Here is a 57,671-nt window from a genome sequence, read left to right as displayed (position 1 = left end):
GGCGCAGTGAAGAACCCCTGGGACCTGACCCGCGTACCGGGCGGCTCCTCCGGCGGTTCGGCGGCTGCGGTTGCCGCGCGCCTGCTGCCGGCTGCTACCGGCACCGACACCGGCGGCTCGATTCGCCAACCGGCCGCGCTGACCAACCTCACCGGGATCAAGCCGACCTACGGTCGCGTTTCCCGCTGGGGCATGATCGCCTACGCCTCCAGCCTCGATCAGGGCGGCCCGCTGGCCCGTAACGCCGAAGACTGCGCCCTGATGCTGGCCGGCATGGCCGGCTTCGACGCCAAGGACAGCACCTGCGTCGACCAGCCGGTCGACGACTATCTGGCCACTCTGAACCAGCCCCTGGCCGGCCTGCGCATCGGCCTACCCAAGGAATACTTCGGCAGCGGTCTGGATGCCCGTATCGGCGAGAAGGTCATGGCCGTGGTCGAGGAGCTGAAGAAGCTCGGCGCCACCGTCAAGGACATCAGCCTGCCGAACATGCAGCATGCGATCCCCGCCTACTACGTGATCGCCCCGGCGGAAGCCAGCTCCAACCTGTCGCGTTTCGACGGCGTGCGTTTCGGCTACCGCTGCGAGAACCCGGTCAACCTCGAAGACCTGTACAAGCGTTCGCGCGGCGAAGGCTTCGGTGCGGAAGTGAAGCGCCGCATCATGGTCGGCACCTATGCGCTGTCCGCCGGTTACTACGACGCCTACTACATCAAGGCCCAGCAGATCCGCCGCCTGATCAAGAACGACTTCGTCGCCGCCTTCAACGAGGTCGACGTGATCCTCGGCCCGACCACGCCGAACCTGGCCTGGCAGATCGGCGCGAAGAACAACGACCCGGTCGCCGAGTACCTGGAAGACATCTACACCATCACCGCCAACCTGGCCGGCATCCCGGGCCTGTCCATGCCCGCCGGCTTCGTCGACGGTCTGCCGGTCGGCGTGCAGCTGCTGGGCAACTACTTCCAGGAAGCACGCCTGCTCAACGTTGCGCATCAGTACCAACAGGTCACTGACTGGCACACCCAAGCACCGACTGGTTTCTGAGGAATAGACAGATGCAATGGGAAACCGTGATCGGGCTGGAAATCCACGCCCAGCTCAGCACCCAATCGAAGATCTTCTCGGCCAGCGCCACGACCTTCGGCGCCGAGCCCAACACCCAGGCCAGCCTGGTTGACCTGGGTATGCCCGGCACCCTGCCGGTGCTGAATGCCGAAGCCGTGCGCATGGCCTGCAAGTTCGGCCTGGCCATCGATGCGCATATCGCGCCGAAGAACATCTTCGCCCGCAAGAACTACTTCTACCCGGACCTGCCCAAGGGCTACCAGACCAGCCAGATGGACGACCCCATCGTCGGCAAGGGCCACCTGGATATCACCCTGGAAGACGGCACCGTCAAGCGCATCGGCATCACCCGCGCGCACCTGGAAGAGGACGCCGGCAAGAGCCTGCACGAAGACTTCCACGGCATGAGCGGTATCGACCTGAACCGCGCCGGCACGCCGCTGCTGGAGATCGTCTCCGAGCCGGACATCCGTTCGGCCAAGGAAGCCGTGGCCTATGTCAAAGCCATCCACGCCCTGGTGCGCTACCTGGGCATCTGCGACGGCAACATGGCCGAAGGCTCGCTGCGCTGCGACTGCAACGTTTCGGTACGGCCGAAAGGCCAGGCCGAGTTCGGCACCCGCGCCGAGATCAAGAACGTCAACTCGTTCCGCTTCATCGAGAAGGCGATCAACCATGAGGTGCAGCGCCAGATCGAACTGATCGAGGACGGCGGCAAGGTGGTGCAGGAAACCCGCCTGTACGACCCGAACAAGGACCAGACGCGCTCCATGCGCAGCAAGGAAGAAGCCAACGACTACCGTTACTTCCCCTGCCCCGACCTGCTGCCGGTGGTGATCGAGCAGAGCTTCCTCGACGAAGTGCGCGCCAGCCTGCCGGAGTTGCCGGTACAGAAGCGCGAGCGCTTCGAGGCGCAGTTCGGCCTGTCCGCGTACGACGCCACCGTGCTGGCCGCCAGCCGTGAACTGGCCGACTACTTCGAGGCGGTCAACGCCGTGTGCGGCGACGCCAAGCTGGCCGCCAACTGGGTGATGGGCGAGCTTTCCAGCCTGCTCAACAAGGACAACCTGGAGATCGAGCAGTCGCCGGTGTCGGCCGAGCAGCTGGGCGGCATGATCCTGCGCATCAAGGACAACACCATCAGCGGCAAGATCGCCAAGATGGTGTTCGAGGCCCTGGCCGCCGGCGAAGGCGCCAGCGCCGACGAGGTGATCGAGAAGAAGGGCCTCAAGCAGGTCACCGACTCCGGCGCCATCGAAGCCATGCTCGACGAAGTGCTGGCGGCCAACGCCGAGCAGGTCGAACAGTACCGCGCCAGCGACGAAGCCAAGCGCGGCAAGATGTTCGGTTTCTTCGTCGGCCAGGCCATGAAGGCCTCGAAGGGCAAGGCCAACCCCGGCCAGGTGAATGAGCTGCTGAAGAAGAAGCTCGAATCCTGAGTCAAACACAACGCCGGGCCTGCCCGGCGTTGTGTCATCTGCCACCTGGGAATGTCCATGCGCCGCTTTCTGCTCCCCCTCGCCGCCCTGCTGCTCACTGGTTGCGCCAGCCAGGGCCAGATCGACCCTCATGGCTATCGCGACGAAGGCCAGGCCTCTTGGTACGGTGCCCAGCACCAGGGCAAACCCACCGCCAGTGGCGAACGCTTCGACCAGAACGCCCTGACCGCCGCACACCGCCAGTTGCCGTTCGGCACCCGAGTGCGGGTCACTCACCTGGGCAACGGTCGCCAGGTGACGGTACGCATCAACGATCGCGGCCCGTTCGCCAAAGGGCGCATCATCGACCTGTCGCGCCGCGCCGCCGAGCAACTGGGCATGCTGCGCCAGGGCGTGGCGCCGGTGCGCATCGAAGCCCTGGACGACTGACACAAAGCGATACACCCGGCACTGGCGTCGCCGCTGCCAATGAATAAGCTATGCCGATTTTTTCTGGAGCCTCAGCATGACCCTGATGACTTTCGTCTACCTGATCGCCGGCCTGGTGCTGCTGGTCGCCGGCGCCGAGGTGCTGGTGCGCGGCGCCGCCAAACTGGCGGCCCAGTTCGGCATCCCGCCACTGATCATCGGCCTCACCGTGGTCGCCTTCGGCACCAGCGCACCGGAAACCGCGGTCAGCGTGCAGTCGGCCTGGAACGGCAGCGGCGACCTGGCCATCGGTAACGTGATCGGCAGCAATATCGCCAACGTCCTGCTGATCCTCGGCATCACCGCCCTGGTCGCGCCGCTGCTGGTGTCGCGCCAGCTGATCCGCCTCGATGTGCCGCTGATGATCGGCGCCAGCCTGCTGGTCTATGCCCTGGCCTGGGACGGCAGCCTCAGCCGCCTGGACGGTGCCCTGCTGTTCGCCGGCGTGATCACCTATACCGTCTTCCTGATCGTCAGCAGCCGCCGCGAGAAGAAGAGCGAAGACGCCGACGAGTTCGAAGCCGAATACGGCCTGCACGAAACGCCCAAACCCTATGCCTGGGCCATCAACCTCGGCCTGCTGATCGCCGGTCTGGTGCTGCTGGTCGGCGGCTCCAACTTCCTGGTCGAAGGCGCAGTGCAGATGGCCCGCGCCCTGGGCATGTCGGAGCTGGTGATCGGCCTGACCGTGGTCGCCATCGGTACCTCGCTGCCGGAGCTGGCCACCTCGGTGATGGCTGCCTTCAAGGGCGAGCGCGACATCGCCGTGGGCAACATCGTCGGCAGCAACCTGTTCAACCTGCTCTGCGTGCTTGGCCTGGCCTCGCTGGTGGCACCCAGTGCCATTCCGGTCGCCGCCAATGCCCTGGCCTTCGACTTCCCGGTGATGATCGCCGTAGCCATCGCCTGCCTGCCGATCTTCTTCAATGGCTACAGCATCAACCGCTGGGAAGGCGCCCTGTTCGTCGCCTACTACGCGATCTACACCACCTACCTGATCGCCCACAGCAACGACGCCCCCTGGCTCGATGCCTTCCAGCACGCCATGCTGACCTTCGTCCTGCCGCTGACTGCCATCACCCTGGCAGTTGTGGGTGCCCGCGCCTGGCATAAACAACGCTAGAAAGAGGCCACTCCTCCAATGATGGTTCCCGCACAGGCGGGAGCCCGGGAATCAGGGGACTCCTGCCCGTGCGGTAACGACGCAGCTCAATACACCAAGGAGATCGACGCATGTCCGACAACGCCAAACAGGGTGAACAGGTACGCCGCGCAGTAATGGGTGACGTGTTCGTCGACCGTGCCCTGAACAACGCCACCGACTTCACCCAACCGCTGCAGGAGTTCGTCAACGAGCATGCCTGGGGCGGCGTCTGGACGCGTGGCGTGCTGGAGCGCAAGACCCGCAGCCTGATCACCCTGGCCGCACTGACCGCACTGAAGTGCCCGCAGGAGCTCAAGGGCCATGTGCGCGGGGCGCTGAACAACGGCTGCACGGTGGAGGAAATCCGTGAGGCGCTGCTGCACTGCGCGGTCTACGCCGGCGTGCCGGCAGCCATCGATGCCTTCCGCGCAGCCCAGGAAGTGATCGACGCCTGGCAGGCCGAACAGGCGTGATACAGCCCACAAAAATTTTGTAATTCATCGTCATACCCCGCGCACCAGGAGGGCACGCGGGCGCATAATTCGCGGCGCGACAGCCTGTGCCGTCGCGCCCGTGGACGCAAGGTCCGCACTCTCACGCTGCAGGGATGCATATGCTCGCTTCGCTCAAGTCGGCTTGCCGCCGCGTTTTCGCCATTTTTTCCGTCGTAATCCTTGGCCTACTGCGCCTGCTGCGCTGGCTGCTGACCGCCCTGGTCGGTAACTGGCAGCCGCCACTGTGGCTGCGCAAACTGTGGCAAGTCCTGTGTGCCTGTGGCCGCTGGCTGCGCGCGCGGCCCAGGCAGACCGCCGCGGCGCTGGCAGTGCTGGCGCTGCTCGGCGGCGCTGGCGCCTATGCCTGGCACTGGTACCAGAACCTGCCGGTGCCACATACCGTCGACTACTCGCTGCACGCGCCGAAGCTGACCAACTACCATGGCGAGCCCATTCGCGTGGACAGCCTGCGCATCGACTTCCGCGAGTCCGCCGCGCCACTGGAGGCGATTGGCAAGGATGTGCTGCAAGGCATCGAGCTGCAGCCACAGGTCAAAGGCGCCTGGCACTGGAGCAGTGATCGCAGCCTGGTCTTCACCCCTGCCGGCGACTGGCCGATCGACCAGAGCTACCAGGTAACCCTGGCCGAAGAAGGCCTGCTCGCCGACGGCGTGCTGCTCGACCACTACTCGGCCAGCTTCGCGACCCAGCCCTTTGGCGCCGTCGTGGCCAGCCGCGAGCTGTATCAGGACCCTGTGGTACCGAGCCTGAAGAAGCTGGTGACCACCATCAACTTCTCCCACCCGGTCAATGAAGCGTCTTTCCGCCAGCGCGTGTCGATCAACCTCGAGCGCGGCCTGGAGTACCGCGACAAGGATGTCGCCACCACTCCGGAAATCACCTTCAGCAAGAACAAGCTGGCAGTCTATGTGCACTCCGCGCCACTGGCCACACCGCTGGAAAGCGCCGCCGTCGGCCTGACCCTGGACAAGGGCGTGCAGGCCCGTGACGGTGGCAACGCCACTGCCCAGGCACTGTATGCCTCGGCCACGGTACCGGGACGCTATCGCCTGACCTTCAGCGCCGCCAACATCCAGTTCGTCGATAACGACCGCGGCGAGCCCGAACCCGTGCTGATGTTCAGCAGCTCCAGTGCTGTGGCCGACGAGGCCATCGCCAAGCAGGTGCAAGCCTGGCTGCTGCCGAAACGCAACGCCAACGGCCAGGAGTACTGGGACGAATCCAAGATCGACGAGCAGACCCTGGCCAAGGCCGAGCGCCTGCCACTGACGCATATCCCCAGCGTCGAGCCGCTGAACAGCCTGCACGCCTTCAAGTTCAAGGCCGAGCCAGGGCGTTACCTCTATGTGAAAGTGGCGGCCAAGGTCGAGGCCGTCGGCGGCTACCTGGCCAAGGACCCGACCTACAGCCTGCGACAGATGCCCAGGTACCCACGCGCCCTGGCCTTCCTCTCCGACGGTGCCCTGCTCAGCCTTAATGGCGAGCAGCGCCTGGGCATCATGGCCCGTGGCGTACCCGGCGCCCAGGTGGAGATCTCGCGCCTGCTGCCCAACCAGCTGCACCACCTGGTCGACCAGAACAACGGCAGCTTCGCCCGTCCCGAGTTCTCCAACAGTTACTTCGACCGCCTGGTGGAGCGCATGGAGGTCAGCCTGCCGCTGGACGCCAGCGACCCGTCGAAAACCCAGTACAGCCACATCGATCTCGGCCCCTACCTGAACGCAGACGGTGGCCGCCGCGGCATCTTCGTGATCAAGCTGAGCTCCCAGGACGACCCGAGCCGCGACACCTTCGATTACTACTACGACGACAACCCGACCCGCGACCTGCGCTTCGTGGTGGTCAGCGACCTCGGCATCATCGCCAAACGCAGCAGCGACGGCAGCCACGACCTGTTCGTACAGTCCATCAGCCAGGGCGGCCCGGTGGCCGGTGCCGAAGTCGAGATCCTCGGCCGCAACGGCCTGCCGGTAGCCAACGCGTATACCGACGCCAACGGCCAGGCCCACTTCGCCAAGCTGGATGAACTGCGCCGCGAGAAGACCCCGCTGATGTACGTGGTCAACCATGGCAACGACCAGTCGTTCCTGCCGGTCGCCCGCAGCCAGCATCGTCTCGACCTGTCGCGCTTCGATATCGGCGGCCAGTACGAGAACGGCGAACCGGATCGCCTCGGCGCCTACCTGTTCAGCGACCGCGGCCTTTATCGCCCGGGCGAGACCGCGCACCTGGCCATGATCGTGCGCAGCGCCGACTGGAGCGGCCAGTTGCAGGGCCTGCCGGTGGAGCTGGTGGTGCGCGATCCGCGCGGCCAGAGCGTGTTGCGCCAACGCCTGAAACTGTCCAGCAGCGGCTTCGAGAGCCTCGATTTCGCCAGCAGCGAAGCGGCGCCGGCCGGCACCTACACCGCCAGCCTCAGCCTGATCGACGAAGAGGATCGGCGCACCGAGCTGGGCAGTGTCGACTTCAAGGTGCGCGACTTCGAGCCGGACCGCATGAAAGTCAGCGCCACCCTGGCAAGCAGCCGGATCAAGGGCTGGATTGCCCCCGAGCAGGTCGAAGCCAAGGTCAAGGCCATGCACCTGTTCGGCGCGCCTGCCTCCGCGCGCCGGGTCACTGCCGAGATGACCCTGTCGCCGGCCTATGCCGCGTTTGCCGAATACCCGGACTATCGCTTCCGCATCAACGACTCGCTGAACGACAGCAGCACCGAGGAGCTGGCCGACGGCCAGACCGACGACAACGGTGAGCTCGCCCTCGACCTGCGCCTGAACCGCTACGCCGCCCGCACCTACCGCCTGAGCCTGCTGGCGCGGGTGTTCGAGGCCGAAGGCGGGCGCAACGTCGCCGCGCAGAGCAGCCTGATGGTGTCTTCCGCGCCCTGGCTGGCCGGGGTCAAGAGCGTCGACGCGCTGGACTACGTGAGCAAGGGCGCCAAGCGCGAGATCGAGTGGCTGGCCATCGGCCCCGACCTCAAGCCACTGGCGGTAACCGGGCTGAGCACCGAGCTGGTCGAGCAGCGCTACGTCTCGGTACTGGTCAAGCAGTCCAACGGCACCTACAAGTACCAGTCGCGGATCAAGAACATTCCGCTGGGCAGCCAGCCGCTGGACATCACCGCCAGTGGCAGCAAGCAGCTCCTGAACACCGATGAACCCGGCGACTTCACCCTGACCCTCAAGGCCGCCGACGGCACGCCGCTGAACCAGGTGAGCTACAGCGTCGCCGGTCGCGGTAATGCCAGCCGGTCGCTGGAGCGCAACGCCGAACTGCAGCTGCGTCTGGACCAAGACGCCTACGCCCAGGGCGACGAAATCGAGATCAGCATCCGCGCGCCCTACACCGGCGCCGGGCTGATCACCATCGAACGCGACAAGGTCTATGCCCACCAGTGGTTCAAGGCCGACAGCACCAGCAGCGTGCAGCGCATCCGCCTGCCCGCCGGGCTGGAAGGCAACGCCTACGTCAACGTGCAGTTCGTCCGCGACAGCGCCTCGCCCGAAGTGTACATGAGCCCGCTGTCCTATGGCGTGGCAGCGCTGCGCATCAAACTCGACGCGCGGCGCATCCCGCTGAGTGTCAGCGCCGACGAGCATATCGAGCCGGGCCAGGCGCTGGATATCCGGGTCAACACCGATCGCCCCGGCCGCGCCGTGGTCTACGCGGTGGACGAAGGCATCCTGCAGGTAGCGCGCTACCAGGCCCCCAACCCGTTGGCGCACTTCTTCCAGAAACGCGCCCTGGAAGTGGACACCAGCCAGATTCTCGACCTGCTGTTGCCGGAGTTCAGTCGCCTGATCGACGCCGCCGCAGCCGGCGGTGATGGCGAAGAACTGCTCGGCGCCCACCTCAACCCGTTCAAACGCAAGCGCAAGCCGCCCGTGGCCTACTGGTCCGGGCTGGTCGAGCTGCAAGCCGGCGACAACAACTTCCGTTATCAGGTGCCGGACTACTTCAACGGCAAGTTGCACCTGTTCGTGGTGGCCGTGGACGATGCGCGCATCGGTGTGGTCGAAGGCGCCACCGAGGTACGCGGACCGCTGGTGATCACCCCCAACGTGCCGGCTTTCGTGGCTCCGGGCGATCTGTTCAAGGTCAGCGCCGGGGTGTTCAGCAACCTGGAACAGCCCGCCACGGTGAAGTTCAGCCTGGAAACCAGCGCCGGCCTCAAGGTGCAGACCATCAACCAGGCCGAGCTGCAGCTGGCGCCGCGCAAGGAAGGCGTGGTGGAAATCGACCTGCTGGCCAGCGAGGCCCTCGGCTCGGCGGATCTCAACTTCGTCGCCACCCTGGCCGATGGCAAGCGCGTGCAGATTGGCGAGACCACCTCGGTGCGGCCGCTGGTGGAGCGCCGCGTGGCCCTGACCCTGGGCCGCAGCGAGGATTCCAGCGGCGAAGTGCAGATCAGCCGCGACCTCTACCCGCAACTGCGCGATGTGCGCTTTGCCGCGGCCGGTTCGCCGCTGGTATGGGCCGATGGCCTCAACAGCTACCTGGCCGAGTACGGCTACAGCTGCACCGAACAGCTGGTGTCCAAGGCCATGCCGGCGCTGGTCTGGGGCCATTCGGCCGCAGGCATCGAGGCGCAGGCGCAGAGCGCCTTCGACAATGCCGTGCGTATCCTGCGCTCGCGGCAGAACCTGGAGGGCGGTTTCGGTCTGTGGGCGGCCAACCCGCGTGTGGCGCCCTATGCCAGCCTGTACGCCACCGACTTCCTGATCGAGGGTAAGGAGCGTGGCTTCGCGGTACCGGGCGACCTGCTCAACCGCGCCAACAGCTACCTGTCGCAACTGGCCAACGGCCCCAGCGACGGCCTGGAGGAGCTGCGCAACCGCGCCTACGCCGCCTACCTGCTGACCCGTCAGGGGGTGGTCACCAGCGGCGCGCTGGCCGATATCCGCGAGCGCTACGAAACCTTCCACAGCAAGAACTGGCAGCAGGACATGGGTGCCGCCTACCTGGCCGCCAGCTACAAGCTGCTCAAGCAGGACAAACAGGCCGACACACTGTTTGCCCAGCAGGTCTGGCGCAACCTGGAAAAGGGCTGGCACAGCTACGGCCTGTACTACGACCCGCTGGTGCACGACGCCGAACACCTACGCCTGTTGGCCAGGCATTTCCCCGGCGAGCTGGATGAAGTGCCGGTGAAACTGCTCGACGCCCTCGGCACGCGCCTCAGCGAGCAGCGCTACAACTCGCTGTCCGCCGCCCTGCTGCTGCGTGCCCTGGACAACTACGGCGAGCGCGCCGAACAGGACCTGGGCCTGCGCGTCAGCGCCTGGTTGGGCAAGCAGGGCGAACAGCCGCTGACACTGAGCGGCAAGCCGCCGGTCAGCGACGTGCCCATGGCCGCCAAGATGCTGCTGTTGCGCAAGAGCGGCGATGCCCCGGCGTTCTACATGCTCAGCGAGAGCGGTTACGACCGTGGCGCGCCGAACAAGGTGATCGCCGATGGCCTGGAAGTGAGCCACGAGTACACCGACCTGGACGGCAAGTCGATCGACCAAGTGCGGGTCGGCGACGAGTTCCTGGTGCGCCTGCGCCTGCGCGCCAAGGACTTCGACCAGGTCCAGCAGGTGGCCGTGGTCGACCTGCTGCCGGGCGGCACCGAGCCGGTGTACAACCAGCCGGCGCCGGTCACTGAGAGCGGTGATGACGAGTACAGCGAAGAAGGTGACTATGAAGAGGAGCCGAGCTGGCAGCCGCCGATCGGCGAGCCCGGCATGAGCGACTGGCACCCCGAGTTCGCCGACGTGCGCGACGACCGCGTGGTGCTCTACGGCACCGTCTACCGCGACGCCGCCACCTTCGTCTACCGCGTGCGCGCCACCAATGCCGGCACCTTCGGCACACCCCCGGCCTATGCCGAAGGCATGTACGACACCAGCCAGCAGGCGCGTGGCAAGGCCGGTAAGCTGAGCATCGTCAAACCCTGAACCCGCGGCCCTCTCGTCAACCGGAGGGCCGTCTTCGCTGAACCACCATGCACCGACTGAAACGCTGCTTGCTCGGCCTCGGCCTGCTCACCCTGCTGCTTCTGACCTTGCGCCTGTGGCCGCATGCGCCGCTGCGCGAGGCGGCGCCGCTGTCGCGGATGGTGCTGGCAGAGAACGGCGAACTGCTGCGCATGACCCTGGCCAGCGACGGCCAGTACCGCTTGTGGCTGCCGCTGGAGCGCATTGCCCCGGCCATGGTCGAAGCCCAGCTGCTCAAGGAGGATCGCAACTTCTACCGGCATCCCGGAGTCGATCCGGGCGCCCTGCTGCGTGCGGCCATGGCCACCTATGGCGGTGGCATGCGCCAGGGCGGCTCGACCCTGAGCATGCAACTGGCGCGGCGCCTGTACGGCCTCAACTCACGGCAGATTCCCGGCAAGCTGCAACAGATCGCCCTGGCCTTGTGGCTGGAAGCACGGCACAGCAAGCACGACATTCTCGAGGCCTATCTCAACCTGGCGCCCATGGGCGGCAATATCGAAGGCGTCGAGGCGGCCAGCCGCATTTATTTCGGCAAGTCGGCGAGCCAGCTGTCGCTCAGCGAGGCCCTGGCCCTGGCGGTGATTCCCCAGCAGCCGCGACGCGGGCGCTTCGGCCCGGCGCTGCAGCGAGCGCGCCTGCAACTGATGGCCCAGTGGCGCCAGGCGCACGCCGACGACCCGCGCAATGCCGGCCTGCTGGAACTGCCGCTGACGGCACGCACGCGCCGGCAACTGGCGTTTCGCGCGCCGCACCTGAGCGAGCAGCTACTGGCCAGTCGTGCTGGCGACGAGCTGCACAGCACCCTCGACCCACGCCTGCAGAAACGCCTGGAACGCCTGATCCAGCAGTTCGTCGGCGACCACCACCGCCAGGGCGTACGCAACGCCACGGCAATCCTGGTGGACAGCCGCGACCAGGCGGTGAAGGCCATGGTCGGCTCGGCCGACTACTTCGCTGCCGACATCCACGGCCAGGTCAACGGCGTGCAGGCGCGGCGCTCGCCGGGCTCCACGCTCAAGCCGTTTCTCTATGGTCTGGCCCTGGACCAGGGCCTGATCCAGCCGATGAGCATCCTGCGCGACGCGCCGCACGCCTTTGGCGCGTTCCAGCCGGAGAACTTCGACGGCAAGTTTGCCGGGCCACTGACGGCCCAGGACGCGCTGATCCGCAGCCGCAACGTGCCGGCGGTATGGCTGGCCAGCCAGCTGCGCCAGCCGTCGCTGCACGGTCTGCTGCAGCGCGCCGGCATCCGTGGCCTGCGTGGCGAGGAGCATTACGGCCTGGCCCTGGCCCTCGGCGGCGGCGAACTGACCCCGGCCGAGCTGGCCACGCTGTACCTGATGCTGGCCGGCGACGGCCGCCTGCGTCCGCTGCGCTGGACCCGCGAAGACCGCAGCGAACCCGGCCCGCAGCTGCTGTCCCCCCAGGCCGCGTTCATGGTGCGCGACATGCTGCGCCACAATCCGCGCCCGGATGGCCTGCCCGCCGATGCCCGTGGCCGCGACTGGCCGGTGGCCTGGAAGACCGGCACCTCCTGGGGCTTCCACGATGCCTGGAGCGCCGGTCTGGTCGGCCCCTACGTGCTGGTGGTGTGGGTCGGCAACTTCGACGCCACACCGAACCCGGCCTTCGTCGGCATTAGGACCGCTGCGCCGCTGTTCTTCCGCATCGCCGATGCCCTGCCGCTGGCCTTGCCGAAGGTGCAGGCCACGGCCGACCGACCGCCGCCCGGACTGACCCGCGTGGAGGTTTGCGCCGCCTCCGGCGAACTGCCCAACCGCTGGTGCCCACAGACCCGCAAGACCTGGTACATCCCCGGCGTATCGCCGATCCGCGTCTCCGACCTGCACCGCCCGGTGATGGTCGACCGACTGAGCGGCAAGGCCGCCTGTCCGCCCTATGATCCAGCGACCAGCGAGCTGCGTGTCTTCGAGTTCTGGCCGTCGGAGTTGCAGCGCCTGTTCGCCGCCGCGGGCCTGCCCCGGCGTACGCCACCGGATGCCGAACGCGACTGCCGCCTGCAGGTGGCCATCGACAGCCATGACGTACCGCGCATCAGCTCGCCGCTGAGCCAGGTGACCTACAGCCTGCGCCTGTCACAACCGCAGGAAAGTATCGCCCTGGCCGCCAGCGCCGCCGCCGACGCGCGAACCCTGTACTGGTTCGCCGACCAGCGCCTGCTCGGCCAGAGTTCGCCGCAGAGCGCCCTGCAATGGCGCCCGGAGAAGTCCGGGCAGTATCAGATCCGTGTCAGCGACGACCAGGGTCGCAGCACTGGGCGGCCTCTGCGGGTGGAGTTCCTGCCCTGAATCCAGCCGGATAAGAAAACGCCGCGACTCTGTCTGGAGTCGCGGCGTTTTCCAAGCTGGCGGTGCCATGCAGAGCGGCACCCTGCGCCGTGGACTCAGGCCTGCTCGGCCTCGTCTTCGGCCAGCGCCCGCTGCGCCGGGCGCGGCAGCTCCAGGAGCTGGCCCTGATCGTCCAGCCGGGTGAGTTTGCCTTCCACCAGCGCGCCGTTCTCCATGCTCAGCTGGCGATAGCTGATATTGCCGCGCACCCGCGCGTTGGAGTGCAGCTCCAGCAGGTGCTCGACCACCAGATCGCCGACGATGCTGCCGTCGATCAGCGCGTCATGGCTGCTGACATTGCCTTCGATACTGCCACCGGAGCTCAGTGCCAGCAGGCTGGCGGAACCGGGCTTGTGGCGCACGTTGCCGCGCACCTTGCCACTGATCTTCAGGCCGCCCTCGAATTCCAGGTCGCCGTTGAGCGCCAGATTGTCCGAGATCAGGCTGGAAAACTTGTCGACGGACACGCGTGGCGCCGCCTTCTTGCTATTGAACATCCTCGTACTCCCGGAGGGTGATTAACGGTCTTGTTGCTGCCGGAAGAACGTCAGATCGGTCTTCAGTTTCTTGACCTGTGCTGCCAGGTCGCCATTGCGCCGCACCAGTTGTGCCTGGGCAGCTTCCGCCTCGCGCTGCTGCATGCGCAGCTGCGCCAGGCTGGCCTTGAGCTCGGTGTTCTCACGGGTCAACTGGCTCAACTGGCCCTGCAAACCGGCCTCCTGCTGCAGGCGCAGGTAGGCGGCCAGGCCGATGCTAGCCAGCAGGAGCAGCACCAGCCACACCCAGCGCCGGCCGGGCTTGTGGCCGACCAGATGCAGGTGATGCTCGCCACGCAGCAGGTCGCGGGTCGACAGCGCCTTAGTCATGAGCCAGGGCGTCGCTGTCGTGGGGCAGGTCGCCCAGCGCCAGGAAACGCTGCGGGTCGACGAAGCGGCCGTTGTGCTGCACCTCGAAGTGCAGGTGCGGGCCGGTGGAGCGGCCAGTGGAGCCGACTGCCGCGATGCGCTGCCCCGGCGTCACCACATCGCCGGCCTTCACATAGAAGCGCGACAGGTGGGCATAGCGGGTAACCAGGCCGTTGCCGTGATCGATCTCCAGCAAGTTGCCATAGCCGCTGTGGCGCTGGGCTGAGCGCACTCGGCCGCCCGCCGCTGCAACCACGTCGGTACCCGAGCGAATGGAGAAGTCCAGGCCGGAATGAAAAGCCAGATGCTTGTTGAAGGGGTCTACGCGGTTGCCGAAGGCCGAACCCAGGCGGGCACCCTGCACCGGACGGTGCGAGGGAATGGCCATCAGCGCGGCATTGCGGCTGGCCACCCGTTCCAGCAACTGGTCGAGCGCACCGCGCAGGCAGCGGGCCGCCGTCTCGCTGCGCTGCAACCCTTCGAGTGAGGCCGCGCCGCGTTCCAGACTGGCATCGGCACAACCCCGCGGCGGCAACAGGACACCACCTTTGCCGGCATCCTTGGCAACCGTCACCAGTTCCGGCATCAGCGTCGGGTCGAGGGCCGAGACCTGCTCGGTCAGGCTCTTGTGCTCACCCAGCATGCGCCGCAGCAACAAGGCATCGGCCTCCAGCGAGCGCAGCCGCCCTACCAGTTCACCCACTCGCGCCAGGGCGAAATTTTCTTCGACTGCCGGTGCGGCAGCCTGGGCCACGTTCGGTGCCTGCACCACAGGCGTACTGCCCAGGCCCTGACCGATCCAGACGCCACCGGCGAAGGCGCCCAGGTTGCACAGCAGTAACAACGCCAGGCCCGGCATTAGCAGGCGGCGCGGATTGACGACCCGAATGGTGTCGCGGGTAAGGGACCGACTAGACGGCGAAATGAACTTCATAGTGGCTTCCCGGAGAACAGTACGGCCTGCCGAAAAGGCAGGCCGTCGAATGTCGAAGGGGAATTTGACCCAATTCGACAAAGATTTCTGCGGCCTATTGGGCGATTACGACAATTGCCCGGCGTTGGTTTGTCGACGCAATCGCAGAACCATACAGGATTGACGAATGCGGGGCGAACAGCCGCGATCAGCAGGGAAGCAGCCGACATTCATGGCAAACGGCTATTGCCGGCATTGCCCTGACCTCAGATCCAGCCGCCCCACTGCAGCACCAGCAGGCCGATATTGGTGGTCAGCACGGCCATCAGCGTGGTGATGACGATGATGGTGCTGGCCAACTCGTGGTTGCCACCACTGGCCTTGGCCATGACGAAGCTGGCCGCTGCAGTCGGACTGGCGAAATAAAGGAAGAGAATGCCCAGTTCGACATTGCGAAAGCCGCAAAGAAAGGCGCCAAAGGTGGCCAGCAGCGGTAGCCAGACCAGCTTCATCAGGCTGGCGCTAAGGGCCAGGCTGCTACCTTCGCGCAACGAGGTCAGGGTCAGGGTGCCGCCAATGCAGATCAGTGCCAGGGGCAAGGTCATGCTGGCGAAGTAGTCGCCGGAAGTCAGCAGCCACGCCGGTAGCTTTACCTGCCAGTAGGCGAAGGGGATGGCGGCCACTACCCCGAGAATCAGCGGGTTGGTGACAATGCTGCGGGCGATACTCCAAACATCGGCTTTGCCATTGCGCCCATACACCGCCAGCACGATCGCCGACAGCGTGTTGTACGACAGGATTACCACCCCCCCGAGGATGCCGCCGAGCGACAGGCCATAGTCACCGTACAGACTGGTCGCCAGGGCCAGACCGAGGATGCCGTTGTTGCCACGAAAGGCACCCTGGGTATACACGCCGCGCTCCTCGTGCGGCACCCGCAAGATGGCCCAGCCCCAGGCCAACAGAAAGGTCACGATGGTGGCCAGCAGAAAGTAACCGAGCAGCGCCGGTTGCAGCGCAGTACGCAGGTCGGCATGCAGGATGGCGAGGAACAGCATCACCGGCATGGTGCCCTTGAACACCAGGCTGGAGGCCGTATCGATGAAGCGGCCGTCGATCCAGCCCAAGCGTTTGAGCGCCACGCCGACGAACAGCATGGCAAATACCGGAGCAGTGGCGGCGAGCGTCTGCTGGACGACAGCGAGCATGGTGACCCCAAAATATGATTAGGGCCCTAATGATACCTGCGTACAGCGCTAAAAGGCTTTCACCAGCCTTTCAATCTAGCGCCGCACCGGGCGCTTCTGCAGTTTGCGCTGCAGGGTCCGCCGGTGCATGCCCAACGCCCGCGCCGTGGCGGAGATGTTGCCCTCGTGCTCGGCCAGCACGCGCTGAATGTGCTCCCACTGCAGCCGATCCACCGACATCGGGTTTTCCGGCACCAGGGTTTCCAGGTCGGCATGCTCGGAGAGCAGCGCGGTCAGCACATCGTCGGCATCGGCCGGCTTGCACAAGTAATTAGTGGCGCCACGCTTGATCGCCTCCACTGCCGTGGCGATGCTGGAGTAGCCGGTGAGAATCACCACGCGCATCTCGGCATCCAGCTCCAGCAGCTTGGGCAGCAGCACCAGGCCGGAGTCGCCTTCCATCTTAAGGTCGAGTACGGCGTAGTCGGGCAGGTCTTCCTTGGCCAGGGCCAGGCCCTCTTCCGCCGAGTTGGCCACGCTCACGCGCAGGCCACGACGATCCATGGCGCGGGCCATGACGCGGGTGAAGGTGGGGTCGTCGTCCACCAGCAACAGGTGCGGCTGGTCTTCCTGGTCGTGCAGTTGTTCGTCAGACATGCTCATCTCCAAGCCGCGGCAGCAGCAGTTCCGTCAGCGTGCCGCCTTCTTCGTGGTTGTAGAGTTTCACCGAACCGCCGGCCCGCGTCACGCTGGCCTGGCTGAGGAACAGACCGAGACCGAAACCCTTGCCCTTGGTGGTGAAGAAGGGTTTGCCGATCTGCTCGGCAATGGCCAGCGGCACCCCGGCGCCGTGGTCGCGGATGCTCAGGTTGATCCAGGTCTCGTCCCAGGTCAGGCAGATATCCAGCTTGTCCGGGCAGGCATCGGCGGCATTGTTCAGCAGGTTGAGCAGCGCCTGGGTCAGGTCGGCCGGCGGCAGCAGGCGCGGCACCGCACCGCCGCCCAGGCACTGGAAGCGGTAGGTGGCCTCGGGGCGCATCAGATGCCAGCGATTGAGGGTGCTCTCCAGCCATTGCACGGCGGTCTGTTCGAACACCGCCTGACGGCGATCGGCCTCCGCGGCGCGCACCAGATGCTGCAGGGTTTCCTTGCACAGCTTGACCTGTTCCTGCAGCAACGCCAGATCGTCCTGCAGGGCCGGCTTGTCGCGGTACTCCTGGCGCAGCTCCTTGATCAGCACGCTCATGGTCGCCAGCGGCGTGCCCAGTTCGTGGGCGGCGCCGGCGGCCTGGGTGGCTACCGCCAGCAGTTGCTGATCACGCATGCCTTCCTCGCGGCGCAGCGCCTGCAGTTCGTCCTGGCGGCGCAGCGCGCCGGCCATCTTGGCGGCGAAAAAGGTGATCAGCACCGCCGCCATCGCCACCGACAGCCACATGCCGTAGATCAACAGCGATTCACGCTGGACCATGGGAATGTTCAGCGGATGCGGCCAGAACAGCAGCAGGCTGTAGCCCGCGAGACCGAGGCCGCACAGGGCCATGGTGTGCAACCTGGGCAGGGTCGCCGCGGCAATGGTCAGCGGCACCAGGTAATAGGAGACGAAGGGGTTAGCCGGACCGCCCGAGTAATACAGCAGCACGCTGTGGATCACCAGATCACAGGCCAGCTGCACCGTGTACTCCAGTTCGGTCACCGGCCACGGCCCGCGCAGCCGCAGAGCAGTCAGCAGGCACAGGCCCAGCGCCACGCCGAGGGTGATGCACAGCGCCAGCCAGGGCAACGGCAACATGCCGGACAGGTAGGCGATGCCCACCGAGCCGGCCTGGGCGGCCAGCACCAGCAGGCGGATCAGGGTCAGGCGCCAGAGGTTCTGGCGACTGGCGGAGAGTAGCTGGACAGGGGCGTAGATAGAGGTCGTCGGCATGTTCGCGAGTATAACCAGAGGGCCTGGGTGGCCGCCTGCCTGCGGCAACCGGACGCAGAGAAACAAGCGACTGTGATGTCACGAGGTTGAGAAGCCGCCCGGCATACCGTGAGAACGACTGGGGCAACGGCCAACTCACTACCTGTAACAAACGACAAACAAATTCTGCGAACCCGCCTTAACCCGAATAGTCTGAGCCCTTCGTCAAACCCCAGGACAACCACCCGCAAGGAGTTCCCATGCACGCATTCCACCGTCTCGCCGCCACCTTCGCCCTCGGCCTGGCCACCTGCGCCAGCCTGCCGGCCCTGGCCGACGAGCCGCGCTACAACCAGATTTCGCTGCACGCCGAAGTCAGCCAGGAAGTAGCCCACGACCGCATGTTCGTCACCCTCTACAGCGAAGCCCAGGACAAGGACCCGGCACACCTGGCCAGCGGCATCACCGCTACCCTGAACAAGGCACTGGAGCAGGCGCGCAAGGTCAAGGGCGTCAAGGTCAGCCTGGGCAGCCGCAACAGCTACCCGGTGTACGAAGACGAAGGCAGCAAGATCGGTGCCTGGCGCGAGCGCGCCGAACTGCGCCTGGAAAGCGCCGACTTCGCCAGCCTGGCGCAGCTGTCCGCCGACCTGCTGGGTGAGCTGAAGATGGCCGAGATGAGTTTCGCCGTCGCCGAAGACACCCGCAAAAGCAGCGAGGACACGCTGATCAAGGAAGCGGTCGAAGCCTTCAAGGCCCGCGCCCAGCTGGCCACCGCCGCCATGGGCGGCAAGAGCTACAAGCTGGTCAACCTGAGTCTCAACGGTGGCGGCTTCCAGCCGGTGATGCCGATGCGCGCCATGGCCATGGATCGCGGCAGTTTCAGCAAGAGCGAGGCCGCGCCGCAGATCGAGGCCGGCACCAGCCGCATCCAGCTGAGCGCCGACGGCACCATCGAAGTGCAGATGCCCTGATCGAGCAACGGGCGCTGCCACCTTGCGAGGCGGCGCCTGCCTTCTCCCCCGACCTAACCTGTCGATATTGCGACAACTGCTTACAATTTCATCACAACTACTACACTGATCGGCGCTCGGCCCTTGCAGCAGGCACACGCCCTGCATAGCTTCACGCAAGGTGCCCACAAGGCATCCCTCACGATGAAAACCACAAAAAACATGAGGTCGACATGCGCAAGAACGCCGTTATCCAGGCTCTCCTCGCCGCTGGGCTGATCGCCAGCGCCCCCCTCGCCAGCGCTGCCAGCAGCCTGGTGTTCTGCTCCGAAGGCAGTCCCGCCGGATTCGATCCGGGCCTGTACACCACCGGCACCGATTTCGATGCTGCCGCGGAAACCGTGTTCAACCGCCTAACCCAGTTCGAGCGGGGCGGCACCGCCGTCATTCCCGGCCTGGCCGAGAAGTGGGACGTCACCCCAGACGGCCTCACCTACACCTTTCACCTGCGCCCGGGCGTGAAGTTCCACACCACCGACTACTTCAAGCCGAGCCGCGAGTTCAACGCCGACGATGTGCTGTTCACCTTCCAGCGCATGCTCGACAAGGACCACCCGTTCCGTAAGGCCTACCCGTCGGAGTTCCCCTACTTCACCGACATGGGCATGGATACCAACATCGCCAAGATCGCCAAGATCGACGACATGACGGTGCAGTTCACCCTCAATGAAGTGGACGCGGCCTTCATCCAGAACCTGGCCATGAGCTTCGCCTCGATCCAGTCCGCCGAATACGCCGACCAGCTGCTCAAAGCCGGCAAGGCCGCCGACATCAATCAGAAGCCGATCGGCACCGGCCCGTTCGTGTTCAAGCGCTACCAGAAGGACGCGCAGATCCGCTTCACCGGCAACAAGGACTACTGGAAGCCGGATGACGTGAAGATCGACAACCTGATCTTCGCCATCAACACCGATGCCTCGGTGCGCATGCAGAAGCTCAAGGCCGGCGAGTGCCAGGTCACCCTCAACCCGCGTCCGGCCGACCTCGACTCGCTGGCCAAGGACCCGAACATCAACATGCCCTCGCAGCCGGGCTTCAACGACGGCTACATCGCCTACAACGTGCTGCATGCGCCGCTCGACAAGCTCGAAGTGCGCCAGGCGCTGGACATGGCGGTGAACAAGCAGGCGATCATCGACGCCGTGTACCAGAGCGCCGGCCAGCTGGCCGTCAACGGCATGCCGCCGACCCAGTGGTCCTACAACGACAGCATCAAGGACGCCGGCTACAACCCGGAGAAGGCCAAGGAGCTGCTCAAGGCCGCCGGGGTACCGGAAGGCACCGAGATCACCCTGTGGGCCATGCCGGTGCAGCGCCCGTACAACCCCAATGCCAAGCTGATGGCCGAGATGCTCCAGGCCGACTGGGCCAAGGTCGGCATCAAGGCCAAGATCGTCACCTACGAGTGGGGCGAGTACCTCAAGCGCTCCAAGGCCGGCGAGCATGACGCCATGCTGATCGGCTGGAGCGGCGACAACGGTGATCCGGACAACTGGCTGGGCACCCTGTATGGCTGCGATGCGGTCGACGGCAACAACTTCTCCAAGTGGTGCTACGAGGACTACGACAAGCTGATCAAGGCCGCCAAGCGCACCACCGACGTGGCCGAGCGTACCAAGCTGTACATGCAGGCCCAGGTGGTTCTCAAGGAGCAGGTGCCAATCACCCCGATCGCCCACTCCACCGTGTACCAGCCGATGCGCAAGAACGTGCAGGACTTCAAGATCAGCCCGTTCGCGCTCAACTCCTTCTACGGCGTGAGCGTCGGCAAGTAAGCCGGCTGCCGGGCGGCCGCGTGCCGCCCGGTTCTCCCGTAGAAGGACGCATTCATGCGCAGTTTCCTCATGACCCTGGCGCTCTGCGTCAGCCTGCCCGTGCTCGCCGAACAGTCCCTGGTGGTCTGCTCCGAGGCCAGTCCGGAAGGTTTCGATATCGTCCAGTACACTGCCGCCACCACCGCCGATGCCTCGGCGGAAACGCTGTTCGAGCGCCTGGTGCAGTTCGCCCCCGGCAGCACGCGTTTGGTGCCGGCCCTGGCCGAACGCTGGCAGATCAGCGACGACGGCCTGCGCTACACCTTCGAGCTGCGCCGTGGCGTACGCTTTCATGAAACGCCCTGGTTCAAGCCGAGCCGCGACTTCAATGCCGACGACGTACTGTGGAGCTTTGAGCGCCAGCGCGAACAGCATCATCCATGGCACGCGCTTTCGCCGCGCGGCTTCCCCTATTTCGAAGCCATGGGCTTCGCCGAACTGATCGACAAGGTCGAGAAGCTCGACGACTACCGCGTGCGCTTCACCCTGAAACACCCCGAGGCGCCCTTCCTGGCCGACCTGGCCATGGGCTTTACCTCCATCTATTCCTCCGAGTACGCCGCGCAGCTGCTGAAGGCCGGCACGCCCGGCAAGCTCAACAGCCAGCCAATAGGCACTGGCCCCTTCGTCTTCGAGCGCTATGCCAAGGACGCGCAGATACGCTTCCGCGCCAACCCGACCTACTGGGCCGGCAAGCCGGCGCTGGACAAGCTGTTGCTGGCCATCACGCCCGACCCCAATACCCGCCTGCAACAGCTCAAGGCCGGCGCCTGTCAGATTGCCCTGCATCCACGCCCCACGGATATCGCCGACCTGCGCCAGGAACCGAAACTCAAGGTGCTGGAGCTGGATTCGCTGCTGACCGCCTACGTGGCGCTCAACACCCGTCACAAGCCCCTGGACGACGTGCGCGTGCGCCAGGCCATCAATCTGGCCTTCGACCGCCAGGCCTACCTGCGCGCCCAGTATGGCGAAGGCAACGCCAGCCTGGCGGTGGCCCCTTACCCCGCGACCCTGCCGGGCTTCGACCAGGGCCTGCAGCCCTGGCCACTGGACCAGGCCCGCGCGCGCCAGCTGCTGGCCGAGGCCGGCCATGCCCAGGGCCTCAAGCTGTCGATCTGGACCCGCCCCGGTGGCGGCCCAACCAACCCCAACCCCGGTATCGGCGCGCAGATGCTGCAGGCGGACCTGGCCGCCATCGGCATCTACAGCGATATCCGCGTGTTCGAGTGGGGCGAGCTGATCAAACGCGCCAAGAACGGCGAGCACGACCTGGTGTTCATGGGCTGGGCCGGCGACAACGGCGACCCGGACAACTTCCTCACCCCCAACCTGTCCTGCGCGGCGGCCGCCAGCGGTGAAAACCAGGCCGGCTGGTGCAACAAGGATTTCGATCAGCTGATCCGCGAGGCGCGCCGGGTTACCGAGCCGGACCGCCGCGCCGCGCTGTACCGCGAGGCACTGCTGATCTTCCATGAACAGGCGCCATGGATCGCCCTGGCCCACCCCAAGCAGTTCGCCGTACTGAGCAAGGATGTCGAGGGTTTCGTGCTCAACCCCATGGGCTCGAACAACTTCAGCCAAGTACGGCGGATGAAATGAAGCAACAGGCATGACCTGCCCCATAACCATAAGCCCCACAAGGGCACAGACCTGATGACGCGGAGTACCACAACGCAATGCTGTCGTTCATAGCCAGACGCCTGGGGCTGCTGATCCCTACCTTCTTCGGCGTCACCCTGCTGACCTTCGCCCTGATCCGCCTGATTCCCGGCGACCCCGTGGAAGTGATGATGGGCGAGCGCCGGGTCGACCCCGAAATGCACGCCGAAGCCATGCACCGCCTGGGCCTGGACCAGCCGCTGCCGATCCAGTACCTGAACTACATCGGCCAGCTGGCCCAGGGCGACCTGGGTCAGTCGCTGCGCACCCGCGAAGGCGTGTGGCATGAGTTCCTCACCCTGTTCCCCGCCACTCTGGAGCTGGCCCTGGCCGCGCTGCTGTTCGCCGGCACGCTCGGGGTGATCGCCGGCGTGGTCGCCGCGCTCAAACGCGGCTCACTGTTCGACCACGGGGTGATGGGCATCTCGCTGACCGGCTACTCCATGCCGATCTTCTGGTGGGGCCTGCTGCTGATCATGTTCTTCTCGGTCTACCTGGGCTGGACCCCGGTCTCAGGGCGCATCGACCTGCTCTACGACATCGAACCGAGAACCGGCTTCATGCTCATCGACAGCCTGCTCAGCGAGGAAGAAGGCGCCTTCCGCGATGCCCTGATGCACCTGATCCTGCCGGCCATCGTGCTGGGCACCATCCCGCTGGCGGTGATCGCCCGCATGACCCGCTCGGCCATGCTCGAAGTGCTGCGCGAGGACTATATCCGCACCGCCCGGGCCAAGGGCCTCTCCCCCGCGCGCGTGGTGTTCGTGCATGGCCTGCGCAACGCGCTGATTCCGGTGCTCACGGTGTTCGGCCTGCAGGTCGGCGCCCTGCTGTCCGGCGCGGTACTGACCGAGACCATCTTCTCCTGGCCCGGCATCGGCAAGTGGCTGATCGAGGCCATTGGCGCCCGCGACTACCCGGTGGTGCAGAACGGCATCCTGCTGATCGCCTGCCTGGTGATCCTGGTCAACTTCGTCGTGGACATCCTCTACGGCCTGGTCAATCCCCGTATCCGTCATCAGCGCTGAGGAGGCCCGGACATGACTCAAGCCAATGCAATGCCCGCCGCCGATCAGGCGCTGCTCTATCCCTCGCCGCTCAAGGAGTTCTGGCAAGCCTTCGCCCACAACAAGGGCGCCGTCGCCGGTCTGCTGTTCATGTTGCTGATTGTGTTCTGCGCGCTGTTCGCGCCCTGGGTCGCGCCCTTCAACCCCAGCGAGCAGTTCCGTGACGCCCTGCTCACCCCGCCAGCCTGGCTGGAAGGCGGGCAACTGCAATACCTGCTGGGCACCGACGAGGTCGGCCGTGACATCCTCTCGCGCCTGATCCACGGCGCCCGCCTGTCGCTGCTGATCGGCCTGGCCTCGGTGGTCATGTCGCTGCTGCCCGGCATCCTCCTCGGCCTGATCGCCGGCTTCTACCCGAACCTGCTCGGCCCCTCGATCATGCGCCTGATGGACATCATGCTGGCCCTGCCCTCGCTGCTGCTGGCGGTGGCTATCGTCGCCATCCTCGGCCCGGGCCTGATCAACACGGTGATCGCCATCGCCATCGTCTCGCTGCCCTCCTACGTGCGCCTGACCCGCGCCGCGGTAATGGGCGAACTGGGCCGCGACTACGTCACCGCGGCGCAGCTCGCGGGCGCCGGCAAACTCCGGCTGATGTTCGTCACCGTGCTGCCCAACTGCATGGCGCCGCTGATCGTGCAGGCCACCCTGAGCTTCTCCTCGGCCATTCTCGACGCCGCCGCGCTGGGCTTCCTCGGCCTCGGTGTGCAACCGCCGACCCCCGAGTGGGGCACCATGCTGGCCTCGGCCCGCGACTACATCGAACGCGCCTGGTGGGTGGTGTCGCTACCAGGGCTGACCATCCTGCTCAGCGTGCTGGCAATCAACCTGATGGGCGACGGGCTGCGCGATGCGCTGGACCCGAAGCTGAAGAATGCGCAGTAAGGAGCCCGTCATGAGTCTTCTCGATATCCAGAATCTCAGCGTGCGCTTCGGCGCCGCCGATGCGGTACCCGTGGTCGACGGCCTCGACCTGAGCGTGGACAAGGGCGAGGTATTGGCCATCGTCGGCGAGTCCGGCTCGGGCAAATCGGTGACCATGATGGCGCTGATGGGCCTGATCGACGCTCCCGGCCGGGTCACGGCCGACAGCCTGCGCTTCGATGGGCACGACATGCTCGCGCTCAAGGGCAGGCAGCGCCGGACAGTGGTCGGCAAGGACCTGGCCATGGTGTTCCAGGACCCCATGACCGCACTCAACCCCAGCTACACCGTGGGCATGCAGATCGAAGAAGTGCTGCGCCAGCACCTCGGCCTCAAGGGCAAGGCCGCTCGCGCCCGCGCCCTGCAGCTGCTCGAGCGGGTGGAAATTCCCGGTGCCGCCAGCCGCCTCGATGCGTACCCGCACCAACTCTCCGGCGGCATGAGCCAGCGCGTGGCGATCGCCATGGCCATCGCTGCCGAGCCCAAGCTGCTGATCGCCGACGAACCGACCACGGCGCTCGACGTGACCATCCAGGCGCAGATCATGGACCTGCTGCTCGACCTGCAGCGTAACGAAGGCATGGGCCTGGTGCTGATCACCCACGATCTGGCCGTGGTCGCCGAAACCGCCCAGCGCGTGTGCGTGATGTACGCCGGGCAGGCCGTGGAGATCGGCAGCGTGCCGCAGCTGTTCGATGCACCAACCCACCCCTACACCGAAGCGCTGCTCAAGGCGATTCCCGAGCACAGCCTGGGCGCCGAGCGCCTGGCCACCCTGCCCGGTATCGTTCCCGGCCGTTACGACCGCCCCGCCGGTTGCCTGCTGTCGCCACGCTGCCCCTATGCCCAACCGCATTGTCGCGAACAACGCCCGGCGCTGGAGCCACACCAGCGCGGCGCGGTGCGTTGCTTCTATCCCCTTAATCTCAACGCGGAGGTGGCCTGATGAGCAACGTACTCGAAGCCCGCGACCTGACCCGTCACTACGAAATTTCCCGCGGCCTGTTCAAGCCCAGTGCCGTGGTGCGCGCCCTGAACGGCGTGTCCTTCAGCCTGGGGGCCGGCAAGACCCTGGCTGTGGTCGGCGAGTCCGGCTGCGGCAAGTCGACCCTGGCCCGCGCCCTGACCCTGATCGAAGAGCCCAGCGCCGGTAGCCTGCAGATCGCCGGCCAGGAAGTGGCCGGCGCAGGCAAGGCCCAGCGCAAGCAGCTGCGCCGCGACGTGCAGATGGTGTTCCAGAACCCCTACGCCTCGCTCAACCCGCGGCAGAAGATCGGCGACCAGTTGGCCGAACCGCTGCTGATCAACACCGACCTGTCACGCAACGAACGGCGGGAAAAGGTGCAGGCGATGATGCAACAGGTCGGCCTGCGCCCCGAGCATGCCCAGCGCTACCCGCACATGTTCTCCGGCGGTCAGCGCCAGCGTATCGCCCTGGCCCGCGCCATGATGCTGCAGCCCAAGGTGCTGGTGGCGGACGAGCCGACCTCGGCGCTCGACGTGTCGATCCAGGCTCAGGTGCTCAACCTGTTCATGGACTTACAAGAACAGTATGAGACCGGCTACGTGTTCATCTCGCACAACCTCTCGGTAGTGCGCCACGTGGCCGACGACGTGCTGGTCATGTACCTCGGCCGCCCGGCCGAGATGGGTCCGGCCGAGCTGATCTACGAGCGGCCGCTGCATCCCTACACCCGCGCCCTGCTCTCGGCCACGCCAGCCATCCACCCGGACCCGGCCAAACCGAAGATCAAGATCGCCGGCGAGCTGCCCAACCCACTCGATCCGCCGCCAGGTTGCGCCTTCCACAAGCGTTGCCCGTACGCCAGCGAACGCTGCCACAGCGAAGTGCCAGAGCTGCGCCTGCTCGATGCGCGCCAGGTGGCGTGTCACCACGCGGAGGACATCACCCCCTGAGCCTGCTCAACGCATGTGCCGCACCGGCACGGCACGCCCCTGCTCGATACGGGTGAGGTAGACGGCGTCCGACCCCTGATGATCGTCGGGGGCGAACGCCACGCGGAAACCGCCCAGGTCGACGTCCAGCGACTCCAGTACCTCGACCAGTCCGGTGCGGGTCGGCTGCGCCCCACCGCGGCGCAGCGCCTCGACCAGAACCGCCGCCCCTATATAGCCCTCCAGCGAGGCATACCCCGGTGGTACGCGGCCCATGGCTGCCTGGTATTCGCGCACCAGCGGCAGCGAGGCATCCTGGGGCGAGGGCACCACCTGAGAGATGTGCACCCCCTCGCCGGCCGCACCCACCTCGGCGATGAAGTCCTCGGTACCGACGAAAGACACGCTGAAGAAACGCGCCGGCATGTCCAGCTCCCGGGCCAGGCGCACCGCTGCTGCCATCTGTTTATAGGTACCGACGAAGAAGATCGCCTGCGGCTGTGACGGGCGCAGCGCCTGCAGCGCCGGAGCAACCTCCAGTGAATTGCGCAGGAAGCGCTGCTCGGCACTGATCTTCAGGTCGCGTTTGTGCAGCGCGCCAGCCAGCCCACCCTTGACCGTCTCGCCGAAGGAATCGTCCTGCATCAGCAAGGCCACCCGCTCGAAACCAAGGTCCTCGGTAATGCCCGCCACCAGGGCTTCGGTCTCGTCGAAATAGGAAGCCCGCACATTGAACACCCAGCGATGTACCGGCTCGCGCAGCACCTCGGCACCGGTGAACGGGAAAAGATAGGGCACGTGCGCTGCCAACACGCCAGGCATGGCCGCACGCGAGGTCGGCGTACCGACAAAACCGAGCAGGGCAAAGACCTCAGCGGAATCGATCAGCTCCTGGCTCAGGCTGGCGGTACGGCGCGGCTCGTAGCCATCGTCCCGCAGCAGCAAGGCCAGCCGCCGTCCATGTACGCCGCCGCGGGCATTGACCTTGGCGAAATAGGCTTCGACACCGGCGCGAACCCCACGCCCCAGACCAGCCGCGGGCCCGCTCTGGGCATTGACCATACCCAGGCGCAGCTCGTGGGCGGATACGCCCTCCTCGGCACGCAGTGACGTACAGAGCAGCAGGCAGGCAGGAACGGCGAAACAACACAACAGCTGCCGCAATATTTTCGACATCTCGACCGGACTCTTCAGCAATGGGTCCTTTTTCTTCTACGTCCTGCACAAAGGCCGATGCGCTAGCGCAACCATCATGCTCGACGCCCTCTGTCTTTCAGCTTAGCGCCATTGGCTGCATCAGGCTCGCGCATCGCCAGGATAGATACAGCCGATACGCATCGAATTTATCGATAATTAACAACGAGCACCAAGCGTTCCAGTGGCGAGCAAACGAGACAGATAAAATCCTGGAAAGCCCCACGGATACTGGGCGCAAGCAAACTATCAACGGCATCGATTACTAACATTGCCACCCTCAAGTTTTATATCGAATTTACCTGAGTAACATAGGCCCCGTAGTCAACTTCCAGCCCCAAACGGAGCCACTCAAATGAAAAAGCAAATTCTCACCGCCCTGTTCGTTTCTACCTTCACCCTCAGCGGCCTGACCCTGGCCGAGGACGGTTTTGATCGCACCCTCGCCGAAGACGGCTTTGACCGTACCGGCAGCTACATCGTCGAAGATGGCTTCGACCGCACCGGCAGCAACGTTGCCGAAGACGGTTTCGATCGCACTGGCAACAACGTCGCCGAAGACGGTTTCGATCGCACTGGCAACAACGTTGCCGAAGATGGCTTCGATCGCACCAGCAATAACGTCGCCGAAGACGGCTTCGACCGCACCAGCAACAACGTCGCCGAAGATGGCTTCGATCGCACCAGCAACAACGTCGCTGAAGACGGTTTCGATCGCACTGGCAACAACGTCGCCGAAGACGGTTTCGATCGCACCGGCAACAACGTCGCCGAAGACGGCTTCGATCGCACCGGCAGCAACGTCGCCGAAGACGGCTTCGATCGCACCGGCAACAACGTCGCCGAAGACGGCTTCGATCGCACCGGCAGCAGCCAGATCGGTTAAGTAACAACTGCGATACGAGAGGCACTCGCACTAGAAGTTGACTGCGTACCTCTATGCCCGAAGGCGCCCATGTGGCGCCTTCGGCATTTCTGCCTCATGTCCGGCCGAAGAACCGATAGAACTCGCGCAGCTCGGCCTGGGCGTCGCTGACGCTGACCTGGGTGAACCTCAGCCGCTGGCGCGGCGCGCACTGAGCCAGGCGCCACTGATCCAGCGGATGCAGCCACCCCAGAACGGGATACCCGCCCATGGTCTGGCGATCGGCCTGCAGAATGATTGGCTGGCCGTCCGCCGGCACCTGGATGCAGCCGCGCGCCACGCCCTGCGACCACTCGCGCCTGGGCGCTTGCAGCGGCTCGCCCTGCAGGCGCGCGCCCATGCGGTCGCTCTGCGTATCGAGCAACCAGTGCTGAGCGAAAAAGGACTCCAACTCCCCGGCCACGAACTCCACCGCATCACCACCCGTGATGACCCGCAGCAACGGCAGGGCCCGGTAATCCGCGTGATAGCGCCAGGGCACACTGCCCCCACGGTCGAAATAGCCAGGCTGGCACGCGAGCAGATCACCCTCGGCCAGGGCGAGCCCCCGCCCATCGAGCCCACCCAGGCCTTCACGCACCTGACTGCAGACACTGCCCAGCACCTGCGGCGCGTTAAAACCACCGGCGGCAGCCAGATAGATACGCTGTCCGCTACGGGCAAAACCTATCTGCAGACGCTGCCCGGCGCGCACGAAGAAGCGCGACCAGGGCATCACGGGAATACCATCCAGATGAATCGAAGCATCCGCGCCAGTCAGCGCCAGCCAGGTATCCAGGGTACTTTCCAGCTCCAGGCCGCCCAGGGCGGTCTCCAGCAACGGCGCTCCCCACGCATTGTTCAACAGGCGATTGGCCCAGGCGGCGGCGTGCCAGTCCAGCGGACCGCTGGGTGACACCCCCAGGTGCTGCCAGCCATGCCGCCCGCCGTCCTGCAGCAGACTCAAAGGGCCAGGCTTGAGCACCCGCAGACCGTTCAATTGGCGGCCTCGGCGCGATAGCGCGCCTCATCGACAGGGACAAAACGTACCCGGTCGCCCAGCGCCAACGGACAGGGTGGAATACGCCCGGCATCGAACAGCCGCCAGGGGCACAGACCGAGCAGGTGCCAGCCACCGGGCGAAGCCTGTGGATAGATGGCCGTCTGTCGCTCGGCAATGGCCAGGCTGCCCGCCGCAACCGCTGTACGCGGCGTTGCCAGCCGCGGCAGGATCAAGGCTGCGGGCAGCTCACCCAGATAGGCAAAGCCGGGGGCGAAGCCGATGGCGCCGACCCGGTATTCCACGCCGCTGTGCAGCTCGACCACCCGCTCGACCGAGATACCGCAGGCTTGCGCCACCGCCCCCAGGTCCGCCCCGGCATACCACACCGGGATTTGATGCAGCTGCCCGCCGCCCTCACCCGCCGGCTCCACCAACCAGTCCTGCAGCAATGGCGCCAAACGCTCGGCCAATTGCAGATGATCGGTGTGCAACAGGTCGTAATGCAGGAGCAGGCTGGTCCAGCCCGGCACCAAATCGCCGAGCAACGGCCCCAGCTCTGCGCGGATGCGCTCGGCCAGGCGGGCGATGCGCAGCGGCAAGCCGGCATCGGGTTGCTCGGCCAGTACCAGCAACAGGGCCTCGACCCCGACCGGTTCGAAGCGGATCACAGGCTGTCCAGTTGCGCTCGCAACCTGCGCAGCACCGCCAGCGACTCGGCATTGTCGCCATGCACGCAGAGGCTGTCGGCCCGCAATTGCAGCGGCTTGCCGTCGAGATCGGCGAAGGGCTTGCCACGGGCGATGGCCAGCGCCTGGTCGAGAATGCGCGCAGGCTCATGATGCACGGCGCCAGCCAGGCGCCGCGGCGCCAGCTGGCCGTCGGCCTGGTAGGCGCGGTCGGCGAAGGCCTCGAACAACAGCGGCACGCCGGCCGCCTCGGCCAGGCGCCGTTCGCGCGAATTATCGGCCAGGGCCAGCACCATCAGCGGCAGCCCCCGGCGATAGCTCGCGCAGGCTTCGAGCACGGCGACGAACAAGGCATCGTCGCGCACCAGGTCGTTGTACAGAGCGCCATGTGGCTTGACGTAGGCGACCTGGGTACCGGCCGCGCGACAGAAGGCGTCCAGCGCACCGAGCTGGTACAGCACCAGGGCGGTGACCTCCTCCGGGCTACAGCTCAGATGGCGGCGACCGAAACCCTGCAGATCGGGATAGGACGGATGGGCACCGATGGCCACGTCATGCTGCATGGCCAGGGCCACGCTGCGGCGCATGATCAGCGGGTCACCGGCATGGAAACCGCAGGCCAGGTTGGCCTGATCGATCAGCGGCATGGCGTGCTCGTCGTCGCCCATGCGCCAGGCACCGTAGCCTTCGCCCATGTCGCAGTTGAGAAGAATTCTGTTCATCGCATCAGTATGGTCGCAAAGCCTGTCAGCGGACGAAGGTATTCCTGACCCGGGCGGATACCAGGAAGTAAGGTATCCAGATCAGCGCGGCAATCAACGAACGCAGCATCTCCTTCAGGCTCTCCGCATCATCCTCGGCCGCCACAGCCGGAATGAGATCGGCAACGAAAAAATCGATCGTCACGAAGATCGCCGCGAAGGCATACCAACCGATGGCCAGGCGCGGGGTGTATCTGGACCTGAGGAAGAAGCAGACCAGAGTGACTGCCGCAAGCGCAATCAGCAGAAGGTTGCCTGTCACCTCGAACACCATCACCGGCGCCCAAAGCGGGTGATAGCCAGGAGAGCCGACCTCGGTCAGGTACTGCCAGGTGCCATCGGTGAACATTGGAAAATAGCTGGTGAGCAGCAGGTGGCCGATACGCAGCGGGCTGATGACCAGGCCCAGAACCACCAGAATCAGCCAGCCACCCAAGCCGACCGGCCCCTGACGAGTCCCGGCTGGCGAACCTTCCAGCTCTGCCCCTGGTGTTGCATAACGTCGATCCTGCATACGCCCTCTCCTTGTGCTGGTGGCCGCACCATTAGAAACCAGCTGCACATACAAACAAAACCCCGCCGGAGCGGGGTTTGTCTGCAGCGCATCGACTCAGATATAGAACGCCTTCAGCGGCGGGAAGCCGTTGAACTCCACCGCACTGTAGCTGGTGGTATAGGCGCCGGTGGACAGCCAGTACAGGCGGTCTTCGGCGGCCAGGTTGAGCGGCAGGCCGTACTTGTAGTTCTCGTACATGATGTCGGCGCTGTCGCAGGTCGGGCCGGCGATCACCACCTCTTCCATCTCGCCCTTCTTCTCGGTCCAGATGGGGAACTTGATGGCCTCGTCCATGGTTTCGATCAGGCCGCTGAACTTGCCCACGTCGGTGTAGACCCAGCGTTCCACAGCGGTACGCGACTTGCGCGCGACCAGCACCACTTCGCTGACCAGGATACCGGCGTTGGCGATCAGCGAGCGGCCCGGTTCGAGGATGATTTCCGGCAGCTCGTCACCGAAGTCCTCTTTCAGGAAGCGGGTGATTTCCTCGGCGTAGGTCTCCAGATCATTGGTGCGCTGGATGTAGTTGGCCGGGAAGCCACCGCCCATGTTGATCATCTGCAGGGTGATGCCGTCTTCTTCCTTGAGGCGCTCGAAGATCACCTTGACCTTGGCGATGGCGGCATCCCAGACGTCGATGTCGCGCTGCTGCGAGCCAACGTGGAAGGAGATGCCGTAAGGCACCAGACCCAGCTGTTTGGCTAGAACCAGCAGATCCAGGGCCATGTCCGGGTTGCAACCGAACTTGCGGCTCAGCGGCCAGTCGGCCGAGGTGGAACCTTCGGTGAGGATGCGCACATAGATCTTCGAGCCCGGCGCAGCCTTGGCGATGTTGCGCAGGTCCGCTTCGGAGTCGGTGGAGAACAGGCGCACGCCCTTCTCGTAGAAGTAGCGAATATCACGCGCCTTCTTGATGGTGTTGCCGTAGCTGATGCGCTCCGGGCCGACGCCGGCGCTCATCACCTTGTCCAGCTCGTAGATCGAGGCGATGTCGAAGTTCGAGCCCTTGTCGCGCAGCAACTCGGTGATCTCAATGGCGGGGTTAGCCTTCACCGCGTAGTAGATCTTGGCGAAGGGGAAGCAATTGCCGAGCTGATCATAGGCATCGGAAATGGTCTGCTTGTCGATCACCACGAAGGGGGTTTCCTCCTGATCGGCAAGCGCCTTCATGCGCTGGAAAGTGGCGGGTGCGAAATAGTCTTCGACCTTGATCGACATGCGTGGGACTCCCATTGGGCAAAACCAGGAACACAGTTATTCGGGCAGCTGAACCAGCCACAGGTTCAACTACGCGTCGGGGGTGGCCGTGGAGGGCCGGAACGTCTGATCAGTTTCCCCACTTTGGTTCGCCTACTTCCCAAGGCATGTCGCCGAGAATCATCGAGTACCCGCCAAACAGGATAGGCACTCGGCAACCTCTCGTCGTCAGTACTTGAGCCGGATGGATCGTTGCCAGCATGGACGTTCGGGCGCGAACTTTAGGACCATGAAGGCACGATATCAATGAAAAATTGCCGCCTATTGACAGCTTACTGTCGCTTGCCCGGTTGACTGTTTTCGATACTCAACAAAATGTCAGGAATGCTGCACAAAACCAGACCCGCCGCGGCCGCCAGAAGAGGTCACGGATCACAGCCCAGGGTAGTCGATTGGTTCTGCAGGGCGACTTTCCGTATGCTCTGCGCGCGCACCGCCCGCCCAAGGAAAAGGACTTCGCATGCTTGACCTCGCCGCCGCCTTCATCGTCTTCACTTCACTGCTAACCTACGCCAACTATCGCTTCATCCGCCTGCCCCCAACCATCGGCATCATGGCCACCGCACTGCTGTTCTCGGCCATCGCCCTGGGTTTTTCGGAGCTTGGTTACCCGGTGTTGGAGCATGAGTCTCAGGAACTGATCCGACGCATCGATTTCTCCGAAGTACTGATGACCTGGTTCCTCCCGGCCTTGCTGTTCGCTGGCGCGCTACATGTGGATCTGCGCGACCTACGCGACTACAAGTGGCCAATCGGTCTGCTGGCCACCTTCGGCGTACTGCTGTCCACCGCGCTGATCGCTACGCTCAGCTACTACACCTTCGCCCTGTTCGGCTGGCAGGTGGACTTCCTTTATTGCCTGCTATTCGGCGCCCTGATCTCGCCCACCGACCCCATTGCGGTGCTCGGCATTCTCAAGTCCGCCGGTGCACCCAAGCCCCTGGCTACCACCATAGTCGGCGAGTCGCTGTTCAACGACGGCACCGCAGTGGTGGTGTTCGCCATCCTGCTGGGCATCCTGCAACTGGGCAGCACACCGGAGGCCAGCGCCATTGGCTGGATGTTCGTGCATGAGGCGATTGGCGGCCTGGTCTTTGGCGCCGCGCTCGGCGTAGTGGTATTCGCCATGCTGCGCAGCATCGATCAGTACCAGATCGAGGTCATGCTGACCCTGGCTCTGGTCCTCGGCGGCTCCGCACTGGCCACCCACCTGCACGTGTCCGGGCCAATCGCCATGGTCGTCGCCGGCCTGATCATCGGCAACCACGGCCGCAACCACGCCATGTCCGACGAAACGCGCCGCTACGTGGACAAGTTCTGGGAGTTGATCGATGAAATGCTCAACGCCCTGCTGTTTGCCCTGATCGGCCTGGAACTGCTGTTGGTGCCGCTGACCTGGCTGCACCTAGTGGCCGCCTTCACCCTCGGCGGCGCCGTGCTGGTGTCACGCTGGTGCACGGTGGCGCCGGCCGTTGCCCTGCTGCGCAAGGGCGGCCGCAACATACAGAACGGCACCACGCGCATCCTCACCTGGGGCGGCCTGCGCGGTGGTATCTCGGTGGCCCTGGCGCTGTCATTGCCTGCGGGCGGCGAACGCGACCTGTTGCTGGGCATCACCTACATCATCGTGCTGGTGTCGATCCTGCTGCAGGGTCTGTCCATCGGCAGCCTGGTGCGCTGGGTATATCCAGCCTCAACTGTCACCAAGTGAAGGTTGCTCTCTGCTGATCGGTAGCTGCACAGTCACGCAGGTACCGACAGCAGATCCGCCAGTCGACCAGGACACAGCTCCGCCGAGGGCGGCGGTCCGAGAGCGGATATTGCCAAGACCACGCCCCGTCGATGAAGAAACCACGGCAGGCATGCCACGACCATCGTCCAGCACCTGCAGCTGCACCGCCTGCCCGTCAGACGTGGCCGACAGCCGCACCTGACTGGCACCAGCATGCTTGATGATATTGGTCAGGGCTTCCTGAATGATGCGAATGACATGCAGAGCACTGTCGGGCGACAACCAGCTCAGCTCCGGCAAGTCATCTACCCGCCATAACAGTTTGATACCGGCCGCCTCCAGGCGTGGTCCGAGGCGATAGCGCAAAGTGGCCAGAAGCAGGTTCAAGTCCTTGCCCTGCGGCTCCAGCGTATCGATGGCCAGGCGCATGTCATCGAGACAATCGCGCAGCACCTGTTCGATGCGCTCGGCTTCCAGCTCGCCGCGTTTTACCACTTGCAACGCCCCCACCAGCGAAGCGCCCAGACCATCGTGCATGTCCTGCATCAGGCGCTGGCGCTCACCGGCCAGTACTTCGCGCCGCTCGACCTCACGCAGTTGCTGGTGGCTCTCTTCCAGCTCCGCTTCACGCTCCGCCAAACGCAGGGCCAGCAGCTCGTGACTGCGCTCCAGCCCCTGGATGCTGGCCAGGTAGCGCTGTCCGAGCACCATGCAGAACAGCAGGCAGAAGCCGATCTGCCAGTAAGGCAGCAAATACAGGCTGTCCAGGCTTAGGCGGTAGTTCTGCATCAGTATGTCGTGCACCGAAAACAGCACGCCCAGCAAGCTGCCCCAGGCCAGCATTCTCGCCAGCCAGGACACACTGCGCCGGGCTGCACCAATCACCACAGGGATGGACAGCAGGAACATCAGACCACCGCCCATATAGCAGAGCGAAGCCAGTGCCGCGATGCTCTCTGCCGACTGCCACAGCGGCAGGGTCAACAGGGTCGAGGCGAGCATGAAGCCAACCAGCCCGAACTCCAGCCAGCGCACGCGACGGGCACACAGACGCAAGGTGAACAGTTGGTTGATCGACACCAACCAGCCGATGGAGTTGATGGTGATCCAGCCGAACCAGTCCGCCGACAGCAAGCGGGTATCCAGCGGCCCGAGAAAATGCAGGATACGCAGGCAATAGAACACCGCCGCCACGAAGAACAGGATGTAGATCGGCTCGTGTCGGCGCCGGCTCCATACGCCCAGCGCAAAAACACCCAGCGCCAGCACCGCAACGCCGATGGCCGCCGGCAGCCACACCTGGGCGATCAGCCGCAGACGGTAAGAGCCCAGCAGTTCGGCTTCAGTACCCAGCCAAAGACTGGAAATCCCGCCGCCCAGGCCCGCCAGGCTGTCCATACGCAGCAGCAGCTCCCTGGGCCTGGGCTGCCCATCGAGAGCGTCTAGAGCCAACCACAATGGGGTGTTGAAACCGTTCCAGACACGATCCCCCGTGGAGCGCCAGAGCAATCTGCCATCGCCATACAGGGCCAGTTGGCCGACGGTCTGCCAGCGCGGCAGGTAGAAGAAAAGCGGCTCGGCGGAAGCCGGTACCGGCAAGCGGTAGTAAGTCGTGCGAATACCCTGATGGGTATCGGGCTCCAGGCCACGCGGCTCGCTTACATGCGGCAAAGACACCCGCTGCCACGTACCCGGCGACATCTGCTGATGAGCAGGCGGCGCCAGAAACTCTGCGGCAGGCGCGGTCAGGGTAAAGCTCTCCACCTCCTGCGCATGTACCGGCTGCGCCGCGACCTGGGCGCTTAACAGCAGCAGGCACAGGGCGAACCATCCCCTCACTGTGACGAGTCCATGGCAACCAACCCCAGACGAAAGGCCTCACCCACCGCAGCCGCCTTGGAACGCACGCCGAGCTTTTCATACACGCGGCGCACATAGGTCTGCACCGTCCAGGGCGACACCTGCAGCAACTCGGCAATTTCCGCCGCCGAGTAGCCCCGAGTGATCTGCTCCAGCACCTGCAGCTCACGGGGCGACAATTCCACTGCAGAAGGCTCGTTGGCCTGCGCAGCCGGTGGTTGAAAGTGACGCAACAGGCGCCGGGCGATCATCGGGCTGATCGGGCTGCCACCGGCATGCAGCGTGCGAACTTCATCGACGATGCCGCTGGCCAGCGAATCCTTGAGCAGATAACCGCTGGCGCCGGCCTGCAGAGAGGCGAACACCCGCTCCTCATCACCAAACAGGGTGGCGACCATCACCGCACAATCCGGCCAGGCCTGGCGGGTGGCGCGGATCATCTCGATGCCGGAGCCATCCGGCAGGCCGAGGTCCACCAGCAACACCTCGGCCGCAGGGCCGTCGAGCAGAGCCAGGCCCTGCGCCAGGGTTACCGCCTCAGCCTGCAGAACCACATCATCAACCCGCGCCAACGCCCCACGCACCGACTCGCGAAACAGTGGATCGTCCTCCACCAGCACCACGCCAATCATTCCGTTTTCCTGTGTGCGGCACCGCTCACTGCGCCGAAATACGTCCTGAAAGCCGCAAGCTTGTCGCTAAAGCGGGGGACAGACAAGTCAAGGCAACAAACGTGCGCCCACTTCCTGCTGCCAGGGTTAAGCGGCGCGTGGCTAGCACCATATGAGTGTCGCCTCCAGCAAACAGCAGGAGGGTCTCTAACGAGAAAACCTCCACCCTGTCCCTCGGTTGAGGGACAGACAGCACCTCACCCTCCCCGCAAAATTCTGCTGTTTGCCAACGCAGGGAAAGCGCCACAGAGCGCCCAGGGGTAGTGGTTTGAACCGTATTTATCGCACCGTTTTCAATCGCAGCCTGGGGCAATACCAGGTGGCGCCCGAGCGTACTGGTAAGCCAAGCTCTGCATTTAAACCAAAAGCCAGCCAAGCAGCCCTCTCCAAAGACTTACTCCTGGCCATCCAGACAATCAGCCTGGCGACGACCCTCAGCATTAGCAGCATTGCCTGGGCAGCACCTGGCGATGGCGGTAGTAACATCTACATGATTGGAGGAGCCAGTGGTAATGGCGGTGGCACTATGGTTACTACTAGCGGCATCAGCGGCAGTAATGGCAATGGCGGTGCTGGCGGCAGCGATGGCGTTTTGGATGCCGCCGGCGGTAGCGGCGGGGCATCAGGCACCTCACCAGGCTTTACAGGCAATGGCGGCGGCAACGGCGGCAATGGTGTTGGCACTAGCAACGGTGGCGGTGGCGGTGGCGGTGGTACAGGGCTTTTTGCCAGCAACGGTGCGGTTACGATCAATAGCGGCAGCAGCGCTTCAGGCGGCAATGGCGGCAATGGCGGCGATAGCGCGAGCTTTTTCGGTGGCGGTGGCGGTGGCGGTGGCAACGGGGTAACGCTGGCCAACGGTGGAAGCCTGAACAATTTCGGCACTATTACAGGCGGTAATGGTGGCAATGGCGGTGCTGGCGGCGTAAGCCATCGGATTGGCGTAGGCGGAGGGGGGGGCCATGGTGTTTCGGGCGCCAATCTGGACATAACCAACGCCGGCATTATCAGTGCCGGCCGTGCAGGCTCCGGAATCGCTCCTGGTTTCAGTCTGACCCTCCCTAACGATGGCGCGGCAGTGCAATTCACTGGCGGCGACAACTCGCTGACCTTAAAAACAGGCTCCGCTATCAATGGTGTCGTTTGGCTGATGGATAACACCCGCGCCGTTATTACAGCGCAAGATGCCGGCCTGACGCTTGACGATGGCGTGCTGCTGGGCAGCAACGCCGTACTGACCATGCAGACGAATGTGCACCTGAGCAGTAGAGCCATTAGCGGCGCCGGCAGCCTGACTAAAACGGGCAATGCAACCCTGACCCTAAATGGCGCCAGCACTTATACCGGCCCTACCACGGTCAGCGCCGGCAGCCTGATTATCGGCGGCAGCGCCGGCTCCAGCGCCAGCCTGAGCAGCGCTGTCAGCGTCAACAGCGGTGCCCTGCTCGGCGGCCACGGCGCCATCAATGGCAACGTGACCCTGAACTCCGGCTCTACCCTGGCGCCAGGCAACTCCATCGGCACGCTGCACGTCAATGGCAATGTGACGTTCAACGCCGGTTCGATCCTGGCAATCGAAGCCAACCCAGACGGCAGCGCCGACCAACTGAGCTCTACCGGCACAGTCAACCTGGGCGGCTCGACGCTCAAGGTGCTGGCCAGTGGCAGCGGCGACTGGTCGCCGAGCACCACCTACACCATCGTCTCGGCGAACAGCGTGAGCGGCACCTTCGGTTCGCTGACCAGCAATCTGGCCTTCCTCAAACCGACCTTGGCTTACACGAGCAACAGCGTCGAACTGACCCTGTTGCGCAACAGCGTCAGCTTTGCCAGCGTCGCCGTCAGCAGAAACCAGCGCAGCCTGGCCAATGCCCTGGAATCCAACGGCAGCGGAGCCCTGAGCACGGCAATCAGCGGCCTCAGCGCTGCCCAAGCCCAGGCCGCCTTCGACAGCCTGTCCGGCGAGCTACACACCAGCACCCGCGGCGCACTGTTCGACGACAGCCGTTATGTGCGCGAAGCCATCACCGAGCGCCTGCGCGCGGCCCAGTCCGGGGCGACGGACGATGTCCTGCACCGCGATGCCGACAGTGGCCTGACGCTTTGGCTCAAGGGCTACGGCAGCTGGAGCGAGAAGGATGGCAACAGCAACATTGCCGACCTGGATCGCGACAGCCGCGGCACCTTGCTCGGCGCCGACCTGCCGCTCAACGACACCTGGCGCCTGGGGGCGGCCATCGGCTACGGCAGCAGCGACCTGGATATCAGCCAACGCGACTCCTCTGCCGATATCGACAGCACCTCCCTGGCCGCCTACCTCGCCGGACGCTGGAGCGCCCTCAGCCTGCGCTTGGGTGTGGCGCACAGCTGGAACCAGGTCGACAGCAAGCGCGAGGTACAGGTGGCCACCCTGCGCAATACTCTCAAGGCCGACTACGACGCCGAGACCACCCAGGTCTTCGCCGAGCTGGGCTATGCCTTGCAACTCGGCGAGCTACGCCTGGAGCCCTTTGCCGGCCTGGCCCATGTCGAGGTGGACAGCGACGACTTCCGCGAGCACGGCGGCATCGCGGCGCTCAGCGTGGAAGGCGAGGATGACAGCGCCGACTACGCCAGCCTCGGCCTGCGTGCCATGGCACCGCTGGGCGATATCGCAGGCCAGCCACTGACGCTGCAGACCAGCCTGGCCTGGCAACATGCCTTCGACGAGCCAGGCGACGAGAGCCACTTCGGCCTCGCCGGCTATGACGGCTTCAGCGTACAAGGCGCCCCCGTAGCCCAGGACAGCGCCCTGGCCCAAGTCGGTCTGAACCTGCAGCTCGCGCCTCAAGCCAGCCTCGACCTGGGCTATTCCGGCCAGTTCGGCGACAACAACAGCGACCACGGCGTACGCCTGGGGCTGAATATCGCCTTCTGAGGTATGCGGGCGGCGCAGGGTGCAAGGCCATGCGCAGCCATGATCGGACTATCGGGTCTGATCGCCACTGCGTTTCCCGCTATAATCCCGCGCTTTTCGGGCCGCGCGTGGCCCGCAACCGATTCCAGTCAGGCACGCACCCATGACCACCCAGGCCAAAGAAGTCGCCAAACGCCGTACGTTTGCGATCATCTCCCACCCCGACGCCGGTAAGACCACCATCACCGAGAAGCTGTTGCTGATGGGCAAGGCGATCGAGGTCGCCGGTACAGTGAAGTCGCGCAAGTCCGACCGCCATGCGACGTCCGACTGGATGGAGATGGAGAAGCAGCGCGGCATCTCCATCACCACCTCGGTGATGCAGTTCCCCTACCGCGAGCACATCATCAACCTGCTCGACACCCCCGGCCACGAGGACTTCTCGGAAGACACCTACCGCACCCTGACCGCGGTGGACAGCGCGCTGATGGTGCTCGACGGCGGTAAGGGCGTGGAACCGCGCACCATCGCCCTGATGGACGTATGCCGCCTGCGCGACACGCCCATCGTCAGCTTCATCAACAAGCTCGACCGCGACATTCGCGACCCCATCGAACTGCTCGACGAGATCGAGGCGGTGCTGAAGATCAAGGCCGCGCCCATCACCTGGCCGATCGGCTGCTACAAGGATTTCAAGGGTGTCTACCACCTGACCGGCGACTACATCATCGTCTACACCCCCGGCCACGGCCACGAGCGCACCGCGGTGAAGATCATCGAGAAGCTCGACTCCGACGAGGCCCGCGCGCACCTGGGCGACGAGTACGAGCGTTTCGTCGAGCAGCTGGAGCTGGTGCAGGGCGCCTGCCACCCGTTCGATCAGGACGAGTTCATCAACGGCCAGTTGACCCCGGTGTTCTTCGGTACCGCACTGGGTAACTTCGGCGTGGATCACGTGCTCGACGCCGTGGTCGACTGGGCGCCGAAACCGCTGGCCCGCGTGGCCAACGAGCGCAGCGTGGAGCCGGAGGAAGAGAAGTTCAGCGGCTTCGTGTTCAAGATCCAGGCGAACATGGACCCCAAGCACCGCGACCGCATCGCCTTCATGCGCATCTGCTCGGGCAAGTACAGCCAGGGCATGAAGATGCGCCACGCGCGCCTGGGCAAGGACGTGCGCGTCGGCGACGCGCTGACCTTCTTCTCCAGCGAGCGTGAGCAGCTGGAGGAGGCCTATGCCGGCGACATCATCGGCCTGCACAACCACGGCACCATCCAGATCGGCGACACCTTCACCGAGGGTGAGAGCCTGAGCTTCACCGGCATCCCGCACTTCGCCCCGGAACTGTTCCGCCGCGTGCGCCTGAAGGACCCGCTGAAGTCCAAGCAGCTGCGCCAGGGCCTGCAGGAACTGGCCGAGGAAGGCGCGACCCAGGTGTTCTTCCCCGAGCGCAACAACGACATCATCCTCGGCGCCGTCGGTGTGCTGCAGTTCGATGTGGTCGCCAGCCGCCTGAAGGAGGAATACAAGGTCGAGTGCGCCTACGAGGCGATCAACGTCTGGTCGGCGCGCTGGATCGAGTGCGGCGACGAGAAGAAGCTCAAGGAGTTCAAGGACAAGGCCTTCGAGAACCTGGCCGTGGATGGCGGTGGCCACCTCACCTACCTGGCACCGACCCGGGTCAACCTGAGCCTGATGGAAGAGCGCTGGCCGGAGGTGAAATTCCGCGCCACCCGCGAACACCACTGACAGCTGCTCACCGAGAAAGGGCGCGCTCCGCAAGGACCGCGCCCTTTTCTTTGCCCGATGTTCCGGCAATCGATGCTTGCGATGCCAAGCATCGCGGCTGAAGCCGCTCCCACGCCTCATATCTGGGCTTCTGTGGGAGCGACTTCAGTCGCGCTTGGCTGCCCAGATGAAGCAGCCCCAAGCCAGCCTCGCCCAACACATCACGATAGCGACACGTTCAAAGAACTTTCCAGAACTTGACCGACAAAGGTTGCAGGCAGGCAGAGGTCTGTTTAAGGTTGTTTTTAATTGAACGTTCAATCAATAAAAATATGCCTAAAGTCGGAATCAAAGAAACCCGCCGCCAGCAGCTGATCCAGGCCACCCTGGAATCCATCGCCGAGCTGGGCCTGCAGGACACCACCATCCTCAGCATCAGCGGCAAGGCGCGCCTGTCGTCGGGGATCATCAGCCACTATTTCGGTGGCAAGCAGGGGCTGATCGAAGCCGCCCTGCGCCACCTGCTGGAACAGCTGCGCCAGGACCTGCTGCGGCGCCTGGACGACGGCCAGGTCAGCCCCGAGCAGCGCCTGCTGGCCATAGTCGAAGCCAACTTCAGCGAGTTCCAGCGCTCCGAACTGGCCGGCCGCACCTGGCTCAGCTTCTGGGCGCGTGCCGCCCACGAGCCTGGCCTGAAGCGCCTGCAGCGCATCAACAACCGCCGTCTGTACAGCAACCTGCGCTACGCCTTCGGCCTCTGCCTGCCGGCTGCCGCTGCCAGCGATGCCGCCAGCCAGGCCGCCGCGATGATCGATGGCTTCTGGCTGCGCAGCACGCTGGGCAGCGCCCCGGCCGCCGACTTCGCCGCCGCCGAGCGCCTGTGCAAGGGCTTCATCATGGCCTGCCTGCGCGCCCATTCTGCCAAGGAGACCCCGAACACATGACCCTGCCCCGCCACCTCAACTACATCCACGGCCGCCCACTGGCCAATGCCAGCGGCGAGACCTTCGACGTGATCAACCCCGCGACCGGCGAGGTGATCTACCAGGTGGAAGTGGCCGACGCCTCGATCCTCTCAGCCGCTCTGGACAGCGCCGCCGAGGGCCAGCGCCAGTGGTCGGCGCTGAGTGCGACGCAGCGCAGCCGCATCCTGCTGCGCGCCGTGGCCCTGCTGCGTGAGCGCAACGACGAACTGGCCGCCATCGAGGTGTGCGACACCGGCAAACCCTGGCAGGAAGCAGTCGTGGTCGACGTGCAGACCGGCGCCGACTCCATCGAGTTCTTCGCCGGCCTGGCGCCAATGATCGAAGGCAACCAGCAGGATCTGGGCGGCGACTTCTACTACACCCGCCGCGAGCCGCTGGGCATCTGCGCCGGCATCGGTGCATGGAATTACCCGCTGCAGATCGCCTGCTGGAAGTCCGCACCGGCGCTGGCCTGCGGCAACAGCATGATCTTCAAGCCATCCGAGGAAACGCCGCTGGGCGCGCTGAAACTGGCCGAGATCTTCACCGAGGCCGGCGTGCCGGCTGGCGTGTTCAACGTGGTCCAGGGTGCGGGTAAGGTCGGCGCCTGGCTGGCCGAGCAGCCGCAGATCGCCAAGGTGTCCTTCACCGGGCAGATCAGCACCGGGCAGAAGGTCATGGCCGCCGCCGCCGGTTCGCTCAAGGAAGTGACCATGGAGCTGGGCGGCAAGTCGCCGCTGATCATCTGCGACGACGCCGACCTGGACAACGCAGTGTCCGCCGCCCTGCTCGGCAACTTCTACACCCAGGGCGAGATCTGCACCAACGGCACCCGCGTATTCGTCCACGACAGCCTGCACGACGCCTTCCTCGAACGCCTGCTGCAGCGCGTGCGCGACAACGTCCAGATGGGCGACCCGATGGACCCGACCACCAACTTCGGCGCGCTGATCTCCCACGCCCATCGCGACAAGGTGCTCGGCTACATCCAGAGCGGCCTGGACGATGGAGCGCGTCTCGCCTGTGGCGGCCAGGCCGCACAACCGGCCTCGGCACCCAACGGCTACTTCGTCGAGCCCACGGTCTTCGTCGACTGCCGCGACGACATGCGCATCTGCCGCGAGGAAATCTTCGGCCCGGTCATGAGCGTGCTGCGCTTCCATGACGAAGCCGAAGTGCTGCGCCGCGCCAACGACACCGACGCGGGCCTCGCCGCCGGCGTGTTCACCCGCGATATCCGCCGCGCCCACCGCATGGTCGCCGGTTTGCAGGCCGGTATCTGCTGGATCAACGCCTACGGCGCCTCGCCGGCGCAAATGCCGGTGGGCGGCTACAAGCTGTCCGGCATCGGCCGCGAAAACGGCCTGGCCACACTCAACCACTACACCCAACTGAAAGCCGTCTATGTCGGCATGGAGGATCTGCAGAGCCCCTTCTAAAGGTTGCCCACGGATTTTCTGAGCGAGAGCCAGGCTAGGCGAGATGGGCTGAGGGTGCGGCGTTTACTCCGCGTAAATGAGCAGCCCGAAGCCCATCTCAACGACGCCTGGCCGACGATCAAACAATCCGAAGCCTTTGGGGCCGGCAGTCACGCATGACTTATTCCGAATACGATTACATTGTTGTTGGTGCCGGCTCCGCCGGTTGCGTCCTGGCCAACCGCCTCAGCGCGGACGGCACCCACCGCGTGCTGTTGCTGGAAACCGGCGGCAGCGACAAGAGCATCTTCATCCAGATGCCCACCGCGCTCTCCATCCCGATGAACACCCGCAAGTACGCGTGGCAGTTCACCACCGAGCCCGAACCCTACCTGGACAACCGCCAGATGCACTGCCCGCGCGGCAAGGTGCTGGGTGGCTCCTCGTCCATCAACGGCATGGTCTACGTGCGCGGCCACGCCGGCGACTTCGACGAATGGCAGCAGCTCGGCGCCAACGGCTGGGACTACGCCCACTGCCTGCCCTACTTCCGCAAGGCCGAGAGCTGGGCGTTCGGCGGCGACGAGTATCGCGGCGCAGACGGCCCGCTGGCGGTGAACAACGGCAACAACATGCAGAACCCGCTGTACCGCGCCTTCATCGATGCCGGCGTGCAGGCCGGCTACCCGGCCACCAGCGACTACAACGGTGCCCAGCAGGAAGGCTTCGGCGCCATGCACATGACCATCAAGGATGGCCGCCGCTGGTCTACCGCCAACGCCTACCTGCGCCCGGCGATGAGCCGCAGCAACCTCAAGGTGATCACCCACGCCCTGGTCGAGCGCGTGCTGCTCGACAGCCAGCGCGCCGTCGGTGTGCGCTTCCAGCAGGGTGGCAAGGTGCAGGAAGTGCGCGCCAGCCGCGAGGTGATTCTCAGCGCCGGCCCCATCGGCTCGCCGCACCTGCTGCAGCTGTCCGGCATCGGCCGGGCGGATGTGCTCAAGGCCGCCGGTATCGCCGTGCAGCACGAGCTGCCGGGCGTCGGCGAGAACCTGCAGGATCACCTGGAGTTCTACTTCCAGTACCGCTGCAAGCAGCCGATCACCCTCAACGGCAAGCTCGGCCTGTGGAGCAAGTTCCTCATCGGCACGCGCTGGCTGTTGAAGAAGGACGGCCTGGGCGCGACCAACCACTTCGAGTCCTGCGCCTTTATCCGCTCCACCGCAGCCAGCCCCTGGCCGGACCTGCAGTACCACTTCCTGCCGGCGGCCATGCGCTACGACGGCAAGGAGGCCTTCGACGGCCACGGCTTCCAGTTGCACGTGGGCCACAACAAGCCGAAGAGTCGCGGCTTCGTGCACGTGCGCAGCGCCGACCCGAGCGAGGCGCCGCAGATCCGCTTCAACTATCTGCAGCACGAGGACGACCGGGCCGGCTTCCGCGCCTGCGTACGCCTGACCCGCGAGATCATCGAGCAGCCGGCGATGGACGCCTATCGCGGCGACGAGATCCAGCCCGGCGCCGGCGTGCAGAGCGACGAAGAGATCGACCGTTTCGTGCGCCAAGCGGTGGAGAGCGCCTACCACCCCTGCGGCACCTGCCGCATGGGCGAGGACGAACTGGCGGTGGTCGACTCCGAGACCCGCGTGCGCGGCCTGCAGGGGCTGCGCGTGGTGGACTCCTCGCTGTTCCCGAGCATCCCCAACGGCAACCTCAACGCGCCGACCATCATGCTCGCCGAGCGCGCCGCCGACCTGATCCTCGGCCGCGAGCCGCTGGCGCCCAGCGGCGCTCCAGTCGCCCTCGCCGAGCACAGCGGCCAGCAGCAACGTCCGCACGCCCCGCAGCGCCGCGTCAACTGATCCCCCGGTGCGCCTCCGCGAGGAGGTGCGCCGCATAACGCCAACTACAGGAGGAGCACCCCATGCTATTGATCAAAGAACCCGTTGCAGCGACCAGGAGGGCGGCATGACTCTCTGGTTATCGATCGGAATGCTGTTCACCTTCACCGCGATTGCCGCGGTACTTCTGAAATGGGGCAACCTGCGCTGCATCGGCGTGACCCCGGTGAGAACCTTCACCTTCATCGCGATTCTCTTCACCTCAGGCCTGGATGTCGGCCTGATCATGTTCCCCCTCACCGAGTTCGCCGGCTACAGCGACCCGGCCAGCCCCGAATATGCCTTCGCCAACCCGCTGGCCATCGAGTTCGGTTTCTGGGGCTTCCTCATCTGGGGCTTTTACTTCCTCACCTGCTTCTACTTCTGCGTGATCGAGCCGCGCGTGCGCTTCTTCGAACTGCCGCTGGTGAAGTGGCTGAACAACCTGGTGATCATCGGCACCTGCGCCTTCACCGCCTTCCTGCTGCTGAAGAACCTGCCCTGGTACCTGCCGCAGCTCGGTGATGGCGAGCAGCTGCTGCCGGGTTTCTACCTGATCGTACTGCTGGCGATCGCCATCGCCGTGTATTCCAGCACCCAGTTGCGCTACGTGCGCCTGCTCAGCCTCGGCACCAGCTGGCTGTTCATCGGTTTGATCGCCTACATGTGGGGCGCCGCCTTCCTCGGCGAGCAGGGCAGCGTCGGTGATTTCTTCGCCACCGCCGGGCTGATCGGCGACTACTTCAATCACCTGGACAGCTTCGTGCTGCCGCTCAACGACTACCACGCCTTCTACCTGTACTGGTGGTTCTCCTGGAGCATCATGATCGGCCAGTTCACCGCGCGCTTCGCCGGCGGCCTGCGCACCTGGCAGCTGCTCGGCGCCATGCTGGTGTTCCCCTCGCTGGCCATCGGCGTGTGGTTCAGCGTGCTGTACTTCTACCACCAGCACGCGCTGCACATCGGCGGCCTGCTCAACCTGGCGATGGTGGTGGTCGGCGTGAGCATGGTGGTCAATTCGCTGGACTCGCTGATCCGCCTGTACACCGACAACCTCGGTCTCAGCGTCGCCCGTTACGGGCGTACGGCCTATGTGCTGGGCAACCTGGTGGCGCTCAGCGCCCTGACCCTGCTGTTCAAGCTGGAGTTCCTGCAGATCGAGTGGGTCGGCGCCCTGGTGATCGCCCTGTACTTTGGCTGCTTCGCCTACATCCTGCGCTACAAACGCCACGCAGTGATGGCCATCGAGGGCTCGCCGAAGGAGAACCGCATCGACTACGGCAAACTGGAGCTGGCTGGCTAAGCGCGCAGCAACGCACGTACCTTGGCGGCCGAGAGCTTCTGCAGGCCGCACAGGTAGGTGTGGTCGGCGTCGATGGCATGCCGCTGGCGCAGCAGATCCTGCAGGTGCAGGGTCAGGTTGGCCGCCATCTCGGCATCGGCCAGTGCGCGGTGAGCCTGGCCGGTGCTGGGCAGGCCCACCCAGCTGTTGAGGTTGCCCAGCTTGTGGCTGGGCGCCTCCGGCAGCAGGCGCCGCGAGAGCAGCAGCGAACAGGCGAAATCGCGAGCCCGGCGCCGGCCAAGCTGGGCCAGCTCGGCGTCCCAGAACTTGCTGTCGAACGCCGCGTTATGCGCCAACAGCGGTGCATCACCGATGAACTCGGCCGCCGCGGCCATCACCTCGGCCACCGGCGGCGCACGGCGCACCATGGCGTTGCTGATGCCGGTGAGCTGCTCGATGAACGGCGGCACCCAGGCACCGGCATTCATCAGGCTCTGGAAACGGCCGACGATCTCGCCGTTGGCGATCAGCGCCACGCCGATCTCGGTCGGCCGCGCGCCCTGGCTCGGTGACATGCCGGTGGTCTCGAAGTCGATCACGGCGATAGGTTCGGACATCGTTCTCTCAGCTCTTCAACAGCAAGGCCCCGTCGACCGGCACGAAGCGGTCGGCGGCACGAATCAGGGAATTGGCGGTGAGCCCGGCGACGCCATACACGCAGCTGCTGACCCCATGACGGGCGCGAATGCGCTCGAGCAGCAGATCGAAATCGCCATCGCCGGAGGCCAGCACCACTTCGTCGACCCGCTCGGCGGCCTCCATCACGTCCAGGGTGATACCCACGTCCCAGTCGCCCTTGGCCGAGCCGTCGCTGCGCTGGATATAGGGTTTGAGCATCACCTGGAAACCCAGGTTGCGCAGGATCTGCTGGAACTGGCGCTGCTTGGCATCACCGCGATCGATGGCATAGGCGCGCGCCTCGACGATCTCACCCAGTGCCGCCACCTGGCGCCACAGCTCGGCATAGTGGAAGTGGCAACCATGGGCCTGGCGCACGGTGTAGTAGAGGTTCTGCACATCGGCGAACAGGGCGATCTTCTTCACGGCGGCGCCTGATGGGAATTGGAGCGGCATTATGCGGCAATGGTCGTAGCCATGTCCCTCCCGCCCGGCCATCGGCTAAAGTGAATGGCAGTAGTCTTCCGGTGAAATCTGCCAATGAATCCGCTTAGCATCCTGCGCGACGCCGCCCACTTCTTCAGCCGCAACCTGCAGTTCATTGCCACGCTCTGCCTGCCGCTGGTCGCCGCCGAATGCCTGGCCCGCGCCATAGTCGCCAGCCTCACCGACAGTGCCCACTCCCCCGCCTACGAACTGCTGGTGGGGCTGTTCTTCTACCCGCTGTACAGCGCCGCGCTGATCCTCTTCCTCGACGCCCGCAGCCAGGGCCAGCGCCCCGCCATCCGCGACCTGCTGGCCAGCACCGTGCAACTGTGGCCGGCGTTCGCCGTGCTGGCGGGGCTGAGCACGCTGCTGATCATGCTCGGCGGTGCGCTGTTCCTGCCGCTGGCCCTGTACCTGATGGTCAAGCTGGCCTTCGCCGAATACCTGCTGGTGCTGCGCGGCCTGGCGCCGCTGCAGGCGATGCGCGAGAGCTTCCTGCTCAGCATCGGCCACTTCTGGTCGCTGCTGGCCTGCGTGCTGCTGGTGATAGTACCGTTGTGGCTGCTGGACGACTGGACACTGCAGCTGCTGGGCGAACAGCCGGACGCCATCGGCAGCCTGATCCTGGATATCGTCAACGGCTTCCTCCAGCTGTTCTCGACCGTGGTGCTGTTCCGCTGCTTCATGCTGTGCAACCAGCGGCCAACCGAGGACAGCCACAGCAGCTGACTCACCGGCCAGGAAAATCGCACGGCAGCTGCTAGGCTTGGGAGCTTTCACTCTTTCAGGGAAGAATCCTCATGTCCGAGCAGAATCCCAGCATCCTCTCCCACGTCTCCATCGGCACCAACCAGTTCGACCAGGCCGTGGCCTTCTACGATCAGGTGCTGCCGACCCTCGGCTGCAAGCGCATTCTCGAACACCCGGGCGCCGTGGCCTGGGGCCGCGAGTACCCGGAGTTCTGGGTGCAGAGCCCGATCGACGGCAACCCGGCCAATGTCGGCAATGGCACCCACTTCGGCTTCGTCGCCGGTAGCAAGGAGGAAGTCCACGCCTTCTTCGCCGCCGCCGTGGCCGCCGGCGCCACTCCGGACGGCCCGCCCGGCCCGCGCCCGCACTACGGCGAGCCCTATTACGGCTGTTTCGTGCGCGATCTCGACGGGCACAAGATCGAAGCGGCCTACTGGGACATGGCGCTGGTCTACGAGCTGTACGTCGAGCCGCACAGCCATTGAGTGGGATTTCAGCGGTAGGCCTTGGCCGCCTGCTGCATCCAGCGGTCATGCAGCAACTGGCGCAAGGCCTGCGCCAACAGCTCGCGCTCATCGTCACGACCGCTGGTCCGTGACAGCCCCAGGTACAACAGGGTGCGACCGGGCGGCCGATAGTTCAGTTTGACCAGACGCGGTCCCAGTTCGAGGTCGCGCAACTGGAAGTCCACCTGGCAGTCGGTGCCGATCATGAGTTCGACACGCCCACGCAGCTGCATCTGCAGCAGCTGGTCTTCGTTCTTCACCCCGACCTTGAGCAGGCGGGTATCCGAGTCGAACGGTTCGAAGTAGGCCGACTGCAGGACATAGCCAATGCGCAGCCCCAAGAGTTTCTCGTAGGAGTCGATGGCCGCAGCACGTTGCGCCGACCCGTAGAACCTGGGTGTGCAGGCGTAGTAGTAGGGCTCCAGGTAGTCGATGTACTGCTCGCGCTCGGCGGTACGGGCCAACCCGGTCATCAGGTCGGCCTGGCCGTTGCGCATGTCCTCCAGCGCCCTGGCCCAGGGTTGCAGGCGCACCTCGAAGCGCAAACCGGTGCGTTTCTGCAGCTCGTTGAGCATATCGATGTCCAGCCCCTGCAACTGGCCATCCGCCCCGGCCATGCGAAAGGGAGGCCAGTAATCGGTGACCACGCGCAGCGGCTGTCCTGGCTGCTGCGCCCAGGCGCTGGCGCTGCACAGCAGCAAGAGAACCCAGCGCAACATGCTTCAGCGCCCCGTAGAGCCGGGCTTGAGCCCGGACAGGCGCGGCAGCAGCACGCGCTCGAACAGCCGCGGGAAGAAGCGCGCCAGCAACCGGGCACGCCAGTTGATGTTGGACAGCACCAGCAGGCGCCGCCGGCGCAGTGCGCCCTGGTAGATCGCCTCGGCCACATCCTGCGCCGAGGCGATCTTGCCGATGGCCAGCGGCGGTTGCTGGGTCACCGAGCCGTCGCCGACCAGGGCATTCTTGCGCAGGTCGGTGGCGGTGAAACCGGGGCACACCAGCATGACATTGACCCCGGAGCCCTTGAGCTCGGCGCGCAGCGTTTCGAACAGACCATGCAGGGCATGCTTGCTGGCGTTGTAGGCGCTGCGATAGAGCAACGGCGCGAAGCCGGACAGCGAACTGAGCACGATGACCTGGCCGCGCCGGGCGATCAGCCCCGGCAGCGCCGCCTTGGTGCAGTGCACGGCACCGAAGTAGTTGACCGCCATGATGCGCTGGAACACCGCCAGCTCGGTTTCGGCAAAGGTGCTGCGATGGGTGATGCCGGCATTGTTGAGCAGCAGGTCGATGCCACCGAAGCGCTCCGTCACCAGGGCCATGGCCTGTTGCACCGACTCGGCGTCGGCCACATCACAGACCAGGCCGATGGCCTCGCAGCCCAGGTGATCGCCCAGGTGCTGCACCAGGCTCTCCAGCGCCGCCTCCTGCAGGTCGAGAATGGCCAGCCGCGCGCCCGCCTGGGCGAAACGCATCACCAATGCCCGGCCGATGCCGGCGCAGCCGCCGGTGACCACCACCACCTTGCGTTCGAACACCTTGCTGGCGAAGACCTTGCGATACATGGAGTCCCCCCGTCTGCTCGCGACTACCCGTGCCACACGCGGGCATCCTACCCAGCATAGTAGCTGGCGCAGCCTGCTCCCCAGTACGACAGACGGCTCGGCGAACAGCAGCCGAAACCCGCGGCAGCATCGGCCGCCAGCATACGACTGACCGGTCGCCCGAGCGGCTGGACAAAGCCCGTGGGCGCCGCCATGCTCAAGCGCAATCGAACAACAAGACGGCCTCCGAGCCGCGAAATAGACGATGCGCAGAACCCTTCTCCCGGCCCTGCTGGCATGCCTCTGCTGTGCCGCTGCCTGGGCGCAACCCGCGCCCGATGCTCCGCCCATCAGCGTTGCTTACTACGAATTCCCGCCCTATTCCTGGACCGATGACAACGGCCAGCCCCAGGGCTCGATCCTGGCACTGACCGAACGCCTGCTGCGCCACGCCGGCTACCGCGGCGAATATCGCTCGCTCCCCGGTGCGCGCCTGTATGCCGGGTTGCAGAACGGCAGCGTGCAGTTGTGGCCGGGCGCCGGCGGCAAGACCGAGCTGGTGAACGATACCTACGAGGCCCGCAACAGCCTGGGCGACTTCAACCTGATGCTGTATCGCCGCCGCGACACCCCGGCGCCACAGTTTCCCGAAGGCCTGCGCGGTAAAGAGGTGATCGTGATCAGCGGCTACAGCTACTGGAAACCGGTCAATGACATGCTTACCGATCCGGCCCTGGGGCTGACCATCCACCGCACCAGTACCCACGCAGCCGCGCTGGAAATGCTCCTGCGCAAGCGCGGCGACTATCTCCTCGACTACCAGGCCCCCGTGGAGCAGACCCGCAAGTCTCTGGGCCTGTCGCCCTTGCCTTACACCCTGTTGCAACAGATACAGCTGCGCCTGGTCGCCTCGCGTCACGCGCCTGGCAGCCAGCGCCTGCTGGATGACCTGGACCGCGCCTACGAAGAGTTGCGGGCTGCCGGGGAGGACCTCAGCCTGGACTGACAGGCGAGCAGCAGCTCGTCAGTCACGGCGCTGCAGGCTCAGCACACGATTGCGCCCCTGCTCGGCCAGCAGATACTGCCCAGGCGCGGTCTGCAGGATGGTCTGCGCAGAACGCAGGTGGGACAGCACCGTATGTTGCCGGCCATCAGCAGTCAGCAGCAGCAGGCGAGCCATGTGGGTGGCGTCCTCGGTGATCCACAGCCCATCGTCGGTGCACAACAGATAGCCGGGCTGGTTCAGCCCTTCCAGCACCAGCGGGTCGCGCCCCTCGGCGGCGAGCTGGCGCACCTGGCCACTGGCTTTCTCGCTATAGAACAGACGGCCGTCCGGGCAGGCCGTGATCGCCTCGGCCTCATCGAGATCGCTGCGCAGGACCAGGGTACTGTCGGTTTCCGGGTCATAGCGCAGCAGGTGCCCGTCGCCGTGGCGGTCCTCGATGGCGTAGAGAAAGCGCCCGTCGTTGGCCAGCCCTTCGATATTGCGCCCGCTGAACAGGGTGCGAGTGCCATCGGGACCATACCAGCGCACCGGCTCGGTATCCTGTTCCTGACTGAACACCACGCCACCACGGAAGGCCACCATGCCATCGGGCTTGGACAGACCCAGCTCGACCTCATGCAGCTGGCCGTCTGCCGCACGCTGCAGAATGCGCCCCTGGCCGTTCTGCAATTCCTGGCTGAGCAGCAGCTCACCCTGACCATCGATGGCCAGCGCGCTGACCTTTTCCACACCGTCCAGATACACCCTGTAGTGCCAGCCGTCCGCCGCCTGAGGCGGAGCGAAGTGGCGCCATGCAGCGAGAGCCAGTGCTCCCAGCGCAAGGCTGCAGAGGATGCCAAGTAACGCGCGCCAGTAGCCGCCGGCCCTGCCGGGCTGGGCCGCATCAGCGGGTGAATGGATTCGAGATAACGACATCAGACCTTGCCCTGCCCTTTCCAGTTAGTCATGCCTGTGGGGTCGAGAAAGCTCATGGCGTGCGCAGGGCCGTCAGGGCCTTGGTGTCGCCGGCCCGACAGTTGCGGAAGAGGTCTTTTTCGGGCTGATACACCCGCGTCTGCACGTCCATCAGCCCCAGCACCGAGTGATACAGGTTGTCCTGCGAGACCAGCTCGTCCGTGCGCTGGCGCATGCACTGGGCGTCGAGCCCGGCGCTACGCTGCAGGCCGCCGGAAAGCCACATGAGCATGGGGATATGGACCTGCTCGCTGGGCGCCAGGGCATAGGGCATGCCGTGCAGATAGACGCCGCTCTCGCCGAGCGACTCGCCGTGATCGGACAGATACAGCATGGCGCTGTCCAGGTGCCCGGCGTTGCGTTGCAGCAGATCGATGGCCGCCGCCAGCACATGATCGGTGTACACCAGGCTGTTGTCGTAGGCGTTGAGGATGCTGGCGCGGCTGCAACGGTCCAGCTGGCTATCCGCGCAGATCGGAGTGAACACCTCGAAGGCCTTCGGGTAGCGCTTGTAGTAGGCCGGGCCATGGCTGCCCTTCATGTGCAGAACGATCACGGCATCGCGATCGAGCCGGTCCAGATAGTCCTGCAAGCCGCTGAGCAGCACCTCGTCATAGCACTCATTGCCGCTGCAGCCGCCTTCGATCTGCAGATGCGAGACATCGTCGTAAGCCACCCGATCACAGACATCCTTGCAGCCCGAGTTGTTGTCGCGCCAGAGCACCTGTACACCGGCGCGCTGCAGGACATCCAGCAGGTTCTCGCGGCCTTTGGCCATGTCGTCCTTGTAACCACCGTGGCCGACGTCCTGGAACATGCAGGGCACCGAGACCGCAGTAGCCGTACCGCAGGAGGTGGCCTGGGTGAAGTTGATGACATTCCGTTTTGCCAGTTCGGGGTTGGTGCTGCGGGCATAGCCGTTCAACGAGAAATTGGCCGCCCGTGCGGTCTCGCCCACCACCAGCAGGGTCACCCGCGGACGGGTCGAACTCGATACCCGCCGGATACGATGGGCATCCGCTCCCACCACCTCAAGCTGCTTCGGTCCCGCCAGCTCGCGCTTGAGATAACCGTGCACCGCCGCCACCACATTGGAAGGCACCAGCAGCAACCGCACTTCGCGGTGGTTACGCAGCAAGGAGGCGTAGGGCTTGTACAGGCTCATGACGATGCCGACCATGCACAGCAGCAGGACCGCCATGCTGCCGAGTTTGGCCAGCGTCTCGCGGCGCCAGCCGCGCTGCAGCAACTGCACCCGCGACAACAGCAGCACGGGCAGCACGCCAAGCCCGAACATCCACAGCGCCAGGCGCCAGGTCAGCAGGTCCAGCACTTCGGCGCTGTCGGTCTGCACCACGTTGGTCAGCATCGAGTAGTCGATGACGATGCCATAGCTGGCGATAAAGTAACTGGCGCCGGCGGACACCAGCAGAACCAGCCCCAGCACGAACTTGGTCAGGGGTCCCCAGGCCAGCAGGCTGAGCAACAGATACAGCCAGATGAAGACGAACGCCGGCAGGCTGACGAGGAAGAACAGGCTGGACTGGTTCAGATGACCCAACCCATCGATCACGGCCCGCCAGAACGGCAGATTCATGATCAGCATCAGCCACAGGGCGACCAGCATGGTCAGGACGCTGCGGCTGAGGGGGATAGTCCAACGCTGGGGTTGAAGGTCAGGCTGGGCCTGCTGGGGCTTGCTCACAATGGTGCTCGACTGATGGCTGAATAATCGACCGTCAGGCTATGGCCCCAGGTGTGAAGCCTCCGTCATGGCAATGTGAAAAAGCTGTCAAGCAAGGATTGCGGGCAGTAGAAAAAGTGCCTGGAACAGGGAACCTGAAGCCCATGAGCAGACACCAAGCTCGGTGCTACTATCGCGCACACCGCTCAGTGCCAGATCGCCCGTATCGCGGGGTCTGCCACCAAGCCCTGAAACACCCATCCCCACGCATCCGCCGGAAGAACCTATGGAAATGGATTGGAGCCAGGCACTACAAGAAAGCCTGGGCTGGCTCGCTGTCGCCACCCTCATCACCTTCATCTCCTTTGCCGCCGCAGCCGCCCTGGCCATCCGCTGCACGCGTTGGGGCAGGCAGTTCTGGCAGATCGCCGGTCCCTACCTCAGCCCCGGCAACAGCTGGAAACCGCTGCTGGTATTCGCCCTGCTGCTGGTGCTGGCGCTGTTCTCGGTACGCATGAACGTGCTGTTCTCGTTCTGGTACAACGGCTTCTACAGCGCCCTGCAGGGCCTGGATCAGAAGGCCTTCTGGTTCCTCCTCGGCGTGTTCGCCGTGCTGGCGACCATCCATGTGCTGCGCGCCCTGTTCAACTACTACGTGACCCAGGCCTTCAGCATCCGCTGGCGGGTCTGGCTCACCGAGCGCCTGACCGCCGACTGGACGGACGGCGACGCTTACTACCGCGGGCAGTTCCTCGACACCCCGGTGGACAACCCGGACCAGCGCATCGAACTGGACGTGAACGCCTTCGTCAGCGGCTCGGTGAGCCTGGCCCTCGGTGCGGTCAGCGCACTGGTCTCGCTGGTCGCCTTCACCGGCATCCTCTGGGGCCTGTCAGCGCCGCTGACCGTGGCCGGCGTGGAGATTCCGCGGGCGATGGTGTTCGCCGTGTACATCTACGTGATCATCGCCACCTGGATCGCCTTCCGCCTCGGCCGGCCGCTGATCCGCCTGAACTTCCTCAACGAGAAGCTCACCGCCAACTTCCGCTACGCCCTGATGCGCCTGCGCGAATATGCGGAGAACGTGGCCTTCTACCAGGGTGCGGCGATCGAGCGCGGCACCCTGCTGGGGCGTTTCTCCACCCTGATCGGCAATGTCTGGGCCCTGGTCTACCGCAGCCTGAAGTTCGACGGCTTCAACCTGGCCATCAGCCAGATCGCCGTGGTCTTCCCCTTCATCCTCCAGGCGCCACGCTTCTTCAGCGGCGCGATCAAGCTGGGCGATGTGATGCAGACCTCCCAGGCGTTCGGCCAGGTGCAGGATTCGCTGTCGTTCTTCCGCTCCTCCTACGACACCTTCGCCCAGTACCGAGCGACCCTCGACCGTCTCACCGGCTTCCTCGACGCCAACCAGCAGTCGCGTGACCTGCCACGCGTGGCGCGGGTCAGCCAGGCCAAAGCCCTGGACATCCTCGGCATGCAGGTACAACGCCCCGACGGCCACGCCCTGCTCAGCGACCTCAACCTCAGCCTGCAACCGGGCCAGGCCTTGCTGATCAAGGGCCCCTCGGGCAGCGGCAAGACCACCCTGCTGCGCGCCCTGGCCGGCCTGTGGCCCTATGCCGAAGGCGAAGTGCGCGGCCCGGCAGGCAGCGAAGCGCTGTTTCTCTCGCAGCGCCCGTACCTGCCACTGGGCGACCTGCGCACCGCCATCGCCTACCCCGGCACCAGCGTGCCAGGCGACGACGAGCGCCTGCAGCAGGCCCTGCGCCAGGTCAACCTGGCCCACCTGACCGACCGCCTGGATATCAGCAGCGACTGGTCACGCATCCTCTCGGTGGGCGAGCAGCAGCGCCTGGCCTTCGCCCGGGTGCTGTTCAACCGGCCACGCATCGTCTTCCTCGACGAGTCGACCTCGGCCATGGATGAAGGCCTGGAGCATGCCCTGTATTCGCTGCTGCGCAGCGAGATGCGCGACAGCATGCTGGTCAGCGTCGGCCACCGCGCCACCCTGACCGGCTTCCACAGCCACCGCCTGGAACTGGACGGCCAGGGCGCCTGGCTGATGATCGAGCAGGAAGCGGCAGTCGCAGCCACAACCTGATCCCTCCGAACAGCAGATTGCGGGCACCTCACCCGCAATCGCCAGGCCGGGCTACTTTCTCGGCTTGGCCCGCGCGGTAGGCTCGGCCACCAGCGGGTCGTCCGGCCAGTAGTGCTTGGGGTACCTGCCCTTGAGATCCTTCTTCACCTCGGCGTAGGTGTTGGCCCAGAAGCTGGCCAGATCCTGGGTCACCTGCACCGGCCGGCGCGCCGGTGACAGCAGATGCAGCAGCACGCCCTGCCGGCCGCCGGCGATACGCGGCGTGGCGGCCAGGCCGAACAGCTCCTGCAGACGTACCGCCAGCACCGGCGGCGTTTCCGAGTAATCGACGGTGATGCGCGAGCCGGACGGCACCTGCAGGTGCTTGGGTGCCAGCTCGTCCAGGCGCTGCGGCAACGGCCAGGGCAGCAGGCCCTGCAGGATGCTCGGCAGGTCGAGGTTGGCGAAGTGACTGAGCCGGCTGACCTTGCCCAGATAGGGCTGCAGCCAGTCCTCCAGTGACGCCAACAGCGCCGCATCACTCAGATCCGGCCATTCGCTGTCGCCCTTGTGCTGCAGGTCGAGATGGCGCAGCAGTGCCACCCGCGCCTGCCACTGGCGCAGCTCCGGCGTCCAGGGCAGCAGTTCCAGGCCCTTGCGCCGCACCAGGCCAAGCAATGCACGGCCACGGGTTTCCTCTTCCAGGCCGCTCAGGGCCTCACGACTGAGCACCAGCTCGCCGACCCGGCGCTGACGCTCGGCGCGCAGCACACCCTCGCGCTCGTCCCACTCCAGTTCTTCGCGCACGCTCACCTGTTCGGCCAGCACCGAGTCGAACAATGCGGGATCGAGATCGGCAGCGAGATAGATGCGCTCCTCGCGCTGGCCCTGGCGACTGCCGAGGTCGGCGATCACCAGCCACTCATGCTTCATCAGCGCGTCCGG

At 65.2% G+C, this 57,671-nt stretch carries 48 protein-coding genes and 1 pseudogene (1 of these 49 running past the window's edge); 27 read left to right on the top strand and 22 right to left on the bottom strand.

Annotation, left to right across the window (positions count from 1 at the left end; genetic code table 11):
* The 7 genes from gatA to pbpC form a co-directional block, all read left to right on the top strand.
* On the top strand, positions 1–1,047 hold the 3' portion of the coding sequence (gatA, locus tag AYB31_RS15085; protein WP_068829522.1) for an Asp-tRNA(Asn)/Glu-tRNA(Gln) amidotransferase subunit GatA. 405 nt of this gene lie to the left of the window's left edge; 1,047 of the gene's 1,452 nt are visible here — the last part of the coding sequence; its start codon lies off the left edge, out of view; its stop codon occupies positions 1,045–1,047.
* A gap of 11 nt (positions 1,048–1,058) precedes the next feature.
* Complete coding sequence (gatB, locus tag AYB31_RS15080) at positions 1,059–2,507, top strand: Asp-tRNA(Asn)/Glu-tRNA(Gln) amidotransferase subunit GatB (RefSeq protein WP_068829521.1); 1,449 nt, start codon at positions 1,059–1,061, stop codon at positions 2,505–2,507.
* 57 nt (positions 2,508–2,564) lie between these two features.
* Entirely contained in the window at positions 2,565–2,936 is a 372-nt protein-coding gene (locus AYB31_RS15075; protein ID WP_068829520.1) for a septal ring lytic transglycosylase RlpA family protein, read from the top strand.
* 76 nt (positions 2,937–3,012) lie between these two features.
* Positions 3,013–4,098: a calcium/sodium antiporter gene (locus AYB31_RS15070; protein ID WP_068829519.1), complete on the top strand. Its 1,086-nt coding sequence runs from the start codon at positions 3,013–3,015 to the stop codon at positions 4,096–4,098.
* Positions 4,099–4,208: 110 nt separating this feature from the next.
* On the top strand, positions 4,209–4,592 hold the full coding sequence (locus AYB31_RS15065) for a carboxymuconolactone decarboxylase family protein (protein ID WP_068829518.1): 384 nt from the start codon (positions 4,209–4,211) through the stop codon (positions 4,590–4,592).
* A 140-nt stretch (positions 4,593–4,732) separates the two neighbouring features.
* Complete coding sequence (locus AYB31_RS15060) at positions 4,733–10,570, top strand: alpha-2-macroglobulin family protein (protein ID WP_068829517.1); 5,838 nt, start codon at positions 4,733–4,735, stop codon at positions 10,568–10,570.
* A 47-nt stretch (positions 10,571–10,617) separates the two neighbouring features.
* Positions 10,618–12,921: a penicillin-binding protein 1C gene (gene pbpC, locus AYB31_RS15055; RefSeq protein ID WP_068829516.1), complete on the top strand. Its 2,304-nt coding sequence runs from the start codon at positions 10,618–10,620 to the stop codon at positions 12,919–12,921.
* 95 nt (positions 12,922–13,016) lie between these two features.
* Here pbpC and AYB31_RS15050 read toward each other — a convergent pair whose 3' ends face one another.
* The 6 genes from AYB31_RS15050 to AYB31_RS15025 form a co-directional block, all read right to left on the bottom strand.
* A complete protein-coding gene (locus AYB31_RS15050; RefSeq protein WP_068829515.1) occupies positions 13,017–13,457 on the bottom strand; it encodes a bactofilin family protein in 441 nt (146 codons plus the stop codon).
* Between the two features lie 21 nt (positions 13,458–13,478).
* On the bottom strand, positions 13,479–13,826 hold the full coding sequence (locus AYB31_RS15045) for a hypothetical protein (RefSeq protein ID WP_068829514.1): 348 nt from the start codon (positions 13,824–13,826) through the stop codon (positions 13,479–13,481).
* Positions 13,819–14,799, bottom strand: coding sequence for a M23 family metallopeptidase (locus AYB31_RS15040; RefSeq protein ID WP_068829513.1), 981 nt, complete (start codon positions 14,797–14,799; stop codon positions 13,819–13,821). The genes AYB31_RS15045 and AYB31_RS15040 overlap by 8 nt, the downstream gene beginning before the upstream one ends.
* 245 nt (positions 14,800–15,044) lie before the next feature.
* Entirely contained in the window at positions 15,045–15,986 is a 942-nt protein-coding gene (locus AYB31_RS15035; RefSeq protein ID WP_068829512.1) for an AEC family transporter, read from the bottom strand.
* A gap of 75 nt (positions 15,987–16,061) precedes the next feature.
* On the bottom strand, positions 16,062–16,622 hold the full coding sequence (locus AYB31_RS15030; protein ID WP_068829511.1) for a response regulator transcription factor: 561 nt from the start codon (positions 16,620–16,622) through the stop codon (positions 16,062–16,064).
* Positions 16,615–17,874, bottom strand: a complete 1,260-nt coding sequence (locus tag AYB31_RS15025) for an ATP-binding protein (protein ID WP_153020729.1) — start codon at positions 17,872–17,874, stop codon at positions 16,615–16,617. The genes AYB31_RS15030 and AYB31_RS15025 overlap by 8 nt, the downstream gene beginning before the upstream one ends.
* Before the next feature lie 254 nt (positions 17,875–18,128).
* Between AYB31_RS15025 and AYB31_RS15020 the strand changes: the two genes are divergently transcribed.
* The 7 genes from AYB31_RS15020 to AYB31_RS14990 all read left to right on the top strand — a co-directional run bounded on the left by AYB31_RS15020 (position 18,129) and on the right by AYB31_RS14990 (position 26,265).
* The gene (locus tag AYB31_RS15020; protein WP_068829509.1) at positions 18,129–18,842 is read left to right on the top strand and encodes an SIMPL domain-containing protein; all 714 of its coding nucleotides are present in this window, start codon (positions 18,129–18,131) and stop codon (positions 18,840–18,842) included.
* 212 nt (positions 18,843–19,054) lie between these two features.
* Entirely contained in the window at positions 19,055–20,656 is a 1,602-nt protein-coding gene (locus tag AYB31_RS15015; RefSeq protein ID WP_068829508.1) for an ABC transporter substrate-binding protein, read from the top strand.
* 54 nt (positions 20,657–20,710) lie between these two features.
* Complete coding sequence (locus tag AYB31_RS15010; RefSeq protein ID WP_068829507.1) at positions 20,711–22,297, top strand: ABC transporter substrate-binding protein; 1,587 nt, start codon at positions 20,711–20,713, stop codon at positions 22,295–22,297.
* Positions 22,298–22,374: 77 nt separating this feature from the next.
* Positions 22,375–23,385 (top strand): ABC transporter permease subunit, encoded by a 1,011-nt coding sequence (locus AYB31_RS15005; protein ID WP_068829506.1) that lies wholly within the window; start codon positions 22,375–22,377, stop codon positions 23,383–23,385.
* A 12-nt stretch (positions 23,386–23,397) separates the two neighbouring features.
* Positions 23,398–24,309 carry an ABC transporter permease subunit gene (locus AYB31_RS15000; RefSeq protein ID WP_068829505.1) on the top strand — a complete coding sequence of 304 codons (912 nt, stop codon included), beginning with the start codon at positions 23,398–23,400 and terminating at the stop codon, positions 24,307–24,309.
* Positions 24,310–24,319: 10 nt separating this feature from the next.
* On the top strand, positions 24,320–25,294 hold the full coding sequence (locus AYB31_RS14995) for an ABC transporter ATP-binding protein (RefSeq protein WP_068829504.1): 975 nt from the start codon (positions 24,320–24,322) through the stop codon (positions 25,292–25,294).
* On the top strand, positions 25,294–26,265 hold the full coding sequence (locus AYB31_RS14990; RefSeq protein WP_068829503.1) for a peptide ABC transporter ATP-binding protein: 972 nt from the start codon (positions 25,294–25,296) through the stop codon (positions 26,263–26,265). The genes AYB31_RS14995 and AYB31_RS14990 overlap by 1 nt, the downstream gene beginning before the upstream one ends.
* Before the next feature lie 6 nt (positions 26,266–26,271).
* Here the strand turns inward: AYB31_RS14990 and AYB31_RS14985 are convergent, their stop codons facing one another.
* On the bottom strand, positions 26,272–27,420 hold the full coding sequence (locus AYB31_RS14985) for an ABC transporter substrate-binding protein (RefSeq protein ID WP_153020725.1): 1,149 nt from the start codon (positions 27,418–27,420) through the stop codon (positions 26,272–26,274).
* A gap of 373 nt (positions 27,421–27,793) precedes the next feature.
* Between AYB31_RS14985 and AYB31_RS14980 the strand changes: the two genes are divergently transcribed.
* On the top strand, positions 27,794–28,324 hold the full coding sequence (locus tag AYB31_RS14980; RefSeq protein WP_068829502.1) for a hypothetical protein: 531 nt from the start codon (positions 27,794–27,796) through the stop codon (positions 28,322–28,324).
* 94 nt (positions 28,325–28,418) lie between these two features.
* Here AYB31_RS14980 and AYB31_RS14975 read toward each other — a convergent pair whose 3' ends face one another.
* From AYB31_RS14975 to AYB31_RS14955, 5 genes are all read right to left on the bottom strand, one after another.
* A complete protein-coding gene (locus AYB31_RS14975) occupies positions 28,419–29,342 on the bottom strand; it encodes a biotin-dependent carboxyltransferase family protein (protein WP_153020724.1) in 924 nt (307 codons plus the stop codon).
* Positions 29,339–30,013: a 5-oxoprolinase subunit B family protein gene (locus tag AYB31_RS14970; protein WP_068829501.1), complete on the bottom strand. Its 675-nt coding sequence runs from the start codon at positions 30,011–30,013 to the stop codon at positions 29,339–29,341. The genes AYB31_RS14975 and AYB31_RS14970 overlap by 4 nt, the downstream gene beginning before the upstream one ends.
* Entirely contained in the window at positions 30,010–30,753 is a 744-nt protein-coding gene (locus AYB31_RS14965; RefSeq protein WP_082805317.1) for a 5-oxoprolinase subunit PxpA, read from the bottom strand. Before AYB31_RS14965 ends, AYB31_RS14970 begins: the two co-directional genes overlap by 4 nt.
* A gap of 25 nt (positions 30,754–30,778) precedes the next feature.
* Positions 30,779–31,306 (bottom strand): DUF2569 domain-containing protein, encoded by a 528-nt coding sequence (locus AYB31_RS14960; protein WP_082805316.1) that lies wholly within the window; start codon positions 31,304–31,306, stop codon positions 30,779–30,781.
* Between the two features lie 96 nt (positions 31,307–31,402).
* Positions 31,403–32,566, bottom strand: a complete 1,164-nt coding sequence (locus tag AYB31_RS14955) for a type III PLP-dependent enzyme (protein WP_068829499.1) — start codon at positions 32,564–32,566, stop codon at positions 31,403–31,405.
* Between the two features lie 499 nt (positions 32,567–33,065).
* Here AYB31_RS14955 and AYB31_RS14950 point away from each other — a divergent pair, with 499 nt between their 5' ends.
* Positions 33,066–34,316, top strand: a complete 1,251-nt coding sequence (locus tag AYB31_RS14950) for a cation:proton antiporter (RefSeq protein ID WP_068829498.1) — start codon at positions 33,066–33,068, stop codon at positions 34,314–34,316.
* Here the strand turns inward: AYB31_RS14950 and AYB31_RS14945 are convergent.
* Positions 34,299–36,176, bottom strand: a complete 1,878-nt coding sequence (locus AYB31_RS14945; protein ID WP_068829497.1) for a sensor histidine kinase — start codon at positions 36,174–36,176, stop codon at positions 34,299–34,301. The two genes, AYB31_RS14950 and AYB31_RS14945, sit on opposite strands and share 18 nt — an antisense overlap.
* Positions 36,173–36,829 (bottom strand): response regulator, encoded by a 657-nt coding sequence (locus tag AYB31_RS14940; RefSeq protein WP_068829496.1) that lies wholly within the window; start codon positions 36,827–36,829, stop codon positions 36,173–36,175. The genes AYB31_RS14945 and AYB31_RS14940 overlap by 4 nt, the downstream gene beginning before the upstream one ends.
* Positions 36,830–37,046: 217 nt before the next feature.
* On the opposite strand from AYB31_RS14940, the pseudogene AYB31_RS22350 reads away from it, so the two are divergent.
* Positions 37,047–37,241 (top strand): annotated as a pseudogene (locus tag AYB31_RS22350) (ESPR domain-containing protein); the annotation flags it as partial.
* A 396-nt stretch (positions 37,242–37,637) separates the two neighbouring features.
* Here the strand turns inward: AYB31_RS22350 and AYB31_RS22055 are convergent.
* Entirely contained in the window at positions 37,638–37,832 is a 195-nt protein-coding gene (locus AYB31_RS22055) for a hypothetical protein (protein WP_068829495.1), read from the bottom strand.
* 186 nt (positions 37,833–38,018) lie between these two features.
* Here AYB31_RS22055 and AYB31_RS21185 point away from each other — a divergent pair, with 186 nt between their 5' ends.
* From AYB31_RS21185 to AYB31_RS14905, 6 genes are all read left to right on the top strand, one after another.
* Entirely contained in the window at positions 38,019–39,785 is a 1,767-nt protein-coding gene (locus AYB31_RS21185) for an autotransporter outer membrane beta-barrel domain-containing protein (RefSeq protein ID WP_068829494.1), read from the top strand.
* Positions 39,786–39,927: 142 nt separating this feature from the next.
* Entirely contained in the window at positions 39,928–41,511 is a 1,584-nt protein-coding gene (locus AYB31_RS14925) for a peptide chain release factor 3 (protein ID WP_068829493.1), read from the top strand.
* Between the two features lie 311 nt (positions 41,512–41,822).
* Positions 41,823–42,434 carry a transcriptional regulator BetI gene (gene betI, locus AYB31_RS14920; protein ID WP_068829492.1) on the top strand — a complete coding sequence of 204 codons (612 nt, stop codon included), beginning with the start codon at positions 41,823–41,825 and terminating at the stop codon, positions 42,432–42,434.
* Positions 42,431–43,894, top strand: coding sequence for a betaine-aldehyde dehydrogenase (gene betB / locus AYB31_RS14915; protein ID WP_068829491.1), 1,464 nt, complete (start codon positions 42,431–42,433; stop codon positions 43,892–43,894). Before betI ends, betB begins: the two co-directional genes overlap by 4 nt.
* Before the next feature lie 155 nt (positions 43,895–44,049).
* Positions 44,050–45,735 (top strand): choline dehydrogenase, encoded by a 1,686-nt coding sequence (betA, locus tag AYB31_RS14910; protein ID WP_068829490.1) that lies wholly within the window; start codon positions 44,050–44,052, stop codon positions 45,733–45,735.
* Between the two features lie 106 nt (positions 45,736–45,841).
* Positions 45,842–47,056: a choline transporter gene (locus AYB31_RS14905; RefSeq protein ID WP_068829489.1), complete on the top strand. Its 1,215-nt coding sequence runs from the start codon at positions 45,842–45,844 to the stop codon at positions 47,054–47,056.
* On the opposite strand, the gene AYB31_RS14900 is transcribed toward AYB31_RS14905, so the two are convergent.
* Both AYB31_RS14900 and AYB31_RS14895 read right to left on the bottom strand, forming a co-directional pair.
* On the bottom strand, positions 47,053–47,652 hold the full coding sequence (locus AYB31_RS14900) for a 3'-5' exonuclease (RefSeq protein WP_068829488.1): 600 nt from the start codon (positions 47,650–47,652) through the stop codon (positions 47,053–47,055). The genes AYB31_RS14905 and AYB31_RS14900 overlap by 4 nt on opposite strands.
* Positions 47,653–47,659: 7 nt before the next feature.
* Entirely contained in the window at positions 47,660–48,139 is a 480-nt protein-coding gene (locus tag AYB31_RS14895; protein ID WP_068829487.1) for an NYN domain-containing protein, read from the bottom strand.
* A 114-nt stretch (positions 48,140–48,253) separates the two neighbouring features.
* Between AYB31_RS14895 and AYB31_RS14890 the strand changes: the two genes are divergently transcribed.
* Both AYB31_RS14890 and AYB31_RS14885 read left to right on the top strand, forming a co-directional pair.
* Positions 48,254–48,928, top strand: a complete 675-nt coding sequence (locus AYB31_RS14890) for a hypothetical protein (RefSeq protein ID WP_068829486.1) — start codon at positions 48,254–48,256, stop codon at positions 48,926–48,928.
* 71 nt (positions 48,929–48,999) lie between these two features.
* Entirely contained in the window at positions 49,000–49,434 is a 435-nt protein-coding gene (locus tag AYB31_RS14885; RefSeq protein WP_068829485.1) for a VOC family protein, read from the top strand.
* An 8-nt stretch (positions 49,435–49,442) separates the two neighbouring features.
* On the opposite strand, the gene AYB31_RS14880 is transcribed toward AYB31_RS14885, so the two are convergent.
* Positions 49,443–50,174, bottom strand: a complete 732-nt coding sequence (locus tag AYB31_RS14880) for a substrate-binding periplasmic protein (RefSeq protein WP_068829484.1) — start codon at positions 50,172–50,174, stop codon at positions 49,443–49,445.
* 3 nt (positions 50,175–50,177) lie between these two features.
* Entirely contained in the window at positions 50,178–51,020 is an 843-nt protein-coding gene (locus tag AYB31_RS14875; protein WP_068829483.1) for an SDR family oxidoreductase, read from the bottom strand.
* Between the two features lie 244 nt (positions 51,021–51,264).
* Between AYB31_RS14875 and AYB31_RS14870 the strand changes: the two genes are divergently transcribed.
* Complete coding sequence (locus tag AYB31_RS14870; RefSeq protein WP_082805314.1) at positions 51,265–52,005, top strand: substrate-binding periplasmic protein; 741 nt, start codon at positions 51,265–51,267, stop codon at positions 52,003–52,005.
* An 18-nt stretch (positions 52,006–52,023) separates the two neighbouring features.
* Here AYB31_RS14870 and AYB31_RS14865 read toward each other — a convergent pair whose 3' ends face one another.
* On the bottom strand, positions 52,024–52,749 hold the full coding sequence (locus AYB31_RS14865; protein ID WP_153020723.1) for a hypothetical protein: 726 nt from the start codon (positions 52,747–52,749) through the stop codon (positions 52,024–52,026).
* 223 nt (positions 52,750–52,972) lie between these two features.
* Positions 52,973–54,664: a phosphoethanolamine transferase gene (locus AYB31_RS14860; RefSeq protein WP_236715565.1), complete on the bottom strand. Its 1,692-nt coding sequence runs from the start codon at positions 54,662–54,664 to the stop codon at positions 52,973–52,975.
* Between the two features lie 265 nt (positions 54,665–54,929).
* Between AYB31_RS14860 and AYB31_RS14855 the strand changes: the two genes are divergently transcribed.
* Positions 54,930–56,747, top strand: coding sequence for an ABC transporter ATP-binding protein/permease (locus AYB31_RS14855; protein WP_068829481.1), 1,818 nt, complete (start codon positions 54,930–54,932; stop codon positions 56,745–56,747).
* A 51-nt stretch (positions 56,748–56,798) separates the two neighbouring features.
* On the opposite strand, the gene AYB31_RS14850 is transcribed toward AYB31_RS14855, so the two are convergent.
* A partial coding sequence (locus AYB31_RS14850; RefSeq protein WP_330220004.1) for an ATP-dependent helicase C-terminal domain-containing protein occupies positions 56,799–57,671 on the bottom strand: 873 nt, incomplete at its 5' end.

This window comes from Pseudomonas sp. BMS12 (assembly GCF_001592875.1).
Taxonomy (GTDB): domain Bacteria; phylum Pseudomonadota; class Gammaproteobacteria; order Pseudomonadales; family Pseudomonadaceae; genus Aquipseudomonas.
This window is presented reverse-complemented; position numbering and strand designations above follow the sequence as displayed.

Bases quoted from the DNA above. Each gene is read 5' to 3' on its own strand.
- gatB (WP_068829521.1), top strand. From the start codon at position 1,059: ATGCAATGGGAAACCGTGATCGGGCTGGAAATCCACGCCCAGCTCAGC.
- AYB31_RS15075 (WP_068829520.1), top strand. From the start codon at position 2,565: ATGCGCCGCTTTCTGCTCCCCCTCGCCGCCCTGCTGCTCACTGGTTGC.
- AYB31_RS15070 (WP_068829519.1), top strand. From the start codon at position 3,013: ATGACCCTGATGACTTTCGTCTACCTGATCGCCGGCCTGGTGCTGCTG.
- AYB31_RS15065 (WP_068829518.1), top strand. From the start codon at position 4,209: ATGTCCGACAACGCCAAACAGGGTGAACAGGTACGCCGCGCAGTAATG.
- AYB31_RS15060 (WP_068829517.1), top strand. From the start codon at position 4,733: ATGCTCGCTTCGCTCAAGTCGGCTTGCCGCCGCGTTTTCGCCATTTTT.
- pbpC (WP_068829516.1), top strand. From the start codon at position 10,618: ATGCACCGACTGAAACGCTGCTTGCTCGGCCTCGGCCTGCTCACCCTG.
- AYB31_RS15050 (WP_068829515.1), bottom strand. From the start codon at position 13,457: ATGTTCAATAGCAAGAAGGCGGCGCCACGCGTGTCCGTCGACAAGTTT.
- AYB31_RS15045 (WP_068829514.1), bottom strand. From the start codon at position 13,826: ATGACTAAGGCGCTGTCGACCCGCGACCTGCTGCGTGGCGAGCATCAC.
- AYB31_RS15040 (WP_068829513.1), bottom strand. From the start codon at position 14,799: ATGAAGTTCATTTCGCCGTCTAGTCGGTCCCTTACCCGCGACACCATT.
- AYB31_RS15035 (WP_068829512.1), bottom strand. From the start codon at position 15,986: ATGCTCGCTGTCGTCCAGCAGACGCTCGCCGCCACTGCTCCGGTATTT.
- AYB31_RS15030 (WP_068829511.1), bottom strand. From the start codon at position 16,622: ATGTCTGACGAACAACTGCACGACCAGGAAGACCAGCCGCACCTGTTG.
- AYB31_RS15020 (WP_068829509.1), top strand. From the start codon at position 18,129: ATGCACGCATTCCACCGTCTCGCCGCCACCTTCGCCCTCGGCCTGGCC.
- AYB31_RS15015 (WP_068829508.1), top strand. From the start codon at position 19,055: ATGCGCAAGAACGCCGTTATCCAGGCTCTCCTCGCCGCTGGGCTGATC.
- AYB31_RS15010 (WP_068829507.1), top strand. From the start codon at position 20,711: ATGCGCAGTTTCCTCATGACCCTGGCGCTCTGCGTCAGCCTGCCCGTG.
- AYB31_RS15005 (WP_068829506.1), top strand. From the start codon at position 22,375: ATGCTGTCGTTCATAGCCAGACGCCTGGGGCTGCTGATCCCTACCTTC.
- AYB31_RS15000 (WP_068829505.1), top strand. From the start codon at position 23,398: ATGACTCAAGCCAATGCAATGCCCGCCGCCGATCAGGCGCTGCTCTAT.
- AYB31_RS14995 (WP_068829504.1), top strand. From the start codon at position 24,320: ATGAGTCTTCTCGATATCCAGAATCTCAGCGTGCGCTTCGGCGCCGCC.
- AYB31_RS14990 (WP_068829503.1), top strand. From the start codon at position 25,294: ATGAGCAACGTACTCGAAGCCCGCGACCTGACCCGTCACTACGAAATT.
- AYB31_RS14985 (WP_153020725.1), bottom strand. From the start codon at position 27,420: ATGTCGAAAATATTGCGGCAGCTGTTGTGTTGTTTCGCCGTTCCTGCC.
- AYB31_RS14980 (WP_068829502.1), top strand. From the start codon at position 27,794: ATGAAAAAGCAAATTCTCACCGCCCTGTTCGTTTCTACCTTCACCCTC.
- AYB31_RS14965 (WP_082805317.1), bottom strand. From the start codon at position 30,753: ATGAACAGAATTCTTCTCAACTGCGACATGGGCGAAGGCTACGGTGCC.
- AYB31_RS14960 (WP_082805316.1), bottom strand. From the start codon at position 31,306: ATGCAGGATCGACGTTATGCAACACCAGGGGCAGAGCTGGAAGGTTCG.
- AYB31_RS14955 (WP_068829499.1), bottom strand. From the start codon at position 32,566: ATGTCGATCAAGGTCGAAGACTATTTCGCACCCGCCACTTTCCAGCGC.
- AYB31_RS14950 (WP_068829498.1), top strand. From the start codon at position 33,066: ATGCTTGACCTCGCCGCCGCCTTCATCGTCTTCACTTCACTGCTAACC.
- AYB31_RS14940 (WP_068829496.1), bottom strand. From the start codon at position 36,829: ATGATTGGCGTGGTGCTGGTGGAGGACGATCCACTGTTTCGCGAGTCG.
- AYB31_RS22055 (WP_068829495.1), bottom strand. From the start codon at position 37,832: ATGGCCCCCCCCTCCGCCTACGCCAATCCGATGGCTTACGCCGCCAGC.
- AYB31_RS21185 (WP_068829494.1), top strand. From the start codon at position 38,019: ATGGATAACACCCGCGCCGTTATTACAGCGCAAGATGCCGGCCTGACG.
- AYB31_RS14925 (WP_068829493.1), top strand. From the start codon at position 39,928: ATGACCACCCAGGCCAAAGAAGTCGCCAAACGCCGTACGTTTGCGATC.
- betI (WP_068829492.1), top strand. From the start codon at position 41,823: ATGCCTAAAGTCGGAATCAAAGAAACCCGCCGCCAGCAGCTGATCCAG.
- betB (WP_068829491.1), top strand. From the start codon at position 42,431: ATGACCCTGCCCCGCCACCTCAACTACATCCACGGCCGCCCACTGGCC.
- betA (WP_068829490.1), top strand. From the start codon at position 44,050: ATGACTTATTCCGAATACGATTACATTGTTGTTGGTGCCGGCTCCGCC.
- AYB31_RS14905 (WP_068829489.1), top strand. From the start codon at position 45,842: ATGACTCTCTGGTTATCGATCGGAATGCTGTTCACCTTCACCGCGATT.
- AYB31_RS14900 (WP_068829488.1), bottom strand. From the start codon at position 47,652: ATGTCCGAACCTATCGCCGTGATCGACTTCGAGACCACCGGCATGTCA.
- AYB31_RS14890 (WP_068829486.1), top strand. From the start codon at position 48,254: ATGAATCCGCTTAGCATCCTGCGCGACGCCGCCCACTTCTTCAGCCGC.
- AYB31_RS14885 (WP_068829485.1), top strand. From the start codon at position 49,000: ATGTCCGAGCAGAATCCCAGCATCCTCTCCCACGTCTCCATCGGCACC.
- AYB31_RS14880 (WP_068829484.1), bottom strand. From the start codon at position 50,174: ATGTTGCGCTGGGTTCTCTTGCTGCTGTGCAGCGCCAGCGCCTGGGCG.
- AYB31_RS14875 (WP_068829483.1), bottom strand. From the start codon at position 51,020: ATGTATCGCAAGGTCTTCGCCAGCAAGGTGTTCGAACGCAAGGTGGTG.
- AYB31_RS14870 (WP_082805314.1), top strand. From the start codon at position 51,265: ATGCGCAGAACCCTTCTCCCGGCCCTGCTGGCATGCCTCTGCTGTGCC.
- AYB31_RS14855 (WP_068829481.1), top strand. From the start codon at position 54,930: ATGGAAATGGATTGGAGCCAGGCACTACAAGAAAGCCTGGGCTGGCTC.